The sequence below is a fragment of the Prevotella pallens ATCC 700821 genome (genome assembly GCF_000220255.1).
GTDB classification, from domain to species: domain Bacteria; phylum Bacteroidota; class Bacteroidia; order Bacteroidales; family Bacteroidaceae; genus Prevotella; species Prevotella pallens.
In genome coordinates this window covers 1-57,671 of sequence record NZ_GL982514.1, presented here as the reverse complement: position 1 = coordinate 57,671, position 57,671 = coordinate 1, and the positions used below count along the sequence as shown (strand labels likewise).

Here is a 57,671-nt window from a genome sequence, read left to right as displayed (position 1 = left end):
GGGAGATATTCGTTTCAGCTACAATGATGATTTTAACAAAACGTTTTTGCGACCCTCCCAATTTGTCGCCGATAGGTTTTTGCGGTGCGAAAGTATGGTTTTTGTGGTGCAAAAGTATGGTGTTTCGTGGGTGTACGTGTGTATATTGCAATTTGTTCGCAGCGTTGTTGCAGACCGTCAGCAGCATTATCGCAATCCGTCAGCAGCTGTAGGGGTCCGATTTATCGCGCCCGCATATACGTAAATACACACGTAATGGAGGGGGAAATGCGTATGCGGTGATGTGAATATGCGTATTCGATGAAATGAATGCAGGGATTTGGCGAATCGGATATGTATATTTGGTAATGTGGAAACACATATTCGATGATGTAAGGATACGGGCACGATGAATCGGTCCCCTACGCCTGGCGGAGTGTTCGTGAGGCATTTCGTGGGTGTACGTGGTTATTTGCGGAGTGTTCGTGGATATTTCGTGGGAGGGTGTGGGTGTTTTGTGGACTGTTAGGAACGGTTTTTGGGTTTTAGAAAGAGTCGGACAGCTATATAAAGTGCATTTAGAATTAGCATAAATATCCAGAAAGTTAAGAAAGAATGGTCGTATTTAAAACTTATAAATATTCCTAATGCGGATATAAATGGCATAATATACAATGTGGTGTTTAATATTTTGATTTGTTTTTGTGGGAATAATTTTCTTCTAAATCCGTTTATTATGGTTGAAGTTTGGGCGATGAACCCCACGCCAAACAGTATGTATATGGCGCACCAATATAGGTTGCTCGATTGTAAAAGGGGTTTTAGCGCAAATAAGAGTAGGAAAATGGTGATGAAAATGTTTACTATTAGTGTTGTTTTTTTCATATTCTGTTGTAAATTTTATACGTTTTTTTATGTTTGTATGTTGGTGCATTGTTGTGCGGAGTGCCGAATGATGCAGCGTGTTTTGCAGCGTTTTGGCAGACCGTCAGCAATGTTTGGCAATTCGTTCGCAGCGCATCCGCAATCGGTTCGCAGCCAATTTCGTGGGTGTACGTGGGTATATTGCGGAATGTTTTGCAATCCATTTCGGGGTGTTCGCCACGCATTTGTGGAATGTTCGCAACGTGTTCGTTTTCTGTATGTTACATATTCGCATTACAAAAGTATGGTTTTTGACGTGCAAAAGTATGGTTTTTAGTGTGCAAAAAGGGGGTTTTTGAGTTACAAAAGTATGGTTTTTGTTTTTTGAACGTTGCATTGTTACAATCCGTTCGCCACGCATTCGCAATCTGTAAGCAGCGCATTCGCCCCCCATAAGCAGCGTTGTTGCAATTTGTTTGCAAGCAAAAAGCCTAAACTTTCTATGTGTATAGAAGAGTTTAGGCCACCAAAAATATTATGAAATGAATTAGTTTTGTATCTTATTTTGCTGCAATACACTCCACTTCAACCAGTGCGTTCTTTGGCAAAGTCTTTACTGCTATTGCCGAGCGAGCGGGGAATGGTTCGCTAAAGAACTCTGCATACACTTCGTTCATGGCAGCAAAGTTGTTCATATCCGATAGGAATACGGTGGTTTTCATAACGTTTGCCATACTTATTCCTGCTTCTTCCAGAATAGCTTTTGCGTTTGTTAGCGATTGTCTGGTTTGTTCTTTGATGCCTCCGGGTGCAAATTCGCCTGTTGCAGGGTCTATTGGTAGTTGTCCAGAAGTAATAACCAGTCCGTTAGCTTCTATAGCTTGGCTGTATGGTCCAATGGCTTTTGGTGCTTTGTTTGTGTTTATAACTTTCATAATAATGGTTTTTATAAATTGTTATTATACCCTAATTAGGTGTGTGTGGGGTGCGTTTTTTCTGTCCGCTTCCCTTATTTTACACAAAGGTACTATTTTTTTTATAATCTGCAAATTAGTTTCTTACTTTTTTATATCGTATTTTTGGAAATATAGAAGAGTTTATTTCGCGAACCGAAATGGTTATGAAAGTTTAACAAAAAATATTTTTTACGTTGAACATATACTGCACAATGGTGGTTGTATATTTGCACCTGAAACGGGTCGAAATATGGCTAACGATCTGTAGAAGCGTGATTATTAATTAGTTGTGTCTGCCCTTTGGCTACTCCATAGTGGTTTGTGCACGACGGGTTTATTAACCTTAATTTTATTATTTGGCAATTTTAGGTTTTGTGTTTATTAACATTTCCTATGCCGTTAAACTTTTTTTTAATTATTATGAAAGTAGTTTCGAAGACCCATTTGGGCAACAATCGCTGGTCTGGCGATGATGAATTGAAGATGAAAGCAATGGTAGCTGCCGATTTTTCGGAGTTATTGAACCACGATTATGTGGAGGGTTTACGGTGGACGAGTACCAAAACCGATTTAGTGGAGTTGTCTCATCTTGTGTGGGAGACGGGTTTGCTGCTCGATTCGCATGGCATTCCAATGAGTTTTTGCACTATTGTGCGTTGCATTTGTGCTGTGTTGAATGTTGTTCCGCCCGATAATCCTTCGAGTGTTTTAGACAAGTTGCGTCGTAGAAAGAACATTCGTGTGCGTCCTATAGTGGAGCGTTACATGTTGTTGTATAGCGAGCAGGGCATATTGCACCCTATGCGTTTAGACATTAAGCGTAGGCGTGTGCGCTATGTGTAGTGTTGTTGTGGGGTGGGGTGTGCGTGTTTGGCATAGTTGCTACGGGTAGTGGCTTTTCTGGTTGTTCATTTTTGTTGTGCAGCCCCGCCTTTTTTACAGAGCAAAAACCCCCTTTTTGCACGCCAAAAAGGGGGTTTTTGGTGTGCAAAAGTATGGTTTTTGAAGTGCAAAAAGGGGGTTTTTGTTTTCAGAATGCGTAACCATCACGAAATAAACGAGTTGCGAGCGAGTTATGATAATGTTGTGGACGGTTTACGTTGATGTGTTACATATATTATAATAATGTGTCGCACGAATTGGAATACCGCAACGAACATTCCGTGAATTGGTTGCGAACACTCCGTGAGGCGTAGGGGTCCGATTCATCGTGCCCGTATTTTTGCATAACCAAAAATGTGTATTTCCATAACCCAAAACGCATTTCCACATTATTAAATACGTGTATTCGTTTCATCGTGCCCGTATTTTTGCATAACCAAAAATGTATATTTCCATAACCCAAAACGCATTTCCACATTATTAGATACGTGCATTTATTTCACCGAATACGTGTATTCGTTTCATTGCACACGCATTTTTTCGTTGTCAAATTTGTGTATATTCGTTCTCGAATTTGTGTTTTTCTGTTACCGAATCTGTGCATTTATTTCACCACACGCACATATCCGTTTGCCATTATGTGTGTGTGTTTGTATATGCGGGCGCGATAAATCGGACCCCTACGGCTGCTAACGGATTGCGATAATGCTGCAAACGGATAACCATAATGTTGCAAACGGATTGCCAAACTATTCGTGGTGATACGGTTCGCCCCGTATAATGCTGCATGCGCGGTATAGTTGTTCAACGAAAATAAGGCGTACCATCTGGTGCGAGAATGTCATTTTAGAAAGCGAAATCTTTTCGTTTGCCCTGCTATACACAGCTTCCGAAAAGCCGTATGCGCCACCAATAACAAACACAAGATGCTTTGCTGTGTTCTGTTTCTTTTGTAACCATGCGGCATAGTCTACCGACCGAAACTCTTTTCCGTGCTCATCGAGCAGCACAACCGTGTCGGCTGTTTGTATTTCGCGTAGAATTGTTTCGCCCTCGCGTATTTTTTGTTGTGCTTCAGACAGTTTTTTAGTGTTTTTTAGTTCGGGAATGGTAACTATTTTAAATGGAATGTAGTGTCCAATGCGTCCCACATAGTCGGCTATTGCGTGTGCAAACAGTTCGTTGTTAGTACGTCCCACCAATATTAAAGTGGCTTTCATTTGCTATTTTTTGTAGGCGTTTTTGCGTTTAGGGTTCATTGGGAACCACCCTTTTTCTACCCTTTTCACTTGTTCAAACAGTTCTCCTATGCCCCAAAGAAGCGATGCTCCCGTTACGCCAAGTAGTGCCGACCAGAATATATCTGCCACAAACAGAGCCGAAACGCAGCAAACTATGCCTCCCACAAGCCATAGCCACCAGCCTTTTGTGCCAAAATAAAATTCCCATTTCACTACTACGGGGTGTAGCAATCCTATTATAAAAAAGGTGCAAACCGCCAAAATTACACCTTGAAAATATATTTCCATTCTGTTGTATGTTAGTTTTAATTTTGAAAATCGGACACAAAAATACAAAAATAATCCTATATTTAAGGTATATATTCTATTTATTTCTGTATATTTGCACTGTTTAATGCCCTTCAGCACACCCCTTTGTGCAAATGTAAAATGGGGTGGGGGGCAACCAAACTATATAATAATAACGTCCGAGGGACGTAAAAACACCCCTCAATAAAACTATCAGGTAACTATGCAGAACAAAGAACTAATTGCCCAATGCGAGCAAAAGGCACAACAATGGCTTGCTCCTGCTTTCGACGAAGATACACGAAAGGCAGTTGAAAACATGCTAAACAGCGACAACAAAGATGCTCTTATAGAGTCGTTTTATAAAGATCTTGAGTTTGGAACAGGCGGTTTGCGTGGCATTATGGGCGCAGGCACAAACCGAATGAACATCTACACCGTTGGAATGGCTACACAAGGCTTTGCCAACTACCTAAAAATGTGCTTCAAAAATATGCAACAAATATCGGTAGTAGTGTGCCACGACTGTCGCAACAACTCTCGTTTGTTTGCCGAAACAGTAGCCAACATCTTCTCTGCAAACGGCATAAAGGTTTATCTTTTCGACGATTTGCGACCCACACCAGAGTGTTCTTTCGCCATAAGACACTTTAAAGCGCAAGGCGGAGTGAACATTACGGCAAGCCACAACCCACGCGAATACAACGGATACAAAGCATATTGGGACGATGGCGCACAGGTTTTGGCTCCTCACGATAAGGGAATTATCAACCAGGTGAACCAAGTTAAGATAGAAGATGTGCAGTTTAAGGGCAACAAAAACCTTATTGAAATAATTGGAGAAGACGTAGATAAGGCATACCTAAACATGGTAAAAACAGTTTGTATAGACCCCGATGTAATTAAACGGCAGCACAATCTCTGCATAGTTTACACACCTTTGCACGGCGCCGGACGAGTTATTATACCACGTTCGCTACAAGAATGGGGATTCACAAACGTGCATTGCGTAAAGGAACAAATGGTAAAAGATGGAAACTTCCCCACCGTAGACCGTCCAAACCCCGAAATTGCCGAAGCATTAACATTGGGTTTGAGAGACGCAAAGGCATTAGATGCCGATATTTTGATGGCTTCCGACCCCGACGCCGACCGTGTTGGTATGGCTTGTAAAGATAGTAACGGCGAATGGATTCTAATAAATGGAAACCAAACCTGCCTTATTTTCCTATGGTATATCATAACAAACAGACAGGCTTTAGGCAAAATGACACCTAAAGACTATATTGTTAAAACCATTGTAACCACCGAAGTAATTGCACAAATTGCCAAAAAACAACACATAGAAATGCGCGATTGCTACACCGGATTTAAGTGGATAGCACACGAAATAGCACTTACCGAAGGACAAAAAAACTATATTGGTGGCGGAGAAGAGAGCTATGGATTCCTTGCAGAAGACTTTGTGCGCGACAAAGATGCCGTTAGTGCATGTTCGTTGTTGGCAGAAATATGCGCGTATGCTAAGGATAAAGGTAAAACTCTCTACGATTTGCTAATGGATATATACCTTGAATATGGCTTCAGCGAGGAGCATACGGTGAACGTAGAACGCCCGGGCAAGAGCGGAGCTGACGAAATTCAGCAGATGATGCGTAACTTCCGCACCACACCACCTACCAATTTGGGAGGCAGCACCGTGTGTTTGTGGAAAGACTACGAGGCTCTTGAAGCAACCGATGCCACAGGAACGAAAACAAAAATAACAATGCCCGAAAGCAGCAACGTGCTACAATGGTTCTGCACAGACGGCACAAAGGTGAGCGTTCGCCCATCGGGAACAGAACCTAAAATTAAGTTCTACATAGAAGTAAAGGACAAGATGCAAACCGCAGCCGACTTTAAAGATTGTCGTGCACGTGCCTACGAAAAGATAGAAGCTATAAAAAAGAGCCTTAATCTGTAGGCTGTTTTAGTTTCAAAATATCTCCTAAAACCTTTTTTACCCAAAGGTTTTAGGAGTTTTTTTTTGTGTATACGTGGTCAAAATAAGGCGTTTCGCAGTGTGTTCGTGGGTGTTTCGGGGTGTGTTCGCCACCCATTCACCGTGTGTTCGCTGCATTATTGCAATTCGTGCGACACATTATTATAATATGTGTAATGCGAAATGAAAAACCATTCGCAACGTCATCGTCACCTGTTCGCCACCCATTTTGTGAATATGCAATGCGTCATAGAAAACTGGGTGTAACTTGTTTGTTCTGTGGCTGTTACGTATTCAGAAAACAAAAAGGGGGTTTTTGCAACATAAAAACCCCCTTTTTGCACGCTAAAAACCCCCTTTTTGCACTACAAAAACCATACTTTTAAAACGCAACAATATTCTTATGGTGGCGCACCTACCATACTTGCCAAATGCAATGCACACATTTTGGCACAACAAACACGCTATTTCTGCTTTGCTAAAACTATTTTGTGTGCCTGCAATGCCCTGTTTATGGGCTATCTGGAAACTGCCTAAATACTACCCACAATACTACCCATAAGAAACTTGATATGCCTTTCGCTATGTTGTACCTTTGCAAATGTAAAACAACAAACGGTTTTCTAACAACCAAATGCTACAAAAACGCTACAACATATTTATATATATAGTTAGCCAAAAACGTAAAAGCATAAAAACAAAACTATAAAAACATATAACGAGACAAAAATATGAAATTAACATTAGACGACTATTTATCGCCCCACTTCACAGTTGGCGAGTTCTTTAGATCGGGAACTGCCATTAGGTTGGGCATAAACAACACCCCCGATGCCTATCCCGACGAAGGCATTAGCACCGAAGAGGTGGTTGAAAACCTAAGAGCACTGTGCACAGAAGTGCTCGAACCACTACGGCAAAGGGTGGGGCGGGTGATTATAACAAGTGGATACAGGTGCAAAAAACTAAACAAAGCAGTGGGCGGAGTGTGGAACTCGCAACACCTAAAGGGCGAAGCTGCCGACATTTTTGTGCCTAACACAGAAACAGCAATGCGCTATGGCAACATTCTGGAACAGCATTCGGCGGTGCAACAACTATTGTTAGAACCGCTCGGAGCTAAGCAAAAACGATGGATTCACGTGGGATATAAACGACAAAAATAGGACTTTCGGCGACAAATTAGGAACAAATTTGCTTGCTAAATATGTTCTGCCGATACACCTTATTATATATAACGCAAAACGTAGGTGGGTAGTCTGCCTATGAATATCAGTTTAATTTTTAAATTTTTATTAACCTTTTAATTCTTAAAAAATTATGGCATTAAAGTACAAAATGTACCAATTACACACTGCAAAGCACAAGTACAACAATTATTGGTATGCCCGTGTAGCCTATATGGGCACCTTAGACACTCGCCAATTGGCAGCTCGCATTAGCGAACGATGCACCGTTACAGAGTCGGACATACTTGCTGTGCTCAGCGCTTTGGTAGTAGAGATGACGCATAACCTGCAAAACGGAATGCGAATAAAGCTCGACAACTTCGGAACTTTTAAGCTTTCCATCAGTTCAAAGGGCGAAAAGGAACGCAAAGACTTTATTCCTGCAAAGAATATAAAGAAAACTCGCGTGCTGTTTCAACCATATACACGCGTGGGAGTGGACAATTCGCGCTTTAAAAGCTTTGTTACTGGTGTGCAAGTAGAGGAACTTACCACCTACAAAGGTAGCCGAACGAAAAAGAAAGAAGGCGAAACCACCGGAGGAGGAACTAATCCCAGTGGCGGACAATCGCACCCATAAGTAGCCAATGTTGCCAAACTTTGCTAACCTTAAGGGGCTTAGGATCTGCCAATAATGGCACTAAAAACCAGAGAAACCTATGTGCACTGCTTGCTAAAAACAGTTGCAAACAATGCAAAAACAGTGCTGCGTGGTTTCTTTGGTAGTTCCAAAAACACACAAAAATCTTTTTATTAACCGTTTAAAACCGTAAAATTATGAACAAAGACAAATGGAAATTCATTGTACAGTTAGTTCTTTCAGTGCTCACAGCCATAGCAACCACGCTGGGAATGGGGTCGTGCAGATAAGCAAAAAATACGCATAGAGCGGACGAATGTTATCTGTGTTGCGCAAAAATCAATAGAAAACACATTGCAAAAACACTCATCAAACAACTTAGAATATCGTTTTCTAATCAGTTATAATGATTATATAGCAATGTGTAAACAACTGAAATACAAGGTCTTTTGGCATATAATAACCGACAAAATAGTAGGTTAGAGCCGACAAGAAAGGAAGAACGCTTCGACAAGTTTGTAGGTTTTGTGCGACAGAAAGGGAATGTACACACGAAAAAAACGACACATTGGGAGGCAGGCAACTACCAAAACGGAAGTTGCTTGCCTCTTTTTTGTGTTTTGGGCGTATATTTATGGCATTTGCATGGTGTAGCAACGGTTTTCGTGAGTATGTGTTCTGTTTGTTGGTTACTATATTTTGGTAAAACCAAACTGTGGGCATCGCATTGCACTTTTAGCCTTTTTGCATAACCATTTGGCAACCAACGTGTTGTAATGCTGTGGCAACAAATAGGGAATATGTATAGAAACGCATTGCAACGGTGTGGCAACAAATGGGGAATATGTACAGAAACGCATTGCAACAGTGTGGCAACAAATAGGGAATATGTATGGAAATGCATTGCAACAGTGTGGCAACAAATAGGGAATATGTATGGAAATGCATTGCAACGGTGTGGCAACAAGCCGAATAAAAGTATGGAAAGGCATAACAAGCAAACTGCGACAAGAAAGTAAAAAACTCTATGTTGTGAGCAGAAACACTTAGTTTCGACGCTCGTTTAACATAACTTTTCACTTTTTTGTCGCAGTTTATATATTTATATAAAGGCAAGCAATGGGGCGAAATGTTTGTAGAAGTTAGTCGGTTGAAGGTTGGTTTAATTATAGAAGCGTCTTTTTGAGATCTCCAATGCCTGCCTTTTATTAGTGTGTTCTCTCGCTTTAATGTTATGGAACACGTTTCGTCCCATTCTCATTTAGGCACTCCTATCCTTCATCTTTGTTATTCTCATTTTCATCTAACTGGCGTATGCACCTCTCGCAAGGTATTTTAGCCATTTGCTAAACCAATGAAACCTTACGCTTAAGGTAGTATAAATCTAAAACGTCAAGGCGTTTTTATTCTTTCGCAAGCTATTTTCGCCTTTTTCACTAAACCATTATACCTTTCTATCAAGGTATCCCAAATTTTCTTTTTGTGGCAGCTTTACCATCTCACGAGGGCTTAGTTGCCTTACTATTTAAACATTACTATTCTTTAATTTAAACATCATTATTTCTTATTTTAGGCACTTCCGCCTTGTTTTACGACATTTTTTTCGCCTTTTTTCGTAGGCAGTCGGCACATATTCCCTTATAGTACAGCTGGGCATCGTCTATTGTAAAGCCTTCAATTGCACTACTTTGGGGCATTGGCGGTTGTGTATCGGGCATATCAAACACACGTCCGCACTCTTTACAAGAGAAGTGAGCGTGCGGCGTTGTGGTACCATCGTAGCACACATGGTGTTCGTCTATGGTTATCATAAGTGCTCCGCCCTTCTCCGAAAACATTCTTAATGTATTGTAGATGGTGGTGCGACTCACTGTTGGGATGCGTTTTTTGAGTTCTACAAATATATCGTCGATTGTTGGGTGGGTATGATGTTCCATCAAATAACGCATAATCTCTATGCGCTGAAGCGATGGGCGTATACCACAATCGAGCAGCTTTTTATAGGCTGGATCTATGTACATAATTTACTATTGCATTTAAATTCTCATTGCAAAGGTATATAATTGTTGTGGAAATACCAAACAAAAAACAGTTAAAATTTTCTGTTTTACTTACTAATAAGGATATAAAAGCGAACAAATTACTACTTTTTTGGAAAAATTGTGTAGTTTTTCCATATTCAATACTATATATTTTGTATTTTATAAACGTTTGTTTTGTGTTTTTTGGGGTATATTGTTCTGTTTTCTCTACAGTGTTTTGCCACTGCTGTGTTGCTATTTTTGTGTTAGGAAGGCGGCAAGATTGGGTGGTGCAGGAAACGTTTTGCAGTTTATGTGTTCCATTTGTTGTAGTCCGCTTTCGGTAATTCGGCATCGTTGGCACCGGCTATCGTGTTTGCAAGTGTGGCGTTCCAGGTATCCTTTTCGTTCGAGAGCGGCTATCACTTTCGATGCGTTGGAACGTGTAAGACCCATCTCACTGGCTATTTCGCCAGCGAGAAGGCTCTCTTTATTAGCGAGCATGCACAGCAACATAAGTTCGTTTATGTTTATGTTGAATGTGTTTTCTAATGCTCGTTCAAATTCTATTACTGCCCGAAAGATGCTGTGCACTTTGTGAATGCAGTTGTTATCCATACGCTTTTGCTATGTTTGGCTTATTTTAAAAGCGTTTCTTTAATCATCTGTTCCAGTTCGTTTTTGGGGTGAGCACCTACCGACATGGTTGGTTTTCCGGTTTTTGGAATAAACAAAAGCGATGGTATTGAGCGTATGTTGAATAGTGCTGAGAGTTCTTCGCTCTTGTCTACGTCTATCTTATATACGTCTATTTTGCCGTCATACTCCTGTGCTATCTCTTCAAGAATGGGTGCTGTGGCTTTGCACGGACCGCACCAAGTTGCATAAAAGTCTACTATTGCAGGTTTGTCGCCTTTAAATTTCCATGTGTCGCCTGCGGTTTTATAGTCCATTATCTTCTCTCTGAACATTGCTTCGTTCATTTCTATTACCTTCATATTTGTTCCTTTCTTTGTTTTAACCGTGTTTGTTTGGTTGTTGTCTACTTTGTTTTTTGCTGTTGTGTTGCAGCTTCCAAGCGTGAAGACTGCGGCTGCTGCGAGCACGAAAATATTTTTTTTCATTGTTTTTTTACCTATTTCGTTCCACATTTGTCGTTTTGCTCTGTTTTTATTATCCTTTCACTATACACTAACGTCTGCTATTTTGTTGTGGCTTTTTGCGCCGTTTCTGTTGTAGCGGACACTGTTTTATTATACATTCTATATGTTTCCATTGGAAACTAATGCAAAGTTAGGTATTTTATTTGTACCTTACAAATTTCCAATGGAAATTATTTCGTTTTATAACTTCCTTTAACTTATATTGCCATCTATTGGCTATTACGTTGCAAAAGTATGGTTTTTAGCGTGCAAAAAGGGGGTTTTTACAAGGTAAAAAGGGGGTTTTTACACGCCAAAAACCCCCTTTTTGTTTTTCGTTAGTATAACAAACACGTTGTTAATGTGTTACGAATATTCCGTGAAATGGTTGCGAACGGTCTGCCAAAATGTGCTAATGGATTGGCGATTATACAATATTTGTGCGTTATAATGCGGTGTTTGTGGGACATAAAAATAGGAGAAGCGCAGAACACTTTCGTATTTCTACACTTCTCCACAACGCATTTTATATGAAGGTACTTGGGAAACTGTGCCACAATTTGGCGTGTGGCGTGCCCCAAGAAAGTTAGGTGCTTATGTTAAATTCCACCAAACTGCAAACTAATTGCCCACGTAAACAGGGCGAATGCTGTACATAGCACGTTTTGCATTTATGGCGCTCTTGGTGTAACCGGGCATTACTTCGTTGATGGTAGTTACCTGGAATGTAAACGCTGCAGCCTGATTTTGATTACTTGTACTGGCATCTGATAGCCAATATGCCCCCCAACTGCCTGGTTTATCTAAGTGCATTGCATTCTGACACGTACCTGCCATAGGGAAGAAAATGCCCTTTTCGAAATCGGCTTTCGTTAGTTTTCGCAACAAACCGTTCATATTCATAGGTGCAGCAGACTGGTTTATTTTTCGTTTCTTTGCACCATTTGCATCTAATATCCAACCTTTTTTATCGGCAGAAACGGTAGGGTCGAAGAACGAACCATATATTACGTTGCCACTATCGTCTATGTAATAGGCTATGAATTGTGCTGTTGCTGTTGTCAATTTGTTGAAATCGTCCATTGAAGGCATAGCCCATTTGCCATCAGAAGCATACGCTGCCAAATCGCCAAACTGTTTATCGGCAGACATTTTACCCTTTTGGTTGCCCATTGCGGTCCAATATTTGTCCGACAGAGCACTATTATAATCGTGTGCATGTGCTATATCGCCCCAACGATAGTGGTCGAATTCTACACCGTTAGTGTTGTTTGGCAGTTGCTCTCCCACCAAAACTACTTCTGAAAGAGGGTAGCTAGATGGTTGCATATAGAAGTAAGTCCATGGCGTTTTTGCCAAATGGTAGCCGTCTTTCCACCCTGCCGATGTTGCACCGGGCGTATATTGCAAGTTGTATTTTCCCCATTTCACGTTGTTAATTTCTATGTATGGTTTTGTAACATTCACCGTAAACGGGTAGTATCCAGCGGCTTCTATCTTTAAAGGCTTAGACACTATGTAGGTGTAAGTGTTGTTGTCGGTGGTTACGATGGTGAAAATAGGACTGAAGTTGTTATCTGCTAACACAGCAACATCAAACTCGTTGCGAGCTGTTTTTGGTGTAATGGTGAAGCCAGAGTTATCGCGTTCGCTTATAGAACCTGTTTTTAAATTGAAAGTTGCCGTGCGAGTTATGCCGTCAATGGTAAGCGATTTTATGTTTGTTATGGGTGTATCGCCATTCTTAAAGTCGAGATGTAGCACCGCATATAGCTTTTTCATTTGCACGTTTCCCGTAGCTTTGCTGTTTAAAATCTTCACATTTTCTATGGTTCCCCAGCTATAATCGAAGTTGCTAAGGGTAGCAAACGTACCATCTTGATGTGCTTTTACAGTGTTTCCATTCTTCGATAGCTCGTTGTAATCCATACTAAGCTCAACCGTTTCGGGATTTCTACCGGCATAATTGTATCGCAATGGGTAGAACACGGCAATGTTGTCGCCCTGTTTACAGCCTACATTTCCTTCCAATTTTTGTTGGTTTGCCTTAGTTTCAGCCGTAATATAGTCGTACCCTTGTGGGGTAGTTAGGTTGTAGGCAATAAATTTGTCGCCGTCTTCCCATTTGTTTCCGTCCATCAAACTCACCGTAGAGCGAGTAGAAGGAATATCTACCGATAGCGTACGCTTTGCTGTTACATCAGGGTTAGTAGCGTCTTGCGTGTTGGTATCAGTCTCAGTGGAGCACGACGCCAATGCTCCCGCTGCAGCACATAGTAATGCGCTGAATACAATTTTTATGTTCATAAAGTTTGTAAGAATAAGTTTTGTTTTACAATTCCATTATTTCCGCATCTTTAAAGTCGCGTGGTGCAAACTCTTTTGCCGGGCTACCGAGTGTTTGTCCCGGTTGTATTTCGAAATTTTGGTTACTTACTGATACACCAGAACCTGCTAACAATTGGCATTCTGTGCTAACTGTTGTAACCTCGATACATGGTTTTAAATACTTCTTCATCGCTGTTTTAATTTACAATCTTTTTGGTTTCACATCTTTTTTTTGTCCTATTCGCTAAATAGGGGGTACTAAATAGTCCTACTATCTATAGCTGAATTGAGTTGTAGAAGAAAGTTTGTGTTGTGGCAGAACACACTTTCTGTTGGGCTATTTCTCTCCAATTGCTTGGACAGAATTTGTTAAAAGCGCATTAGGTGCTAATTCTTTGCAAAGTTATTATATTTATTTTAGATATGCAAATATATGTAGATAAATTATGTAATTTATATAAATATGGTGTTGTAGTGGGCGTGCGCGAGCGTTATGTTTAGGTTGTTTTTTGTGTTTTTTGTGTGTTTTGCAGGTTGTTGGTTGTGTGTTTGCAATTTGTTTAGAATGTTATGGCAATCCGTTTGCAATGTTGTTGCAATTTGTTCGCCACGCATTTGCTATCCGTTCAGAATGCATTCACGTAATGTTCGCAACGTGTTCGTTATCTGTGTGTTACATATTCGCCATGTAAAAGTATGGTTTTTGCGTTGCAAAAGTATGGTTTTTGGCGTGCAAAAAGGGGGTTTTTACATTGCAAAAGTATGGTTTTTGTTTTTTGAATGTTGGGTTGTTGCAATTTGTTTGGAATGTTTTGGCAATCCGTTCGCAACATTTTGGCAATCCGTCAGCAACATTTTGGCAATCCGTTCGCAGCGAAATGGCAATCCGTTCGCAGCCGTAGGGGTCCGATTTATCGTACCCGCATATATATACTTGCCACCCATTTTGTGTGTGTTTGGTTGATATTAAAAGCGTGCAATGGCAGCTTTGCCCTTTAGCAAAAATGGTTCGTTTAAGATGGCTGTGCAGTGTTTGTCTACTGGTTTGCCGTTTATTTGGATATTGCTGAGTGCAAATACCACCGTATTTTTGCTATTGTAGAAATGCGCATCGTGCATTATGGCAACATCAACGTCTATGCCGTGTCGCACAATAATGTTGAAATCTATGGCGTGGGGAGTGTTTTCTGATGCCACAACCTCGTCGCCTTCGAAGCAATAAAGACTGTTTGGCGAAAGCAAAATGCGTTTGTTGTTTTTCAGCAACGTTATTTCGCCCTCCAAAGGAAGTATGTATCGTGTGAAACCAGAGAAGTTTGAGAAGCTGCTTTCCGTTTGTTCTATAATGGCAGACGATATGCGCAGGTTGAAACAACGGGTAGACAGGTTGCCATTGGAAGGACTAATGAAAACCTGTCGGGTGGTTCCACCCTTCCATTGGGTAGTTTCGTATTGTTCGGGAGTGATTATCTGCATAGTTTAAAAATACAATTTTGTTTAACCGTAGTAAATGTTTTGTAGCCACAAAGGTATATACAAAATTTGGAAAACACCCTTTGTAGGGGTAGGAAAGTGTGGCAGATGCTTGCCATTTATGGGGAAATGTGCTATATTTGCAGTGGAAAAAACAAACAAACAAAAACAGTTTGCACAGCTTAAAACACAAGCAAGGCGCACCTAAAAGGGGAGAGTAGCCACACGGTGTGGGCTGTGCTGCAACAAAAAAACTGTATTTTTACACAACAATATAATGGGAAGAAACAAGTTTTCGGACACCGAAATAAAGGCGATAGCGAAGCTTTTACGACTAAAGAATGCAGGAAACCGACACCAGCAAAAGCTTGTGCGCCACGATTTAAGGGTGGATTATGAGTTTAATATCTCCGATTTTAATCAGCCCGGAAAGGCTTTTGGCGAAGAAGAACTGTACGAAGCCATACGGCGAGGTGCCATTAGCATTTTAGACGAACGTACCATTGCCGATATGAAAGCGAAGCGAGCACGCAACAAGGCACACGATGCGGCACAAAAAGAAGCGGCTGCTATTGCCACAGGCGAGGCTACCGACTGGCGTAAAGCTATGGAAGAGTGGGAGGAACAAACCGGCGAAACACTATAGAAAACGTGTCGCCCATTTTGCAATAAAGGCAAAAACAGCAAGACGGAGACATATTATAAATATCTAAAATTTATCTTCTTAACATCTAAAAAAATGTGCTATAACACCTAAAAACTATCGAAATTAGGAAGAAAAATAGTATCTTTGTAGGCATAAAACAAAGACAAAGCGAAAACAATGGAGAAACTAATAGTAAACAGTTACGATGAGTTTGCAAGCTTTTTAGGCAAGAAACTCGGTGAAAGTGAGTGGTTAGAAGTAAATCAGGAACGCATAAATTTGTTTGCCGATGCCACTTTAGACCATCAATGGATACACGTTGATACAGAAAGAGCAGCCAAAGAAAGTGCTTATAAAACCACTATTGCACACGGATATCTAACACTTTCGTTGTTGCCATATATGTGGAACCAGATTATTGAGGTGAATAATTTGAAGATGATGGTGAACTATGGTATGGACAAAATGCGTTTTGGACAACCGGTTCTTGTGGGTTCGCGCATTCGTTTGGTATCTTCTTTGGAAAGCATAGAGAACTTAAGAGGTATCTGCAAGGCGGGCATTAAGTTTCAAATAGAGATAGAAGGTCAGCGCAAACCAGCTTTGGAAGGCATTGCAACCTTCTTATATTACTTTGTATAAGCGTAAATGAAAAGCTAAAAAAGGTAGGGGGCTTGGGTATCATAGGGGGGTCTAGGAATACTAGGAACCCTAGTGTTCCTAGGAAACCTATCAAAACCACCACGCCAAAGCACCCTTTATGCCTTACCTTCTAATATTTGCTGTGCATGTTGCACCTGTTCTGGAGTAGGTTCGGGTATATCTTTTAGCGTGTACGGTATGTGTAAGTTTTCCCATTTGTATATTCCGAGAGTGTGATAGGGTAGCACTTCAATCTTCTCAACGTTGTTTAATGAAGCAATAAACTCGCGTAAACGCAACAAATATTCGTCCTTATCGGTAATGGTAGGCACAAGAACGTGTCTTATCCAAATGGGTTTACCAATTTCAGATAAGTATCGCGCACAGTCTAAAATATTGTCGTTGGTCCAGCCCGTAAGCTTTTTGTGTTCGTCAGAATCTATGTGTTTAATATCGAAAAGCAGCAAATCGGTGTACTTCATTAGTTCTTCGAACTTCTCAAAGAACGCTCCTGTACGACGGAAAGGCTGTGCCGATGTATCGAGACAAGTGTTTATGCCCTGCGCTTTAGCCTTTTTAAAAAACTCAATAAGGAAGTCTATTTGTAGCAAAGCCTCTCCTCCGCTCACCGTAATGCCCCCTTTTGTACCCCAATAGCTTTTAAATCGCACAGCCTTAGCCAACAATTCGTCAGCCGTCATTAGCTTTTTCGACTTACTGTCCCATGTATCTGGGTTATGACAATAACGGCAACGCATAGTGCAACCCTTAAGAAACACAATGAAACGAATACCCGGTCCGTCTACCGAACCAAACGATTCAATGGAGTGAACCCTTGCTAACGGTTCGCCATTAGCCAATTCCATATTCTTTGTATTATACTCTATAGTAGGTGTTTGTTCAGCCATAATGTCCTTGTAGTTATTTGTTTGGTTTACAATATTCGTAGTTCAGCACCCTAACAGTGCGCCTTTTGTGTATAAAAAATAATTGGACTAAACGTGTCAGCCCAATTATTTCTCATAAAATACAAACTATATAATGTCTTAATATATTCAATATATAGAGCTGCAGCTTACATTTTGCCGTGTGCCTGGCGTGCTATTACGTCTTCTTGCTGCTCTCTTGTGAGGTCAATAAACTTAACAGCGTAGCCACTAACACGTATTGTAAAGTTAGCATACTCCTCTTTTTCGGGGTGTTCCATAGCATCAATGAGCTTCTCAACACCAAAAACGTTCACATTTAAGTGGTGTGCACCACGACTGAAATAGCCGTCCATAACACCCACAAGTGTGTTTGTGCGTTCCTCTTCGGTCTTTCCTAACGTGCTTGGAGCTATGGTTTGTGTGTTAGAAATACCATCGAGTGCATACTCGTAAGGTAGTTTTGCCACAGAGTTAAGCGATGCTAACAAGCCATTTTGCTCTGCTCCGTACGATGGATTAGCACCTGGCGACAATGGAGCACCGGCAGGACGACCGTCTGGCATAGCAGGTGTGTACTTGCCATATACCACATTCGATGTAATGGTAAGTATACTTGTGGTTGGTTCAGAGTGGCGATATGTGTGGTGTTTCTTAATCATTGTCATGAAAGTTTTTAGCAACCAAACAGCTATTTCGTCGGCTCTTTCGTCGTCGTTACCATAGCGTGGGAATTCACCTTCAGTCTCGAAATCAAGTGGGAAGCCTGTTTCGTCGCGTACAATCTTAACCTTTGCATACTTAATAGCACTAATAGAGTCTACCACATGGCTGAATCCTGCAATACCAGTAGCAAATGTTCGGCGCACATCAGTGTCTATAAGAGCAAGCTCTGCTGCCTCATAGAAGTACTTATCGTGCATATAATGGATAAGATTAAGCGTATTAACGTATATGTCAGCAAGCCATTCCATCATGTCAATAAACTTAGGCATGAACTCTTCGTACGTAACAATGTCGCCTTCAATAGGGCGATATGCTGGTCCACATTGCTCACGAGTCTTATAGTCTATGCCACCGCTTATAGCGTAAGTAAGGCATTTTGCGAGATTAGCACGTGCTCCGAAGAATTGCATTTCCTTACCTGTTTGTGTGGCAGAAACACAGCAGCAGATTGAATAATCGTCTCCCCAAACTGGACGCATCACCTCGTCGTTCTCGTATTGTATAGAGCTTGTCTTTACAGAAATCTTTGCTGCGTACTTCTTAAAGCCTTCTGGAAGAGCTGGAGAGTATAGTACGGTTAGGTTAGGTTCGGGCGATGGTCCCATGTTTTCGAGTGTATGGAGGAAACGGAAGTCGGTTTTTGTAACCATAGAACGTCCGTCCATACCCAAACCAGCTACTTCTAGTGTTGCCCAAACGGGGTCTCCAGAGAACAATTGGTTATATGATGGAATGCGAGCGAACTTAACCATACGGAATTTCATTACGATATGGTCTATTAATTCTTGTGCTTCGTCTTCGGTTAATGTACCTTCTTGCAAGTCGCGATTGATGTAAATATCGAGGAAAGTAGATATTCTTCCCACCGACATAGCGGCTCCGTTTTGTGTTTTAATGGCAGAAAGATAGCCGAAGTATAGCCATTGTACAGCTTCGCGAGCGTTCTTTGCAGGGTTAGAAATATCGTATCCGTATATTTGTGCCATTGCTTTGAGTTCGTTCAAAGCCTTTATTTGCATTGAAATTTCCTCGCGCAGACGAATAATTTCCTCTGTCATTACGCCATCACCACAGTTCTTTAGGTCTTTTTTCTTCTCGTTTATAAGGAAATCTACACCGTAAAGAGCAACGCGGCGATAGTCGCCCACAATACGACCACGCCCGTATGTGTCTGGCAAACCAGTAAGAATGTGGTTGTGGCGCACTATTTTCATTTCGTCGGTATATGCATCGAACACACCGTCGTTGTGGGTTTTGCAATATTTTGTGAATATTTCGTGTAGTTTTTCTGATGGTTGATAGCCGTAGGTTGTGCATGCTTGTTCTGCCATTTTTATACCACCGTATGGCATAAAGGCACGTTTCAGTGGTTTATCGGTTTGCAAACCCACTACCTTTTCGAGGCTTTTAAGGCTCTCGTCTATATATCCTGGTCCGTAAACAGTAGCACTTGACACTACTTCGGTCTCCATATCGAGTACGCCTCCCTTAGCACGCTCTTCTTTCTGAAGCTCTTTTAGTTTGCCCCAAAGCTTATTTGTTGCTTCTGTAGGCCCAACAAGGAAGTCCTCGTTGCCGTCGTAGCCAGTGTAATTTGCCTGGATAAACTCGCGCATATTTACCTCGTCAAGCCACTTTGTGCCTGAAAAGCCTCTCCATTCTTCTCTCATAATAGTATTGTAATTTAGTAAATTATAAGGCTAAACGCATAGTATGACGTGAAGCCCATTATCAATTCTCTATTTATTTCGGGTGCAAAGGTACTTTCTTTCCATATTTATGACAATACTTACTTATTGGTATTTTGCATTGCACATGTTTTGTTAGATGTGCAGAAATTAGCCTTTTTAGGGGTGTTGATACTCATTTGTAGGTATGTGGGGTATTCTGTTGTTGTGTAAAATGCCATCTTTGGTTTACAAAACAAGGGGTTTGTAGATGTTTACATGCTCATTTATAGGTATCATTACACATTGTTTTATAATTCTTTTTTATTGTTCTAAACTTTAATTTTACATATTTACGAATTGTTATTGGGCTTTAAATAGTAAGAAAAGATACTGTTCGCATTTTGCGCAACAATAGTTTGTGTTTTGTAAGAGTGGTGTTTAAGAAAACCAAAAGTATGTTTTTTGTAATCCGTCAGCAGCGTTATCGCAGTTCGTCAGCAGCTGTAGGGGCCCGATTTATCGTGCCCGCATATATGTATACACCCACAAAATGACGGACGGAAATGCGTGTGCGGTGAAACGAAAACACGAATTTTATGAAACGGATATGCGTATTTGATAATGCAAAGATACATATTCAATAATGTGAATGTATGAATTTTATGAAACGAATATGTATACTTGGTAATGTTAGGATACGGGCGCGATGAATCGGCCCCTACGCCTTGCGGGGTGTTTCGCAATCTATTTCGTGGGTGTTAGCAGCATTATTGGCAGACCGTCAGCAGCTGTAGGGGCCGATTTATCGTGCCCGCATATATGAATGTACCCACGAAATGGAGGACGGTAATGTGCGTGCGATGATGTGGAAATGTGTGTGCGATGATGTGGAAATGTGTGTGCGATTATGTGTATACATATATTTGGTAATGTTAGGATACGGGCGCGATGAATCGGCCCCTACGCCTAACGGATTGTTCGCCACGCATTTCGTGGGTGTATGTGGATATTTCACGGATTGTTTGTTGGCATTTTGTGTAATGTTCGCCACGCATTCGCAATCCGTTCAGAATGCATTCACGTAATGTTCGCAACGTGTTCGTTATCTGTGTGTTACATATTCGCCGTGTAAAAGTATGGTTTTTGGCGTGCAAAAAGGGGGTTTTTGCATTGCAAGAAGTGGGTTTTTGCATTGCAAAAGTATGGTTTTTGTTTTTTGAATGTTGTGTTGTTGCAATTTGTTTAGAATGTTATCACAATCCGTTCGCAGCGAAATGGCAATCCGTCAGCAACATTATCGCAATCCGTTAGCAGCCGTAGGGAGTCCGATTTATCGCGCCCGCATATACGAAAACACCCACAAAATGACGAACGGAAATGTGCGTGCGTTGAAATGAATATACATATTTAATAATATAAAAACACATATTCGTTGATTTGAATACACATGTTTAATAATGTGGAAACACATATTTGGTTATGGAAATACACGTTTTTGTTTATGTCAGGATACGGGCACGATGAATCTACCCCTACGCCTGGCGGATTGTTCGCCACGCATTCACGGTACGAATATGGTATATTGGGGTGGTATGCAAGGGTAAAACCTCTAAGGGAACTATGAGAAATGCCCTCTTTTCACAGCACCTTAGAGGATAAAAAAATGAAAGAAAAAAGCTTTAAAATGCCTTTAACGTCTGTTTATTTCTTCACTATTTTCTTGCCATTAACAATATATATGCCCTTTGGCAGAAGGTTTATGTTGTTAGATAGTCGTCGTCCGTCTAACGAGAATACCCCTTGTTGTGCAGTTTTTGTGTTAGTTTCGAGCGTAGTTTCTATGCCTTGAGTATTCTCTGGAGTAATTGTAACCCAGTCGGTAACCGGCTTTTGGTTGTCTCCATATAGCGAGAAGTACGAGTATCCTTTCTCTTTATGTTTCTTCCAAGTGTTGTTTTGGGGTTCTGTAATCTTGCATCCTTGAAACTCAGGATACTCGTCCCATAGCCAACAAATACTTCCGTAGTAGTCGTCTCCCTCTAATCCATTACCCTTTGCCTTAAGATTGCATCGGTCGAACTTCCAAAAACCGCCATACAAACCTGCCACTTCGGCTTCCACTTCCATGGTGCATTGGCTTATGGTGATATGTCCCCAGTTGCCAATACCCATCAAACTTTCTAAGTCGTCTGTATCTGTTCCACCTTTAATAGTAAGTTTTCCATCGCCAATAAATGTAATATCGCCATCTAATTGGTTCATCATACCCATACGTTGCTTTGATTTTAGGGTGTTGTTTCCAATGAGCTGAATAGTCATACCCGGCAAATTGGTTACGAGAGGTATCTCTTCGTTGGTTTCGATAGTAGCATTTTCCAGCGTAAGAGTTTTGCTTTCGGGGTCGTACTTCACGTTTCCGCTTACTCCGGTAATGCTTGTTAGGTTGTTAAAATTGTCGGAAGTAACCTTTGTATCTCCTATTTGGAATCCATAAGCAGTTTGTGCTTGTATGGTTTTAGGGCCTACAAAGAGTGCAACAATCAGGGCAACAGTGGCAAAGCACATGTTTTTGGTTAGGTTAATTCTCATAGTTTTCATAGCCTCTCTGCTAAAACTCTTTCGGAGCAACACCGTTTCAGAGGCGCGGGTGTTTAGTTTTTATTCTGTTATTCTCTCGTTATTATATACTACTATGTGATATTTTGCAAATTTAATTCTTTTATTTCATATTGTCAAATGTTTTGTAACATTTTCTTATTCCTACCTAATGTATTTCCCCAAAAACATTATGTGTATGGCGTTGTGTGGGCGAGTGGTTGGCAAAATTCATAGTGGAAACGTTAGAAACAAATGGCAACGAATACAAGAAATATATAAACCGAAAGCGGTTAGAGCGTGAACGGTATTGTAGAAAAGGGTAGAAGAGGGCGAGAAAGTTGTTCTTTTTATGTTGCCCATTTATCCGAATGGGTAGTAACGAGTAACTCTCTGATAGTGAATAAGTTTACATATCGTTAGCAAAAGTATGGTTTTTGGCGTGCAAAAAGGGGGTTTTTGCAGGGCAACTAATCCTTGAAAATGAAGAAAAATAGAAGTTTGCGCAAACTGATTGATAATGAACAGGATATGAAATGATTTGCATAAAACTACTCTATTTGTAAAAGGCAGGAAAGTGCGGATTTAAGCAGAAGTTCAGTTACTAAATCATTACCAAGATTGGGAATAGGTAACGAAATGCAGATATAGGTAACTGAAATTATTTGGTTCGTGTGTTTGTTGCTTTGGTCGGCAGTTTTCTGCATAAGTAAAGAACGCTTTAATTCGGGTAACTTTGCCCATAAAGATTAAAGCGTATGCAAACAGAAAAGATGAAGGTGTTGCTCTACCTCAAAAAGAGCGGTATGGACAAGTCGGGTAAGGCTCCCATCATGGGACGTATCACGCTTGGAAGGAGTATTGCGCAGTTCAGCTGCAAACTATCCTGTAACTCTGATTTGTGGAATCCCCGTGAAAGTAGAATGGGCGGAAAGAGCCGTGAGGCGGTGGAAGTGAACGGCAGATTGGAAAGCCTTCTGCTATCCGTCCAAGCAGCCTATCAATCTCTGCTATCCAAAGGTTGCCCATTTGATGCAACTGATATAAAAGAGGAATTTCAAGGAAGCGTTCAATCTAAATGTATGCTTATTGAAAGACTGGATAGGCTCATCAAAGAGAAAGAAAACCATATCGGCATTGACATCAAGGAGGGAAGTATATTTGGCTACTATTCCACTCGTACCCATTTGCAGAACTTTATAAAAAGGAAGTATAATATTTCTGATTTGGCATTTTCACAGCTTACTGAGCAGTTCATCTACGACTTCCAACAATACTTTATGGGTATTTGTGGGTTTCAGGAAAGTACGTTCTATAATGCCGCTACCCATCTGAAAACGGTGTGCAGATTGGCTTATCGTGAAGGATTAGCCGATATTTTATTGTTTGACAAAGTCAAGGTAAGCAAAGGCGATAAGAAACTACCCAAAGCTCTTGACAGGTGTTCGCTTGACAAACTAATGAACATACAGTTTGGAGAGTTGGAGGAGGAAATGGAAACCGCAAGGGACTTGTTTGTCTTTGCCTGCCATACGGGTGCAGCCTATTGTGATTTGATGGAACTAAGTAAGGTACATCTTATGCGTGATGACAAGGGAAGCCTTTGGCTGAAGTTCAACAGGCAGAAGACAGGAGTACTTTGCCGTATCAAGTTGTTGCCCGAAGCTATCAGGATAATAGAGAAGTACAAGAGCAATGAAAGGGAAAGCCTATTGCCACAGATGAAATATGCCACCTATCAATCGTATCTTAAAGCATTGCGCCTAAGAGCAGGCATAGCCTTTCCCTTTACCACGCATACGGCAAGGCATACCTTTGCCACGCTCATCACACTGGAACAAGGAGTACCAATAGAAACGGTAAGCAAGATGTTGGGGCATAGCAATGTGAGTATGACTGAACGGTACGCAAAGGTTACACCACAGAAACTGTTTTTGGAGTTTGAGCGTTTCCTTTCTTTCACGGAGGATATGCAGATGAGTATTTAGCAATAGTAGCATTAAAACTAAAAACATGATGAGAAGTACATTCAAAACACTGTTTTATATCAACAGACAAAAGACTAAGGCAAACGGTCTGACCTCCATACTCTGCCGTATCACGATAGATGGCAAGAACTCTGTTATTACCACAAACGAAGAATGTAAGCCCTCAGAGTGGAACTCTAAGCAGGGGACAACTACGGATAAGAAAACCAATCTTCGCCTGCAATCATTCAGAGAACTGGTCGAGAAGAATTATCAGAAACTACTCATAGATGACGGAGTGATAAGTGCTGAACTGCTTAAAAACAGATTGCAAGGCATAGCCACCTCACCCTCAACTCTATTAGGACTTGGTAGAGCAGAACTGCAAATGGTAAAGGACGGTATAGGCAAGTCAAAGGCAGAAGGTACATACACTAACCTTTGCTATGCTAACAGGATGCTGTGCGAGTTTATAAAGGACTTAGGTAGTACGGATATAGAAATCCGAAGCATAACGGAGGAACTGTTTGAAGAATACCGCTTCTTTCTTAAAAAGAAAGGATTGAAAGGGTCTTCTATCAACAATTATCTTTGTTGGCTGAGCCGTTTGATGTTCCGTGCGGTAAGCCAGCGCATCATTCGTTATAACCCATTTGAACATGCGGAATATGAAAAGGTGGAAAAGGCTATCCGCTTTCTTAGTAAGAGTGATGTGAAAAAACTGATGGCTATGAAGATATGTGATAGTGATGCCGAGCTTGCCAGACGGATGTTCATCTTCTCCTGCTTCACAGGTTTAGCCATTACGGATATGGAACACTTGACGTTTGGGCATATCAAGAGCGTAGCGGACGGACAGATGTATATAAGAAAGGAGCGTCAGAAGACCAAGATGGAGTTCATTGTGCCGTTACACCCCATTGCCAAGACGATTATCGAGCAGCAAAGGCAGCTACAAGCGGTGAAAGAAGAAGGCAATAACACGGATATGGATAATCGCTTTATTTTTCAACCTTATTGCAGCAGAAGTGTGTTAGCAGCGAAGTTGAGCATCGTAGGCAAGGCTTGTGGTATCAAGCAACGTCTGTCCTATCACATGGCAAGACATACCTTCGGAACGATGTGCCTAAGTGCAGGTATTCCCATTGAGAGCATCGCCAAGATGATGGGACACGCATCAATTGCAAGTACGCAGATTTATGCGCAGGTAACCGACTGCAAGATTTCGGAGGATATAGACAGACTTATAGCCAAGCATCAGGAAAAGAACAAAGAGGATGATAAGGTAATGGTAAAGGAAACTATTACCATAGGGACAATGGCTATTGCCAACACAGGCAGAAACAAAAGCATGGAGGAAACGGCATGAATACGGAAGATGAAATAAAGACCAAGGCTGCAATCCGTCTGGACACGGGGTGCAGCTACTTCGAGTGGGGAAATGGTATGCAGGTTATCCGCATGGGAAAAGGCGAAGTAGCCATGACCGAGGGCGAGCTTGCAAGGTTCTTCAGAGTTATATGGAGAAAAGTCAATGCCAGACTTCGGACGATAACCGAAGAATCCGTCCTGCATCCAGAAGAAAGGGGCGCAGACGAAAGGAAAATAGTTACGGATAAGGAGGTAAGGGGCTACGCACCGCTTTACCCACTACCGACAATCATCGCCCTTTCCTTTCAACTTGACTGCGTAGAAGCCCACCTATTCAGAAGGCATGTGTGCAGTGAGTTGATGCGTCCAAGGAACGCACTTACCCCAATCATCATATATGGCAAGGATGTCAATAACTGAATAATGTATCAATCCTTTTTCTTTCACTGTTGTCTTACTACATCACTACAATACAAGGTAACACAGTGAAAGAGAAAGGATTACGTTGTAGCTGATGGTTACTTGTGCATATTACTACGACACGACTACGTACTATACGTTGTCAAACAAAAGTGCACAACTGCAAATGTAGTTATTTACTCTTATATTTCATTGTTTTATTATCAAAAATTCTTTTGTTGATTGAATTTTGCTTTATTATTTCTATTATCTTTTTGATTTTCTCCCCTTGCCCTAAATATACGTCTTTGGGTGTAAGATTATCTAACGATTCATGAAACCTTCTCTCATTATAATATTTCACCCACCCATCGATAGCATTTTCCAATTCAGAGGGACAAAAATAATGATTTAGCTTAATTACATTTTTCATCGATCTGTGATATCGTTCTATCTTTCCCTGTGTCTGCGGATGCAAGGGTTTGCCATGAATATGCTTGATATTATATTCCTTACAGAGATACTCCTTGAGAGAGGAAGCAATATAAATGGTTCATTATCTGATAACAGACAAGGAGGATTCTGGAATGTAACTCCTGCCTTCTCAATTGCTTTATCTATAGTTCTAGATACATCATCAGAAGTCAAACCCGAACATAACTCCCAATGGATAATATACCTGCTGTAGTCATCAATTACAGTAGAGAGATAATACCAGCCCCAACCCTTGACTTTGAAATAGGTAAAATCGGTCTGCCACATCTCATTGGCGAATTTAGTCTTATGATGGAATTCATCAGCTGCAAAGATAAAATCATGCTCCATACGTTCTAATAGCCCTCTTTCGTGTAATATACGATAAAAGCTTGACTCTGAAACAAAGATCTGACTCTCTTCCAATAAAAGAACTGACAATTCCCTAGGGGTGAGCTCTGGATGCTCTAAAGAAAGTTCAACCACTATTTGTCGAATATTATCAGGTATGCGGTTCCACGTTGTCGGTGCTCTACAATGTGTTGCTCTGAGAGCATTCAAACCTCCTATAGCATATTTCTTATACCAATTATAAAAGGTACGCCTTGGGATTCCTAAACGCTTAAGTGCCTGAACAATACTTAACTCTGAACGCTTTATTGGTGAAAAATTCCACCCAAAGAGGTTATTTTGTCAGATTTTATTGCTACCTCTGTCATGTCAGTTGGTTTATTGTTTTACATGTTTGGTAGCACTAAGATAAGTGAATTTTCTGACATACGCAGGTGTTTGAATACTTCTATGTATCAGGCACTTGCATTTCTTGCAAGCAAAAACGCTGCGGAAGTAAGGAATATCAAAAATCCGATTCACGTATATAAGTGCATAGAGGAGAATGTTGACGATGTAGCAAATATCAAATGGTACCCTTATTCTTCATTGGTGAAGAATGGCAAGCCAGATATGGGTAAGATAGGCCAAATAGGATTCGAATGTTATGAAGCAAACTTTCACTATGATGGCTCAACGAAGCTGCCATCACTTGAAAAAATGATGATGGTATTACGCAAATCACCAGATTGTCAGATTGATATATCGGAAGCAACCGAAAAGGAGATAATCAACGAGTATAAGTTCATTGTGAGCTTAAAAAAGCAAGCTGATTAGGGTTAAATATCAAAAATCTGTAGGAAAATAAACAATAAATGAGTATTTTTGCCGTTTTAATAGAAGAAATTCAGCTGAGATTATGAGCGTTAAACAAATACCCAATAGATTAAAAGCCGCATTGGCAGATAATCACAAGACAAGCAAATGGCTTGCTGATCAATTAGGAAAATCAGACATGACGGTTTCCAGATGGTGTACTAACCGCTCACAACCTTCTGTCCACCAATTGATAGAGATAGCTAATCTCTTAGATGTTGATGTATCAGAACTGCTTAATAAAACAAAATAATTAACGTATGAAGTACAGATTTATAGATTTGTTTGCAGGTGCTGGTGGGCTATCAGAAGGTTTTATCAGAGCTGGTTATGAACCCATAGCACATATTGAGATGGATCACTATGCTTGTGATTCATTGAAAACTCGTGCAGCATTTCATTATTTAAAGGAGAACGGAAAACTTGAAATATACGAAGAATACCTCAAAAATAAGAAGGAAAAGACAGATGGAAGTTGGCTTTGGAATAAAGTTCCTAAATCTGTGATTGACTCTGTAATTCAAGAAGCTATAGGGAAAGAAACATTGTCAAGCCTTTTTGAAAGAGTTGACAAACTTTGTAATGGGAAGCCCGTTGATATGATAATTGGAGGTCCACCGTGCCAAGCATATTCTGTCGCTGGCCGTGCCAGATTAGGAAAGAAAATAGAAGAAGACCCTCGTAATGACTTATATAAATTCTATGTAGCGTTCCTTAAGCGTTATAAGCCCAAAATGTTTGTATTTGAAAATGTTTTGGGAATTCTTACTGCTAAAGGTGGAGAGCCATTTAGGGATCTTATTCGATTGGTGCGTGAGTTGGATTACAATATAGATTTTCGTGAACAGATAGCATCACAGCATGGCGTTTTACAAAAACGTCATAGGGTCATTATTGTTGGTTGGCAAAATAAAAGAGACACACAAGAAGATACCTCGTATCACTATCCGCACCTTCTTGAAGAGCAAATGCCATACAAAATAATGAGGGATTTGTTTTGTGATTTGCCTATAATCAAAGCTGGTGAAGGTACACTTTGTGGAATTGTTCATTACACAAAGCCTTTAAACGAAATGGAATACCTTAAAAAATCAGGAATTAGAGGAGTCTTGAGCTTTACCACTCAGCACATTGCACGTCCTAACAATCCTACAGACAGAGAAATCTATAAGCAAGCGGTTGAACAATGGAATGAAGGGAAACGTTTACGGTATGATAAGCTTGATCCTTCACTGCAAAAACATAAAAATACGCAGACATTCTTAAATAGGTTTTGTGTGGTAGATCCTAACGGGGTATGTCACACCGTTGTAGCGCATATCGCTATGGATGGACATTATTACATATATCCAACTCCTAATCCAACTACGGATAATGTACGCTCTATTACAATACGTGAAGCTGCAAGAATACAATCATTCCCAGATGACTACTTCTTTGAAGGAAGTCGCTCTGCCGCATTTAAACAAATTGGTAACGCTGTCCCTGTAGTACTTGCAGAGAAGATTGCTTTAGAGATAAAAAAAATATTAGCTCATGAAGATGAATTACGAAGAACTCAAAACCGCTAATGCTACACCTGCTGCTGCGTCCATGGTTGAGACTTTTCGAGCTATGGGCTATAGTTTGGAAACAGCAATAGCTGATATATTAGATAACTCTATATCAGCTGGTGCGAATAATATCTGGATTTCAAGAATCTGGAAAGGTGGCCAATCCATTATCACTATTAAAGATGACGGTATTGGAATGAACCACCAAGAACTTATTGAAGCTATGAGACCAGGTTCTCAAAATCCTTTGGAAGAACGTTCAAAAAGTGATTTAGGTCGATTTGGTTTAGGACTGAAAACCGCCTCATTCTCTCAATGTAGAAGACTTACCGTATATAGCAAAAAGGCTGATTACAAGCCCGTCTATTGGACTTGGGACTTAGACTATGTTGCAAAAACAAACCAATGGGAACTTCTTCAATGGATTCCTGATGAATATATAAATGCTCTTGATGATGTTTCTCATGGCACTTTGGTTGTATGGTCAGGTTTAGACCGAATCATTAACCCAGAAACAAGTGAGATTGATATTAACTCAAAGGCTAAATTTTCTTCACAATTAGATAAGGTGAAACGACACATTTCAATGACTTTTCACCGTTTTATTGAAGAAAAAGTTGTGAAGATTTTCTGGTGTGAGCATGAGATAGAGCCTTGGAATCCATTCTGTGAAGATAAACCAAAGACGCAGATAAGACCCACCGAGAGTATTATTGGTGGAATATCTGTCAAGGGGTATGTTTTGCCTCATAAAAGTGCTTTCTCTAGCGAAGTAGCCTATACTAAAGCCGAAGGTATAAATGGATGGGCAGCTCAGCAGGGATTCTATGTGTATAGAGGAAAAAGATTACTTTTAGCAGGTGATTGGCTTGGGCTATTTAGAAAGGAAGAACACTATAAATTAGTGCGAATTAAGATAGATTTACCTAATACATTGGACGCTGAATGGCAGATTGATATTAAAAAATCAAGAGCCTATCCTCCAATGCAAAATAGAAGTCAACTTGAATCTTACGCTAAAGCTGTAAGATCAATTGGCTGTGAAGTCTATCGACATAGAGGAAAGATTCTGAAGCAGAAAGCTGGTACATCTTTCCAACCTCTATGGTGCGAGAAGAAAAAAGATAACAAATGGTCTTTTGTGGTTAATCGTGAACATGATATGATTCAGCAAATTAAAAGTATGGCTCATGATAACCCAGAGAAGGCTATTAACACTCTCCTTAGTTTTATTGAGGAAACGTTACCAACTAAGACTATTTATATCAATGAAGCAAAAGGTGAAGAGTCTCAACTTGAACCTTTTACAAGTATCAATCCTTCAATCATAACAGATATGATGCGGATGATGTATGATAACCAAATTAAAATGGGAAAGACATCTGAACAAGCTAAAGCATATCTAAAAACAGTAGAACCATTTAATCTCTTTGAGGATTTAATCGAAAATTTATAGCTATGCAGAATCAAATTATTAATATGTGCCGAGTCCTAATCGGACCAAATGCTGTTGTAACAGACGATCAGATTAATGATGCTATAGCAAGGGTATCACGAATCTATCCCGATATGGATATTGCGCAAGTAAAAAACGAATTACTATCCTTGTATGGAGTAAGAATTCAGGATTTTCAAATTCTAGAAGGAAATGAAAGAAGACAACCTTGGCTTAGAGATTTCAAAGCTGAACGCAAATCTACTTGGGACTTTTGGGTGAGATATAAAGAATATCTGTCTGAACAAAAAGGCTTTGCTCCACTTGTCATTCAAAAATTAGATGATATGAGTGACCGCATTTTAGATAATTTGTTTAATCCACAGCTGACCAATATCACAATTGATAAAAAGGGGTTAGTTGTAGGTCAAGTTCAATCTGGTAAAACAGCTAATTACACAGGCTTAATTTGCAAAGCTGCTGATGCTGGCTTCAATTTTATCGTTGTACTAGCTGGCATATTGAATAATCTGAGAAGCCAAACTCAAAGTAGAATAGATGAGGGCTTTTTAGGATTTGATACCCAATACGAACGAGCATATAATATCAATAATACTACCAAAATCGGTGTGGGACTGATTCCTGGTTTTGATTCCGCTATAGCTAATTCCTATACCACAAGTTTGGATTCTGGCGATTTCAATAGTAGGGCAGCAAATACAGCTGGCTTCAACTTCAATGCACCGCAACCTATAATTTTGGTTGTAAAAAAGAACGCAGCAGTATTAAGGCGCTTGAACGCTTGGCTAAGAGCTCAAGCTGGGGGTCACAAGATTGCCAATAAATCGTTGCTACTGGTTGATGATGAAGCTGATAATGCTTCAATCAATACACAGAGAGATGAGAATTTAAACCCAACAGCAATTAATAATGCTATTAGAACGCTGATTGGACACTTCAATAGGTCTGCCTATGTTGGATATACAGCCACCCCTTTTGCTAATATATTTATAGCACAAGACGAATCAGATCTGTTTCCACGTGACTTCATTATCAATCTACCTGCACCAACTAATTATATTGGTCCTGAAAAAGTATTTGGGACAAGTATGGATGTTGAGGATGAAGAAGACTTGTTGCCAATTGTGGTTCCTATTAGCGATTATCTGACTTTCATACCAGAGGGGCACAAAAAGAATGATCCCAAGCCAACATTTACAGATATACCAGAGTCATTAAAGACGGCTATTAAGAGCTTTATATTGACATGCGCTATACGTATAGCAAGAGGCCAAGAAAACAAGCATAACTCTATGCTTATCCACGTTTCTCGCTATCAGCTATGGCAAAATAAGATTAAAGAATTGGTCGCTCAGCAGTTTTCTTATTATAAGCAAGAGATAGAAGCAAACGATTCATCTGTGCTCAGTGAATTTCAAGATTTGCTAGAGAATGACTATACTGAAACAACCAATAAAATTAAAAATTCGTCGCTTTCCAATATTGATCATTGCTTGCAAGTCCACCAGTGGGAAGATATTAAGCCTTTGCTTTTCAAAGTTGTTCAGAAAATTGAAGTGAAATCCATTAACGGATCTTCAGGTGATATTCTTGATTATCAACTGAGTTCTAAAAATGGGGTTTCTGTAATTGCTATAGGCGGAGACAAACTATCTCGAGGTCTAACTTTGGAAGGTCTTTCAATAAGCTATTTCCTACGTGCATCTAAAATGTATGACACATTAATGCAGATGGGCAGATGGTTTGGTTATCGTCCTGGATATGTTGATTTATGCCGATTATTTACAAGTACGGAACTTAATGAATGGTATCGACACATAGCTGTTGCTAGTGCTGAGTTGCGTGATGAGTTCAACTACCTTGCAGAATCGAGAAGTACTCCTGATAAGTATGCCCTTAAGGTGCGTACGCATCCAGGATGTCTGCAGATTACAGCTCTTAATAAAATGAGAAATACCAAAGAAATTCAAGTATCATGGGCTTCTCGCCTCATTGAAACGTATCAATTGCCAATTGACAAGGGATTAAAGAATAGAAACCTTGTTGCAACCGAAGAGCTTCTATCTGGTTTAGGTGAGCCGCTAATCAAAGACGGAGACTATCTTTGGAAGAACGTTCCAGCAAACCAAATCTCTGATTATTTCAATGAATTTACTGTTGCAGAATCTCTCAAAAAGGTAAATCTTGAGTTGATAGTTAAGTATATTAATGAGTTACAAGGATATGGCGAATTAACGAATTGGAGCGTAGTTCTAATGAACAAAACGGCTGGTAGTGGACCGAATAAGGAATATTGTTTTTGTAACAAATATAAAGTTAATTGTTTCTATCGTAATAGAGCTATTGATACCGATTACAAAACTTACTTTATTCGAAAGAATCATATAGTAGGTAATCAAGCCGATGAATTTGTGGATTTAGATAAGAATGTGCTAAATGAAGCTCTTGAAGCAACAAAGCAAGAGGCTATTAATAGTGGTAAAACTTGGGCAAAGGCATATCCCAAGCCATTAGTTGTACGTAGTAATTTCAGACCCAAAGCTCAACCACTTCTAATTATATATCCATTAAATCCTATTGGTGCCAACGTTATGAAGAATAACGTGCCCGTTGAAGGTTCAACCGTGTTTACAGTAAGTGATGATCCTTTTGTAGGGTTCGCTATTTCGTTTCCTGCAACAGATACATCTATAGCTGTAAATTATAAAGTGAATATGGTAGGAGAATATGCCGATATTGAAGACAATTTCGATAATGAAAACGACAATGAGTATGGAGAATAAATATCATATTATAGAGTTGTGGAGCTCATTAAAAAGCCTTGCAACTATAGGGGTTGTGAAGAAACTGTATGACACATCATTACCAATACAAGTATATGCCACATATAGCTATCCCGATGATATAGTTGGGATAGCGGTCTCTTTCTCGAAAGAATTCAAGATTGATATTTCGTCTTTAAGCAATTTGAGCGAATTAAGAATTAGGCAGCTTTTGGATGCTTCAATGCCAGGACAAAAGATGCTCCATGTTCAACTGATGAGAATTGAAAACCAAAGAGTTTTCGCCGCATTATGTGAAGATTTGATAACTACTCTAAAACCACTATCTTCTACAAGAGAAATGGCTCAAGAGGTTGTAAATCAATTACATAGATGGAAGGATTTGTTCGGAAAACTTAAATTCGAAGGATTATCAAAAGAAGAACAGCAAGGTTTATACGGAGAATTGGTTTTCCTTAGGAAATTGTTAAATCGAAGTTCAAATGATACCTATGTTTCTACTTTACAATTGTGGACTGGAGTTGAGAAAACAAATAAGGACTTTCAAGGCGATAATTGGGCAGTTGAAGTAAAAACAACATCTACCAATAATGCTCAATTCATAACTATAAACGGAGAACGACAACTTGATAATTCACTTGTCGCTCATTTATTTGTTTATCATTTAGTTTTAGAAGTATCCAAAACTAATGGAGAAAGTTTGCCTATGATTGTGTCAGAAATAAAGGCCCTTCTCAGTGGCAATGTACCTGCACTAAGTATTTTCGAAGAAAAGCTCATTGAAGCGAAGTACATATCTTGTCATGAATCCTTATATGCTGAGCGTTTTTATAAAAAAAGGAGCGAAAAGTACTATAAAGTATTAGCCGATTTCCCAAGAATCATGGAGAATGATCTTAGAAACGGAGTTAGTAATGTCGTTTATGTTATTTCTATCGGCATGTGCGATGAATATTTAGTTCCTGAAGGTGTTTTATTTAATACCATAAAGTGACATGAATAATGACATAAATAAATATTATCTATCTCTCATTCAAGAGATTGCAACCCGCCAACTATCTAATGAAGATGGCGATAATCAAGAGCAAACATTTACTAGATATGTTCTTGATGTATTGTCAGAAGCTGGAGAAACTGAAAATGCAACAGTAGCTTTTGATGAAAAAGACTTAGGAACAAAAAAGCAACATAAAATTAATGGTTATGCAATAGCTGATAATTATGAAACTGTTGACTTATTTATTTCTATTTTTGGGTGTGAAGAAAGCATATATTCAACTCCTAAAGCTGAAATTGATAGAGCTGCTACCAGAATTATTAATTTCTTCAGAAAGGCTGTATATGGTGATTATGCAAATGAAGTTGCAGAATCATCTGAAATATTCGAGTTCGCAAATACTCTATCTTCATATGAAGAATTAAAAGAGAATTTGGTAAGAGTTAATGCCTTTATCCTAACTAATGGAGAATATAAAGGGGAAATTCCTGCTAATATAGAAATCTGTGGATATAAAGTATTCTTCCGGGTGATTGACCTTCGCTATCTTTACCAAGTTACAGTAGAGTCACGCGTGCCTATTGAGATTAATTTTATGGAGGAAGGCTATACTGTCCCATGTTTATCAGCAGCTTCTGAAAACCCAGACTATCAAGCATATGTAGCTATTATACCTGGAATATGTTTGGCCAATTTATATGAAAGGTTTGGTGCCAGATTATTGGAACAAAATGTTCGTTCTTTCCTCCAATTTACGGGAAAAATTAACAAAGGTATCAGAGATACAATTAAAAAAGAGCCACATATGTTCTTGGCCTTCAATAATGGATTAGCGGCTACTGCAGATCACATCGAATTAGATTCTATAGGCAGAAACATTGTCAAGATTTCTAATTTACAGATTGTAAATGGCGGTCAAACAACTGCATCTATCTACCATACATGGAAAAAGGATAAGGCTGACATCTCTGGGATTTTTGTTCAAGCTAAAATCTCGGTGATCAAAAGAGCAGAAGAATTTGCCGATATTGTATCACGCATTTCTCGATATGCAAATACACAAAACAAGGTGAATGACGCTGATTTTACAGCCAATAATGCCCATCTTATTGCGTTTGAGAAGTTATCACGATACATCATGACACCAATAACAGAAGATTCAAACATCCAGACATATTGGTTCTTTGAAAGAGCAAGAGGCCAATATAAAAATCTTCGTCAAAAGGAGGGGTTTACCAAATCTCGCCAAACTGCCTTTGACTTGAAATATCCCAAGAAGCAGGTTATTACGAAGGTAGAACTTGCCAAATATATAAACGCATACGAAGAAGTGTATGATGGGAAAAAGATTTCAATCGGTCCGTTTATCGTGGTACGTGGTAACGAAAAGAACTACAGTAAGTTCATAAATAATAACTTACCTGAAAGTATTAAAAACCTCAATAGCATCTATTATGAAGATGCCATTGCCAAAACGATATTATTCAGAACTGCAGATAAAAGATATGGTACCAAAGTATCTGGAAATAATATTGGTGAGTTGAAACAAGTAGTTGTTCCTTATGCTATTTCTTTATTAACTACCATAACGAAGGGAAAGCTAAACCTCTACAAGATTTGGAAGAACCAATGCCTTTCTAACGCACTTTCTGATTTCATTTATGAGCTAATGAAACAGATTAATGAATTCATTCTCAATGAATCACCTATTTCACATTATATCGAGTGGTCAAAAAAAGAAGAATGCTGGGAGAAGGTTAAGGCATATACTTGGTCTTATGATTTGAATGATATAAAGTCTGATCTCATAAATTCTTCAACTCCAGTCAGAAAAGGTTTTTCACTGAGTCCTGATGAGAACGATGAAGATGTAGCTCATGATATGGAAATTATAGAATCTATTCCATATTCATTGTGGAGAAAAATTGCTGAATGGGGAAAAGAAACTGATTGTTTGTCTATCAATTATCAGTCTGCTGCTCAAGAAACGGCTCATAAGTTGAAGTTTAATCATAAGTTTACTGATTCAGATAGAAGAAAAGCCATAAATATTTATAATATCGTTTGTGAGAAGAATATCGAATTGTTGTTTGAGGCAGATAAGCTTGCTTCCGAAGACGATAAAGCACATAGTGCAAGTCATGCTCCCTCAACTGATTATGATAACGATAATATCACAATTGAGTTGGTTCAAAAAATGGTTGAGTGGGATCGCAGACGTCGTGTCCTCAAAGATTGGCAATGGAAAGTTATGGATGAGATAGCCAATGGGAAACGTCCATTGGGTGAAAGAATGAAAAGAGGAATGTATATGAACTATATAACTCTCAAAAAAAGAGGGTTTACAGAATAAGGACTATATGCTTAATGATAAACGAACATTAACAAATAACCTTATTTCCGCAAACAATTTCCTTGTTTGTTTCAAAACTTGTTTGCGTCTCATTTAACCCTACGAGAAAGGTCGATTTGTCATTTTTTGCTCAACTTATCACAAATAGGTTGGTTATTGGACACAAGTTCCCTTACCCATAGGGAATGGGGAAGATAAAATTCAGCAAAGAGTTTGAAGCTATTCTTTAAAAATCTTGATATAATACTTTTTGGGTGTGTATAGGTTTAAGACGTATCTCCTTCCTGTCTTAATCCATTTGGCAGGTACGTTGATGAAGTGTAATATGAACTTCTTCAAACGACTGCTTTTCTTTAGAGGTTCTATTTGTTGAGACAATTTATACTTGAGTTCGGGATAAGTTTAGTATGAAAAAAGTTCCAACTGCCTTGATTTTTCCACATACACTGGCAGTGCCTCTGGCTTGTTCTCAAAGAAGCAGTATGCTGTAAGGGCAGAACACAAGTTCATGATAAAGTTGTGTATCGAGCGGTGTCTTGAGTGAACAAGGTTGGCTTTGTTCTTGAGTAGTTCGTTAATGCACTCGATAATGTATCTTTTCCTCAGCATAATCTTGTCCCACATAGGCATCAGTTTGTTCTTCATCTTAGCCTTGAGCCCATGAACGAGTTGGATACCTTGACTGAACAGACTATCAAAGAGTTCCTGCTTGATGTACCCTCTATCAGCAAAGATCTTCCCAAATAAGACCTTTGCAAATACCGTCCATACCCTGCTATCTCTGTCATCCACATTTGCTCCTGTAAGACAGAACGTTATCACTTCACCAGAATCATTGCATAGCAGGTGCAGCTTGAATCCATGACACCAGCCCATGGTACCCTTTCCGTCCTTGGCGAGGCCGGCAAAGACTTTGTTGTAATATCGTCGTACATTGTGACATACGGGTATCATTGTGCTGTCAACGAATGTTATACCCGTACACTTGCCGAAGGCATAGAGCTTCATGAACAGCATCATCTTAAAGAACACTCTTGGCATGAGTTCAACGAAGCGGTTATAGGAAACCGCGTCGGGAAAATCCTGACGCATCACCCCTTTGACCCAATTCAAATAATACTCCTTGAAATTGCGATATGCGCCGAAATGATAGCATACCAAAATGGTCATAATCTCACTTTCCGAGAGTCTGCCCTTGCGGTTTCGGTAGCGTTTGCCGTCACTGTTATGGGACGGTAGACGCAGGTTTTTCGCTAATTCGGCACTCAAATTCTTATCAAACTCGTCGATTATACAGAAAATTTCAGTAACTTTGTCCTTGGTAATCATCGTTCAAAAATCTTGTAATCTATTGATTTTCACCTATAAAGATACGAATTTTTGACGAGATTACCAACTTTTTCAAGCCTTTTCTTATCCCGAACTCGCGTAATTTATCAATGAGAAAAAGGTAGAAGTTCTTCAACATTGCTGTAACGAGCATAAAGAAGGTGTTCTGCTCAAGAAAGGAGAAAGGCAGGTGTACCCAGCCAGGAAAGTAACCGTAATCACCTTTATAAGAATATGTTGCATCGTATTTGTGCGCAGGAATAAACTGGTGGTCAAAGTCTAAATCAACGCTGCTTCCTTCGTGTGTCAAACCAAGATGCTTAACCATCGTCAGAAGAAGTTGGTTTAATTTCTCAGCCTTATTGTACTTATAAGCGTGCTTGAATTTATCACAAGTGTAAACCACATTTGCTTCCTTAAGTTCTTTTAAACCACGACCAACAGTGTCTGCCCCAGGAAGTGTACATTTGGGAGATAATGAAAACTGAGCAACGAGCGTGTTAATATCTTCCAAGCAATCAGCACCACATAAATAGCTATAAAACAGCGATGAAATAATATCACTATATTGGAATGCCGTACTTGTACTGCCACGCTGACCAAGCGAGGAGTCAATAATTTGATTGAGTCCAAGTTTGGAAAAAACATCCATTACGTGAAAAATTCCACCCAAAGAGGTTATTTTGTCAGATTTTATTGCTACTTTTGTCATGCCAGTTGGTTGATTATTTTATATGTTTAGTAGCACTAAGATAAGTGAATTTTCTGACATACGCAAGTGTTTGAATACTTTTATGTATCATGCACTTGCTTTTCTTGCAAGCAAAAACGCTGCGGAAATAAGGGATTTTATCAAAGACAAAAGGAGTTTCGTCCTTTAAATCTAAAGCATTGATAGCAACATTGTGATTGGCAATCAATGCTTCGATATTATCTGACGTTAAGAACTCGGTATGTACGGTTATATGTGCATTAGGGTTTATACTTAACAATCGTTCTGCCAAGCACTCAGCTTTATACCTACCGATGTCATTTCCCGTGTAGTTTTGTCTATTTAAGTTAGTCTTTTCTACCTTATCACCATCAACAATGGTGATATGTTCAAAACCTAATCTTAAAGCACATTCTGCCACGATACTACCGATACCAGCACCACCAAGGAATATCTTATAATCCTTGATGATGCTTTGCTCGTTTTCACTCACATAGAGTCTGTTTCTACTATATCTTTCTTCCATAACTGATAATTTATTTTTTGCGAAATTAGAAGTGTATATCAAGAAATACATTACACAAAAGTGTAAAAAGAAGATGAACCAGTTTTTTTTAGATTTTACAACAAATAGAGGTGTGCTAAAATTGTTATGTGTTATAATTTTCCTCTAGTAGCCTCTCCAAATCTGAAACCTTATAGAGTATCTTCCCCGCAAACTGCGTATAGGGTATAATTCCTTTGTCCCTATAATCCTGTAATGTTCGAGGACTGATATATAGCCGTTCACACACCTCCTTACCTGTGAGGAAATGCTCACCGCCAAAGAGAGGCTTGTATGTCTCTGCTACATCCTTTATCCGTTTGCTCACACTTCTTATGGCGGACAGCACCACCTGCATCTCGTCCGAATCCATGTTCAAATCTCTTACTGTTTCCATCTTTATTTATTGTTCTTGGTTTTCTCTGATTTTGTCTGCAACAACCGCTCCACGTCCTCACGCCTGTAATAGCACTTGTGTCCGATTTGTGTAAACGGCAGCACGCCCGTATCACGGTAGTGCTGCAAGGTGCGCTTGCTGATGTTAAGTAACCTGCACACATCACCATTGTGAAGCCAATCTGTGTGCTTACACTTCTCTCCAAATGCCTTGTGGCAGCAGTCGGCAAGACTTAATATCTCGTCCCTTAGTTTCTGCCAGTTCTGGTCTGTAATTATTAAATACCCCATACTTCTATTGTTTTGTTTGTTGTTACTGTTTTTTTGTGTTGCAGCGTTCTGCGCCCCAGCACGATGCAAAAGTAGGAATAGTTTCCTTATGCTCAAAGCACTAAGGAACAGTAGGGAAAACAAAGGAAACACGATGAAAATTTCTTCCTCATTTCTTGTCGTTATCAACACTGAAACACCCACTTTTCTTCTTTCACTGCCAATAGAATATAAAGATACAATCAACCATTTGGCATAAGCCTTCTATCTTGTTCTAAGATTTCTGAGAACATAGAGATAAGCTCTTAATTTTTGCTTACATCTTTTTGTGGATTGCTTTTTGTTTAAATAGGTAGTTATTTTCGCCTTATCCGTTCTTTGTTATTCCTTTACTTATAGCTCACTACCCAAATGTGCAGAATACCGCATTTGAATGTGGTTTGTTACAAAACCAATCAATTATTGGTATTTGTATCATTTCCTTTTATCCTTTGATTTCTCCATTTACTCCACTAAAAACTAAGATGTTTGATGATTTCCCACAAGGAATTTTATAGCAAGTCTATGCAACATTATGCAAGCACACCGAGAATGCTTGGCTGTCAGAATTATCCTCCTTAACTTCACTTTCAGAAACCATTTTAGGACGATTATGAAGAAATGCGCAGACAATAGCAATATACACGCAGAAGACAAGCCGAAGCATAGTAGGCAAACTTCCAAAAACAAGGAGATAGAAAGCTACCTCTCCACCCATTATGACTTCAGGTTCAACACTGTACTTGGCAGAACAGAGTTTTCTCCCAAATATGCCAATGTGTATAGTAAGGTCAGCCGTTATGACATCAATTCCTTTCGCAGGGAACTTGATAGCGAGGAAGGTATTATTACTTCCGCTGATAATCTCTATTCCATCATTGAAAGCAGCTTTTCTCCCCGTATCAATCCCATACAGGACTACTTCAAGGCTTTGCCAACGGTTGATGCTTCAGAAGTGCTGTACAAGATAGAGATAAACCAATGCGCCATCGCCAATCTTGCATCGTGCGTTACCGTCCGTAACTCCGAGAAGTGGCTGCCGTACCTTACCAAATGGCTTGTTGCAGTGGTTGCCAACGCTATGGACGACCGTGAATGCCGTAACCATACCTGTCTTGTACTAACAGGGGAACAAGGAAAGTTCAAGACCACCTTTCTTGATTTGCTTTGTCCGCCTGCGCTTAAAGGTTACAGCTATACTGGCAAGATATATCCGCAGGAGAAGGACACACTCACCTATATCGGTCAGAACCTTATCGTAAACATCGACGATCAGCTCAAAACCCTCAATAAGCGGGACGAGAACGAACTGAAGAACCTCATCACCTGCCCGATGGTCAAATACCGTATGCCCTACGACAAGTATGTGGAGGAACACCCACACTTGGCAAGTTTTGTAGCATCAGTGAACGGCAATGACTTCTTGACTGACCCCACAGGAAGCAGACGATTTCTACCCTTTGAGGTGCTTGCCATTGATATTGAACGAGCTAAAGGTATTTCTATGGATGCAGTCTATACCGAAGCGGAAGCCTTGTTAAACGCTGGCTTCCGATATTGGTTTAACGATGAAGAAATCACGGAACTCTACAAGGAGAGTGAGGACTTCCAAGTACAGACCGCAGAAATGGAACTACTATTACGCTGTTTTGAAAAGTCAACAGAGGACAATCCTCATTGTGCTTATATGACCACTACCGAAATACTCGCTTATTTAGGTGTTTATACGCATCAACCTTTGACACTCAAACGTATGGGCGAAGCACTCAAAAGAGCTGGCTTTGAAAAGGTAAGCAAGAGGCGTGAGGGTTGTAGTCCTGTCTATGTGTATAAGATTAGGAAAATCCATCCTTGCCCATTGGTAAATAGTTGTAGTAGTTTGATATAGTAGCGTATGTAGTATAGTTGTTTACTACAACTCATACCTGAATGTCAATCACTTACAATCAAAATATATGTAGTAAGAAGAAAGTGAAAAAAGTTTTTAGGGGAAAAACTTTAGGAAACGAAAAAGAATAAATGAAGTTTGCCCTATCAGCATAATCAAAATATAATCCGATATAAAATCAGAATGAATAAATGTTCAACCAATAATTATAATGACAATGAAAGAAGAAGATTTATCACGCATCAAGCAATACCCCATAGTGGAGTATCTTGAAAGGAAAGGTATCAAATCTGTGCGTAGGACACCATCTTATGCCCTCTACCGTTCACCGTTTCGTGAAGACACACATCCAAGTTTCAAGGTGGACACAGAGAAGAATCTTTGGATAGACTATGCCGAAGGCAAAGGTGGAAGTATTATCGACCTTTGTATGCGATTGGAAGGCTGCACATTGTCGGAAGGCATCCGCATTTTGGGACGGAACGCACCCGATAGCACTGCTTGTAGTTCTCAAAAGGCAGACATGGCAATGAAAAGAAGTAGCATACCTATGGCATCCGCAAGTGGAGTAAGGAGACTGATAGAAATATCAGACACCTTACCTCCACACTTATTAAAGTATCTTCAGGAAGACCGCTGCATCAACTTAGAAAAGGCTATGCCCTTTCTGCGTTGTATCAGCTATGAGGTAAGAGGGCTGCACTATCAAGCCATAGGTTTCGCCAACCAATCGGGCGGTTATGAACTTCGGGATAACGGCTCTTTCAAGGGAACGATTGCTCCGAAGGATATTACCCCCGTGTTCACGGATAAGATAACGGATAGAATGAAACCGGTCTGCGTGTTCGAAGGTTTTATGGACTTTCTATCCTTCCTTTCAATGAAAGAAGAAATCATCAGCCTTTGCCTTGTGATGAACTCCGTGAGTAATGTGGCAAGGAGCATTCGCTATCTCAATGACAGGCAAGTATCCTCCATTCGTACCTTCCTTGACAATGACGAAGCTGGACGGAGAGCTACGGAGGATTTCATGGAGGCTGGTTTCAAGGTAGATGATATGTCCGTGCATTACAGGAACTTCAAAGACCTCAACGAATATCACATCCATAGGGTGCGTGAACAGCAGAAAAGCCTATCATTGACGATGTCACAAACACAAACCAATCCCATAAAGGTAAAACAAGTTAAACATAAAATGAGATAGAGAAATGGAAAAGAATATGAACACTACAGAAGCGGACAAGAGCCTCGAATGGTATCTGAACGGAGGAGATGACGAAGACGGCAGTGTGCCGACAACGCAAAATGAAGTCGCATTAAAGGGGAGTACCGCTCCCATGAAAGAGCCGATAGAGGATGCACGGCAGCAGGAAAAACGTACGGCAAAAATCCAATCGGAGTGTTCCACGGAGCAATCAGAGCAATCCAGGATGGCACGGCATATTGGGCAATCGCAGAATGCCAAGCGACCGCAGAATGACGAGCGTCCGCAGCACTCCGAGAGCGTTCCTGTTCAGAAACGCATCAGTGCCAAAATGAGAAAGGAAACGCTTGAAGCCTACAAGCAAGCCTATCTTTTACCTGCCAAACTCAGTAATAGGAAGGCTGTCTATCTGAGCAAAGAGACACAGGAACGTGCCGACTTCATTGTGCGAAGATTGGGCGACAGGGGCAGCAACCTTTCAAGTTTCGTGGAGAACCTCGTGCGCAGTCATTTGGAAGAATACCATGAGGATATAGAGAAGTGGAGAAAACTATAAGTATGAGAAAAAGGGTCGAGGGTTTTGCACAAAAAAGGTTGTCCCTTTTCTTTGAAACCCTCGACCCTTACCGAAAAGAAATGAATACAAAATTCTTGACCAAATGCCTGAACGGTGGGAATGCCACGAACGCAGTTAGACACGGAATGCCGTGTATTCACTTTCGGCAGGGGAAACGCCCCAAGGCGTTATCGGTATCTCAGCTGATATTGCAAGACGTCAGTTTGTACCCACAAACTGCGCTTGCTCCCCTCGTCTATCTATCGGGGAGATAAGACCGTAATCACTCCGTTCTCATCGGTCAGTATTCAGAAATTAAGCAGCAACGAATCATCCATAATGCTTAACTTTCAGAGAAACTTATATGAAGAAATACAGAAGAAAAGCTACCCAATGGCAGCAGAAGAACAATGAAGAAAAACAGATGAACAAGACGGAGTTCATCAAGGTTAGGTGTACTTTGGAGGAGAAGCAGCGCATCAAGGCAAAAGCAGAAAGCACAGGGCGGAAGTTCTCCGAGTACTGCCGTGAGATTCTTTTGAATGGTGAAGTGGTAGCCGTTCCCAAGATGACCGACAATGAAAAGGAAGCCATTGCCGTACTCCACCGAACGGGAATGTACTACGCACAGGTTTCCAACCTCATCAGGATAAAGGACGAGTCATGGGTGCCGATAACCAAGAACCTTTCCATATGTGCCAAAGAAGCATTTAAGCGTTTTTTCGACCCTCACTTTCGGATTGATGATGATATTTATAAGGTCTTAAATTTGACGAGAGATGATAGGAAAGTGTAAGGCGATAGCGCACGGAAGTACAGCTTTAGACTATATTTTCAGAGAGGGCAAGTTAGGTAATCGGCTTGCCTTCCACAATCTTTGCAGCAGGGAGCCGAAGGCTATCCATGAGGAAATGAAGGTGGTCAGCGACTACAACAGCCGATGCAGGAACAAGTTCCTCCGTATCGAAATAGGTATCGCTCCGCAGGACAAGAAGAAACTGCCTATTTCTGAATTGATGAGGATATCTCATCTGTTTGCCAAGCGAATGGGGCTTGACTATCACCAATGGGTAGCCGTAACACACAAGGACACCGACAACAGGCATATTCATATCATCGCCAACCGCATCAGTCTGTGTGGAGAGGTATATGACACCACTTTTGTGAGCAACAGGGCAGCGAGGGTGGCGGAGGACATCAGCAGGGAGAAAGGCTTGACTATCGCAAAGGAGGTCAAGGCGGAGAGGAAACACCAAAAGGTAAAAGCCAATCCCACAAGAGAGGAAGCAAAGAAAGAACTGCAAAGAATATGCTATACCCTGCTTGATAAATACAAAGGTACAGGCATCACGGGACATTCCATGTTCCTCTACGAATTAAACAAGAACGGCATTACCATAGAGCGCGTGAAGAACAAGCAGGGAAAGGTCTATGGCTTGAAGTTCTCATACAGAGGACAATCTTTCAAGGCGTCGGAAATAGGCAGGGAGTTCGGCTACCGTTCCCTGAAGAATAACTTTGAACCAACTAACAAAGAAGCATTAAAAAGACCACACCAAACGTTACAGGAACCGATAGAAAAGAACGAACAGCCTGATACAGGTTATCAACTTGTACCCAAAAGCCGTTCCTCTATCTCACGAGACAATGACATCCCACAAATGCAAAGTCCCATTGACGCAGTGGCTGATACTGCCATGAGCGTAGTCGATGAAGTGTTGGAAGGCTTAGGCGGGATGATTACACCAACCGCACAGGGCGATGATTATGCCGAAGCAGCATGGCAGCGCAAGCTCAGATACCAAGCGAACAGAAAGAAACGAGGGAGAGGATTATAGAAAATGCTTAATTTCAAAAGATTTCTTTCTTGACAAGGCATAGTTTTCACTTAAAATTGTAACTTTGCACAAAATATATAGTAAAATTAATGGAATTCCACGATGTCTCTAATTGGCCTAGAATATCCGCCTCTTCTACGAAAGGGACGAGAGATAAACTTGTGCTTATAGATCCCAATATGGGAGACATCTACTTTTTAAAATTCCCGATGGTTCGTGAAAAGCGAGACTATACTCCAGAAAATTGGTCTGAAGTTCTTGCATTTGAGATAGGTACAGCACTAGGCTTTAAAATCCTGAAATATGATCTTGCTATTTATAATGGTAGAATTGGTTGTATTTCCAAGAATATGATAACTCCCAATGATAATGAATCTCTCGTTGAAGGACATTCTATACTTTCTCACCATGATCCAACATATGATCCAAGTGATAAAAATCATATTCGCGATATACATTTGAGTTTGTACAAAACGCTTTGAAAGCCTACAATGCGGAATTCTACATACAGGAATTTATTCGTACTTTAATATTTGATGCTATAATTGGAAATAGCGATAGACATCAAAGTAACTGGGGTATCATTGAGTCAATAAATATAACAAAAATAGAAACGAATAAAAACAACTTTAGTTTTTTATTTAAGAAGCATAGAAAACAGAGTATAAATTTGGAAATTAATGTTAGAAAAAAAAGTGCTCCAATATATGATAGCGGTTGTTGTCTAGGTCGTGAATTTAGCGAAGAACAAATACAGCAGCATTTAGATATTCAAAGTAAGTTTGATAAATATATTAGAAATGGTGTATCTGAACTTAGAATAGAAGAAACAAGAAAGAAACCTTCTCATGAAGAACTTTTGAGATTTATAAAGAAACATGAAGAATGGAGTCCTTTTATAGATAATGAGATTAGGAATGTATTGAATGTTTACAATCAAAAAGAAATATATGAATTAATTACTAATATAGATAGTAATCTCCCAGAACAATACAGAGAAAAATATGGTTTAACATATGCCCGTAAAGAGTTTATTTTTCAGGTGATAGATACACGAATCAATAATCTAAAGAAAATTTGACTATGCATCCACATATAAAATGTATCATATTAGTTTGGCGATTGGGTAAAGGTTATCGCAGAATACCTGTAGCAACAATCAAGTCCAATACCTCTCAAACAACTTTCAAATATATCAAGAATGGCGTTGAAAAAGCAAAAAAAGATGGATTTGTTTGCTTTCCTGATTTCCCTGACACAGAGAAATTACACAGTATAAATGTGCTAAAAATATTGTCTTTACGCATTAATGACAGCGAGCGTAGCGATATAGAAGATTATTATAAGTTTTGGGAGATTCCTGTGTCTGCACAAAAAGACACTTATCGACTGTTAGCCTACACACAAGGAATGCTTCCAACAGATAATTTTGAATTTCTTGCAGAATATTATGGTGTAGAAGGTATTAGATTTGTTTCAGAATTGACAGGTCTGAGCGTAAATACACATGACAACATATACATTAATGAAGGAGACGAGTTGGAATGGAAACAAGAAAGGGATAACAAATTTGATCCTTGTGCTGTATCTGTTTATAAAAATAAAGTAAAATTAGGATATATTAAGTGTATCCATAGCCATGTTTTTTATCTGCCAAATTCACAAAATTTAAGAATACGGGTTAAGAAAATAGAACATAACGATTATATCTCTCGAACTTTTATTCTAATATATAATAACTACAAGTAAATATGGTTTATAATAGATCGTTTTCCAGTTCTTACACTCCCCCTATCTATATTAGCACAGCATATAGGAAAATGAAAAGACTATAATATTTCATCATAAACGCTTGTTATTCGGTAACAAAGTATTATCTTTGCAGACAGAATAACAAGCGTTCTTTGTTAGGCAGAAAACAGCGAAGCCAAGTAGCTTGCTCGTTTCCAAATCGTTACCTATTCAGTTTTATAAACAAGGTAACTTCTTTATTTGCAATTAGTTGCATTTTAGAAATCATCTTAAGAGGCAAGAAGTAGGTTTTTGCATTGCAAAAGTATGGTTTTTGTTTTTTGAATGTTGTGTTGTTGCAATTTGTTTGGAATGTTATGGTAATTTGTCAGCAACATTTTGGCAATCCGTTCGCAGCTGTAGGGGTCCGATTTATCGTGCCCGTGTCCACGAATACCCCGAAATTATATTGCGTATTTATGCCGTTGGCATTACAATTCGCATCATTTCGACATATCAAAACCATTTGGGTTGGATTGAAGAACGGGCACGATGAATCTGCCCCTATGCCTTACGTATTGTTCGTTGCCATACATTTACGCAATATATGGATATTGCGTATTGTTCGCTGCTGTATATTTTGCACCATAAACAAATGGTATGGTGTGTGCGTTGGTGTGTTTATTGATGTCCATTTACGATGCCTCTTGTGTGAATAAACATACTAATAACCACAGAAAATGAATATAACCACATCTGGAAATACACAAAAATAAAAAGGGAACACAACCTAAATTGTGTCCCCCCACCGTTTTCTTAGTGTTAATTAAATTTAGTAATGAAATACACGGTGTACATTTTACCCCGCTCTGCCATGCTTCTTAGGGCGCGGCATTTCCTTTTTTGCTTGTTGTTTTTATAGTCATTGAGAGGGTTATGCGCCACTTCTGTTAGTTATCTTAGCATTCTTAAGTAAGCTGAAACACCTATTGCACCTACTGTTTCTTCTTGTTTTAGAACATATAGAATGCCTTGCAAACTGGTGTATGTATGGCTTTCTTCAGGGGTATAGCACACCCAAAGCACCATAATGCCATCTTTTTAGAGTCTCAAGACTACCCAACACGCCTATTTCTTAGTATCTTTTAATTGGCTGCAGACTCTGTTTTTATACCAGCGAACATAGTTTGGTTATGATATGAACGTAATTTTTGTGGTCATCAAATACTGTTTCTGTTGTTTTCAGATATCCATAAACGAATCTGCAGAGTAGCTGTTTGTGTCTTCCTAACCTCTTTTTGTATTCTCGAATAGCCTTTTTCGCATTGCTTCTAACACGTTTGTATGTTGCTTTCAGCGGTTTTCCGCATTGCTTCAAACACGTTTTCGCCTTGCTTCTAACAACTTTCCGTGTTGCTGCAAACGGCTTTTGGCATTGCTGCGAACATGTGTTTATGTATGTTGTAACACGTTCTTAGCTCTTTCCGAGTACATCTTTGGCTTCCCTCAGACACTCTTTTGTTGTTTTTTAAATACTCCTTTCGCATTCTTCCGCCCCTTTGTTGTGAGCCTCCGAACACATTAAAATTTTTAAATGAACACTCTTTACTTCTTTGCGTACACTGCTTTTGCAGTTGGTTCGCTTTAGTTTTCTTGTCCGAAAAACACCCTTTTGTGTTCTGCGAACATAGGTTTCGTGCTACTCGAGCTAGCTAAAACCTACCATGTAGTGGTATTTCAACTAAATTTTTGTACGGGCAACTCATCGCAATAGCCACGATGTTGTGTTGTCTTCGGGCTTGTTTTGCCCTCTCTTTGTACCGTTTCGTGCTCTCTTTTATTATGCCTTCTTGGTTCGAAAACCCCTTTCGAGGTAATGTGTAGAGTAGCGTTCGAAACACCTTTATATATATACTAGATTTAACAAATAGTTTTGTCTACCTCTAACATGTACTGCAAAGATAAGGCATTTATTTGGTATTGTCAAATAAAAACAACTTTTTTTTCTCTTTTTTTTACTGTGTACCCAAACAGAACATTAGCCTTTTGAACGATGATAGTACGGTTGTTATACTCCGATTTATTGACAAACGATAATTAATTATTGAGAAATAGTACCATTGCTTTATACTTTTCTCTAAATAATTTGCAGGTTTATAGAAAATAATATCTACTTTTGTAAGCGAAAAATCTATCTAAATTAAAATCTATACTGAATATGAAGAGAAGTGTAATAGCTGCTTTTTTGCTGTGCTCAATGGGTATACAGGCACAGAATGTAAAGCTTCCGTGGACGCAAGAGTTCACCAACGAACAATCGTTAGACCGTTTTACGGTGATTGATGCCAATGTAGACGACCAGGCATTTAAGTTTAGTAACACAGCTTTTGCTGCATCTTGTGTGCGCACGCAAGACGCTAACGACTGGCTGTTAAGTCCTGCCATACCCCTGAAAGCTGGCAAAACCTACGAACTTTCGTACACCGTGAGTGGCGAAACTGCCAATGCTACAGAAACATACGAGGTGAAACTGGGTACTAACAAAACCGTAGAGGCGCTAACAAAAACCATTGCTGCCAAAACAAATGCCCCTGCCGACTTTATTGAAAAACAAACCGTTACGGTGTTGTTCTCGGTTGATAGCGATGCCGAATACTATTTGGGGTGGCACTTTAACACCGAAATGCAATTAGAAGCAGGTGCTTTAAACATTTATAATGTGGCACTAAAAGAGAAGCTTGGCAATGGTGTTCCAGCAGCAGTTGCCAATGCTAAGGTTACACCAGCCCCCAATGGAGGACACTTTGCCGATATTTCGTTCACCGCTCCAACACAAAATCAGGCAGGCGCAACACTGTCTGCATTGTCTAAAATAGATATTTTTAGAGGAGAAGAACTAGTGAAAAGTTTTGCAAATCCCACACCGGGAACTACTTTAAACTATACCGATAGCAATGTGCCAAACGGCAAAACAACCTATAAAATTACACCTTTTAGTGCCGACGGAGAGGGTGCTTCTACCGAAATAGATACCTTTGTGGGGATTGATATACCTGCTGCCGTGCCAAAACTAAGCTTTACTTATGCTAACGGAAAGGCACATATAACATGGGAAAAGGTGGCTACGGGTGCGAACGGAGCATACGTAAACCCTGAAAACATTACCTATACGCTGCGACGTGGTAAGGCTACCGAAATAGCAAAAAACCTGAAAAGCAACACATTCGAGGACACTCCACCTGCTCAAGACGAACAAGAAGCATTGGCATACGTGGTTTCTCCGGTGAACGAAGCTGGCGAAGGAGAACGCACTTACTCTAATATTGTTGTTACAGGAAAGCCTTATAAGCTGCCCATAAACGAATCGTTTGCTAACGGGAAGCTATCTTACTTCTGGTTGGTAGACTACAATAAGCGTAGCAGATGGACGCCTTTCCACGACGAATCGAGCTATTCGCAAGACGGAGATGGTGGATTTGCTGGTTTCACACCTATGGTAGAAGGCGAATGGTCGGTATTAGAAACAGGCTTAATAGACCTTAATCAGGCTACCGACCCTATGATATCGTTCTACTATAAAACCCATCAGAACTCGGAAGATGTATTTAATATATGGGTAGCAAAGGACTATGGAACTCCCGAAAACATTGCTACCATAGACTTAGACAATACTAATGTGCGCGAATGGATTAAGGTAGAGCTTCCTCTAAAGAAGTTTGTGGGGGCTAAATTCGTACAAATTGGATTCGATTATAAGGGCACAGCCTACAACAGTAATATATATATAGATAATGTGAAAATATTCGACCGCAAGGCGAACGACCTATCTATAAAAATGAAAGAGGCACCCGGAAAACTGCGAGTAGACTATGCTGCTAACGTAACTGTTGCGGTTTCGAACAACGGTTCTACACCTGCAACAAACTATAATATAGCTGTTTACAATGGCGAAACACAGTTGGCTACAGCAAAAGGAAACACCATTGAACCAGGAAAAACTGCCGAAACAACACTCACATTCACACCACAACGCAACATTGGCAATGCGGTTAATCTATATGCACGCATAGAAGGCAATGCCGACGAGGACCCAATAAACAACGTTACCGACACCGTTAGTTTACAAGTGGCATATCCTGTGTATCCAACAGCTAAACAACTGAAAGCCACTGCCGGGGCTAAAAACACCCTAACATGGGTTGCTCCCGATGCACAACGCACCACAGACGAGGCTGTTACAGAGAGTTTTGAAACCTATCCAGACTTTACTCGCACTGCAATAGGCGACTGGTTGCTATACGATATGGACAATCACACCGTGTATGGATTTAACGAAAGCACCTTCCCGGGTATGGGAGAACGACAAGCTTGGACGGTTTTCAACTATGCGGCAACCACTCCTGCCAGTGGCGAAGCATGGAAAGGACACACCGGAAACAAGGTTCTTATTGCCTTCGGAGCACCATACGCCATAACAGAAAACTGGCTGGTATCGCCCGAACTACCGGGTAAGGCGCAAACAATAAGTCTCTGGGAGAAAGCATTCAACGGCACAAGCAGCGAAACTTATAACGTTCTCTACTCAACAGAAACCTTCAATCGTGCCGACTTTAAGGTGCTAAAAGATAAGCACGTTGTGCCTACATCATGGACAAAGTCGGAATATGCACTGCCAGAAGGCACAAAATATTTTGCCATCGTGGCATCGAGCACAGACGGATATGCTACACTCATAGACGATATAAACTATCTTCCAGCATCGTCGGCAGCCCTTCAGTTGTCGCTTGTGGGCTATAACATCTATCGAGATGGCATAAAAGTGAACGCCACACCCGTACCAACCACACAGTTTACCGACGAAGTGGGCGGTGCACACACCTACAACGTAACTGCCGTTTACGACAAAGGCGAAGCCCGTTTCTCTAATTCGGCAGAAGTAACCACAGCCGATGGCATAACAGAAGTGTCGGCAAACGAACACGAAACCAATGCAGATGCTCCACGTTACGACCTCTCCGGACGTCGTGTAAACGCCAACTACAAAGGCATTTACATAACAAAGGGCAAGAAGCACATAGCAAAATAAGCCATAACAGTGCTGCAATGGAGTAGGGAAAAAGTAGCCAGCCATTTGCGAAATTGGTCTGACAGCAATTAAATAATGTAGAAAATTCAGCATTAAATAATAGCCAGCCATTTGCAAAATTGGTCTGACGGCAATTAAATAATGTAGAAAATTCTGCATTAAATAATAGTTAGCCATTTGCAAAATTGGTCTGACAGCAACGAACTTCAATTAGTTTGGTGAACCTATTCCCACATTCATAAAAAACAGAAACCACCCTTTTGCTCGTCAAAAGGGTGGTTTTTGCGTTGCAAAAGTATGGTTTTTGTCGTGCAAAAAGGTGGTTTTTACATTGCAAAAAGGTGGTTTTTGTTTTGCCAACAATAAACATTCGTGGAACAACCACAGTATTAGTGTTATACGAATATTACGTAACCGCAAACCGTTCGCCACGTAATTGGCAATCCGTCAGCAGCTGTAGGGGCAGATTTATCGTGCCCGCGTATATGAATGTACCCACAAAATGGCAATCCGTCAGCAATGTTTTGGCAGACCGTCAGCAGCCGTAGGGGCGGATTTATCGTGCCCGCATATATGAAAACACCCACAAAATGGCAATCCGTTCGCAATGTTTTGGCAATCCGTTCGCAGCCGTAGGGGCCGATTTATCGCGCCCGCATATATGAATGTACCCACAAAATGGCAATCCGTCAGCAACATTTTGGCAATCCGTCAGCAGCCGTAGGGGCCGATTTATCGTGCCCGCGTATACGAAAACACCCACGAAATGACAAACGGAAATGTGCGTGTGGTGAAATGAATATACATATTTAATAATGTAAAAATACATATTCGGTGATTTGAATACACATATTTAATAATGTGGAAACACATATTTAGTTATGGAAATACACGTTTTTGATTACGTAAGGATACGGGCACGATGAATCGGCCCCTACGCCTAACGGTGTGTTCGTTGCGCATTTCACGGATTGTTCGTTGGCATTTTGTGGAATGTTCGCAATGTTTTGGCAATCCGTCAGCAACATTTTGGCAATCCGTTCGCAATGTTTTGGCAATCCGTCAGCAATGTTTTGGCAGGCTGTCAGCAGCCGTAGGGGCCGATTTATCGCGCCCGCATATACGAAAACACCCACAAAATGACGAACGGAAATGTGCGTGTGGTGAAATGAATACACATATTTAATAATGTGGAAACACATATTTAGTTATGGAAATACACGTTTTTGATTACGTAAGGATACGGGCACGATGAATCGGTCCCCTACGCCTGGCGGGGTGTTTCGCAACCCATTTCGTTGGTGTTCGCAACGTTATCGCAATCCGTCAGCAATGTTTTGGCATACCGTTCGCAGCCGTAGGGGCGGATTTATCGTGCCCGCATATACGAAAACACCCACGAAATGACGAACGGAAATGTGCGTGTGGTGATGTGGAAATTTGTATTTAATAATGTGGAAATGCGTGTGCGTTGAAATGAATATACATATTTAATAATGTAAAAACACATATTTGGTGATTTGAAAACACATATTTAATAATGTGGAAATGCGTATTTGGTTATGGAAATACACGTTTTTGGTTACGTCAGGATACGGGCACGATGAATCGGTCCCCTACGCCTAACGGGGTGTTCGTTGCATATTTCACGGATTGTTCGTTGGCATTTTGCGGAATGTTCGCCACGTTATCGCAAACCGTTCGTCACGTATTTCGTGTGTGTTCGTTGCGCATTCGTTGGTTGAATATGATGTGTTTGTAAAATAAAAACTTTTAAAAAAATTTGACTTATCAGTTTTTTTGTTTATCTTTGCCATATATCAGAATATCTTTGTTACGGTTGTTTGCAGTGCAATAGTAAACTAAAGTCTGGTGAATGTGATCATAGAGTAACTAAAAATACTATGATAGCTTACTTTTTAAGAGAGTTATTTAACTGCTAAATTAAGGAACTAAAAACTTTATTACAATGAAAAAAGCATCTTTATTAATGTTATTACTATTCTTTTTCTGTGGTATGCAGGCTGACGATGTGAAGCTTTTAGGCGACGACACCTATTCTTTAGCTATTTCTCCTAATGGGAAATACGTTGTAGGATATAACCCATCGAAAATCCGATCGGGGGTTGGCACAGAGAGTTTCGTGTATAATGTGGGTAGCGGAACCCTAAAATGGATAACAACCGATAGCTCAGACGATTGGAAAACCTGTGGAATGTTTAGAGATGTAAACGATTTTGGAATGCTATGTGGGTCGGTAAAAGATTTAGAACACTATATAGATTTCTACGGAACAACCGCTCCTACCAACATAGCAGCAGTGTTTGAAGATGGAAAAATAGTGAAATTGCCTTACGGCGACTTAGATATGAGTAAAATAAAACAGCACGAAGATGGTACGTTTGCAACATCACTATCTAACGATGGTAAGGTGGTTGTGGGCTATTGCAAATGTTCTAACTTTGCATTTGCCTATCCATTGAAATGGACGTGCACAGCAAATGGCAACTGGAAAATGGAGAAGTTGGCACTACCATCGGGCTATGAATATGGTATAGCCATTAGTGTATCGGCTGACGGACACACTATTGCAGGTTTGGCAATGGGTGGCGGACAAGCCATAGCGTGCTATTGGATAGATGGAACGTGCTATACGGTGAAGTGTAAAGACGAAGATGCCGAGCTGGCAAAGCTAAAACAGATGCGTATGATAGATATGAGCGCTAATGGAAAATACTTTATTTTTTCGCTTTCAAGCCGCTCAGACTATCGACTTTTCGAGGTAGAGAAAGGCACATACCGCATTTTGCCCACCTTTGAAAGTAACGAACAGATGCGCATACCCACTGTGGCAGACAATGGCGATGTGTTTGGCGCAATAACGTATGATGCTTTTAGCATGGGCGGAATGTCGTATAGAAACTTCTGGTACCAGTATTCGTCTGACAGAATATTCGATTTCACCTATTATCTTTACCTCTTCAATCAGCAATTAAGGTTGCCATTTCCTTTAAACTACGAGGCTCAGGCACAAGCTTTTCCTGCTGCAGTGTCGGCAGATGGCAACATTATAACAGGTAATAAAGACGTAAATGTGGCATCTGGACAAACTCCCAAGGCATGGATAGTGGGCGTAAGCAAACACGAAATAGAAATTCCTGCTACACCAAACAAACCCAAAGCAACATCAACAGGACTGCATAAGGTAGAACTTTCGTGGGAAATGGAAAAAGAAAAATATAAGCAACTAACACTGAAAGGATATAATGTGTATTGCGATGGCGATAAAATAGTAACCCTGAACGAACTGAAAAACGAAATGAAAGTAACATTAAACGATGTTTATGCAGGCTATCGTAAGTTCGCAATAGAGGCTATATACACCGATAAACAGGGAAAAGAACTGCTTTCGCCACGTTCAAATGCTAACGAAATAGCTATTCCAGAAAACTATTCGTTCCCACTTTTCGAGAATTTTGAGCGGAGTTCGCTACAAGCAAATTACTGGACTACAACCAGAGAATATGGCGATTTGGCAGACACCGAATGGATAGTGGCAGCCCAAGTGGGACACATGGGTACAATGGGACTAACTTCTGGTGCGTGCACACTACAGCCTTATTCATCGAGAATGATAAGTAGACCTATTGATGCAACACACGTGAACAATGTGAAATGCTCGTTTTTGGCACTTTGTAACGAAGAAAACGTACAAGGAAATAAGGAACCCGACCTAACCAAAGACACACTTAGCGTAGACTATTCTATAGATGGTGGCAAGTCGTGGAATGTGGTTAAAGAGTGGACAGTGAAAGAATTGCCACACTTAGAAGGCATTCTGACATTCGATTTAACAAAACAAGTGGCAGGAAAAGTGTTCCAAATACAATTTCGTAAACACGGAAAAGGTGGAGTAAGCTATTATTTCTATTTAGACAATATTATGATAGGGAGCGGAAATAACGTAGATGCACCCAAAGGATTTACAGGAAAAATAATAGATAACAACGTGTTTCTGATGTGGAAAAACAATAAAAACAGCTATCTGCTGAACTATCTTTTCGAACCAGAAGCACCCGGATATACGCTTGGAAACGAAGGAAACGAACTTATTGGAGCAAATAAATTCACACCAAACGAACTCGCACCATATCATGGAAAGTACTTAACATCGGTAACAACCTACCTTAATTATTACGACGATGTGGACGAAGAGAAAGGCATTCATGCGGCAGTTGTGGTGTTTGAAGATGGAAAACTTGTTTGCGAACAAGAGATAGAGAACATTAGTTTCAACGAAAATATAACCCAAAAACTAAATAAGCCCATCAAAATAGACGGTTCAAAAGAACTAATTGTAGGTATTAAAATACACGATTACGATGCCGACCAGATACCTCTAACCTACGAAAGCTCCACATATTTCGTAGCCGGAAAAAGCGATATCTACTCTGAAGACAACGGTAAAACATGGCAAACAGTGCACGACTTTTATGGAAACGACACAGAAAAAGGCTCTTGTTGCTGGCGAATAACAGGTAATATAACCGATAACCCAGACGATGTTGTAGAACAAGAAGACGATGGACTTGTTGGGTATAACATCTTTCGAAATGGCATTCAACTGAATAATACCTGCATTCCTTGCGAATCTACACGCTACATCGATAGAAAACCAATCGACAAAGCAGAATATATCGTTGTGGCATACTACAACGATGGGCGAGAATCAACACCAACAATACCATTCATTGCCAATTTAACCAACGAAATAAAACCAGTAATAAACAAATCAATTCTAACAATAAACAAAAACGAAATAAAACTAAATGCAAAAGGAAAACTGAGTCTATACGCTGTAAACGGACAGCTAATAGCCAAAGAAAAACAGGGCGCAATTCAGTTAAAAGGCATTCCATCAGGCATTTACATAGTAGTAATAGAATATAATAACCAAAAACTAACACAGAAAATAATTATCAACAACTAAAAGAAAAATAGATAATCAATAACAAAAAAATGGGGCACGTTTGCTTTGTGCCCCATAAAAGTTTCTACTAAAATACAAAATGCTCCTCCTATATAATACCCAATGTCCTCCTATATAATGCAGAATACCCCCTATATAATGCAGAATGTCTTCCTATATAATGCATAATGTCCCCCTATATAATGCATAATGCCCCCCTATATAATATAAAGTGTAAAACAACTTCGCCTGTTAATGAAACTAAAAATATAGCATCTGCTTATCTTTTTTCTTATAAAAGTTTGGTGGTTATTATTTTTTGTCATACCTTTGCACTCGCTTTTACGGCAAGCAGTTTATCTGTTAGTTGTTTATAAA

The 57,671-nt window shown here is 40.0% G+C and carries 48 protein-coding genes and 3 pseudogenes; 30 read left to right on the top strand and 21 right to left on the bottom strand.

Features of this window, described 5'->3' with window-relative positions; genetic code table 11:
* Positions 1-1,403 precede the first annotated feature (1,403 nt).
* Positions 1,404-1,778, bottom strand: a complete 375-nt coding sequence (locus HMPREF9144_RS09410) for a RidA family protein (RefSeq protein WP_006045757.1) — start codon at positions 1,776-1,778, stop codon at positions 1,404-1,406.
* 441 nt (positions 1,779-2,219) lie between these two features.
* Between HMPREF9144_RS09410 and HMPREF9144_RS09405 the strand changes: the two genes are divergently transcribed.
* The gene (locus HMPREF9144_RS09405; RefSeq protein WP_040595832.1) at positions 2,220-2,642 is read left to right on the top strand and encodes a hypothetical protein; all 423 of its coding nucleotides are present in this window, start codon (positions 2,220-2,222) and stop codon (positions 2,640-2,642) included.
* Between the two features lie 274 nt (positions 2,643-2,916).
* On the opposite strand, the gene HMPREF9144_RS13330 is transcribed toward HMPREF9144_RS09405, so the two are convergent.
* From HMPREF9144_RS13330 to HMPREF9144_RS09395, 3 genes are all read right to left on the bottom strand, one after another.
* A complete protein-coding gene (locus tag HMPREF9144_RS13330; RefSeq protein WP_146739276.1) occupies positions 2,917-3,096 on the bottom strand; it encodes a hypothetical protein in 180 nt (59 codons plus the stop codon).
* 334 nt (positions 3,097-3,430) lie between these two features.
* A complete protein-coding gene (gene rlmH, locus HMPREF9144_RS09400) occupies positions 3,431-3,901 on the bottom strand; it encodes a 23S rRNA (pseudouridine(1915)-N(3))-methyltransferase RlmH (protein WP_006045753.1) in 471 nt (156 codons plus the stop codon).
* A gap of 3 nt (positions 3,902-3,904) precedes the next feature.
* Positions 3,905-4,210: a DUF4491 family protein gene (locus HMPREF9144_RS09395; RefSeq protein WP_006045752.1), complete on the bottom strand. Its 306-nt coding sequence runs from the start codon at positions 4,208-4,210 to the stop codon at positions 3,905-3,907.
* A gap of 223 nt (positions 4,211-4,433) precedes the next feature.
* On the opposite strand from HMPREF9144_RS09395, the gene HMPREF9144_RS09390 reads away from it, so the two are divergent.
* The 5 genes from HMPREF9144_RS09390 (at position 4,434) to HMPREF9144_RS13320 (ending at position 9,022) form a co-directional block, all read left to right on the top strand.
* Positions 4,434-6,176 (top strand): phospho-sugar mutase, encoded by a 1,743-nt coding sequence (locus HMPREF9144_RS09390; protein ID WP_006045751.1) that lies wholly within the window; start codon positions 4,434-4,436, stop codon positions 6,174-6,176.
* A gap of 749 nt (positions 6,177-6,925) precedes the next feature.
* Complete coding sequence (locus tag HMPREF9144_RS09385; protein WP_006045749.1) at positions 6,926-7,360, top strand: D-Ala-D-Ala carboxypeptidase family metallohydrolase; 435 nt, start codon at positions 6,926-6,928, stop codon at positions 7,358-7,360.
* A 154-nt stretch (positions 7,361-7,514) separates the two neighbouring features.
* The gene (locus HMPREF9144_RS09380) at positions 7,515-8,003 is read left to right on the top strand and encodes an HU family DNA-binding protein (protein WP_006045748.1); all 489 of its coding nucleotides are present in this window, start codon (positions 7,515-7,517) and stop codon (positions 8,001-8,003) included.
* 197 nt (positions 8,004-8,200) lie between these two features.
* Positions 8,201-8,293 carry a smalltalk protein gene (locus HMPREF9144_RS13325; protein WP_156792528.1) on the top strand — a complete coding sequence of 31 codons (93 nt, stop codon included), beginning with the start codon at positions 8,201-8,203 and terminating at the stop codon, positions 8,291-8,293.
* Positions 8,294-8,803: 510 nt separating this feature from the next.
* Positions 8,804-9,022, top strand: a complete 219-nt coding sequence (locus HMPREF9144_RS13320; RefSeq protein WP_146739275.1) for a hypothetical protein — start codon at positions 8,804-8,806, stop codon at positions 9,020-9,022.
* Positions 9,023-9,592: 570 nt separating this feature from the next.
* Here HMPREF9144_RS13320 and HMPREF9144_RS09370 read toward each other — a convergent pair.
* The 6 genes from HMPREF9144_RS09370 to HMPREF9144_RS09340 all read right to left on the bottom strand — a co-directional run bounded on the left by HMPREF9144_RS09370 (position 9,593) and on the right by HMPREF9144_RS09340 (position 14,970).
* A complete protein-coding gene (locus HMPREF9144_RS09370) occupies positions 9,593-10,024 on the bottom strand; it encodes a Fur family transcriptional regulator (protein WP_006045744.1) in 432 nt (143 codons plus the stop codon).
* Between the two features lie 255 nt (positions 10,025-10,279).
* Entirely contained in the window at positions 10,280-10,642 is a 363-nt protein-coding gene (locus HMPREF9144_RS09365; RefSeq protein WP_006045743.1) for a MarR family winged helix-turn-helix transcriptional regulator, read from the bottom strand.
* 20 nt (positions 10,643-10,662) lie between these two features.
* Positions 10,663-11,148, bottom strand: a complete 486-nt coding sequence (trxA, locus tag HMPREF9144_RS09360) for a thioredoxin (RefSeq protein ID WP_040595831.1) — start codon at positions 11,146-11,148, stop codon at positions 10,663-10,665.
* A 639-nt stretch (positions 11,149-11,787) separates the two neighbouring features.
* On the bottom strand, positions 11,788-13,473 hold the full coding sequence (locus HMPREF9144_RS09355) for a fimbrillin family protein (protein ID WP_006045741.1): 1,686 nt from the start codon (positions 13,471-13,473) through the stop codon (positions 11,788-11,790).
* Between the two features lie 25 nt (positions 13,474-13,498).
* Entirely contained in the window at positions 13,499-13,684 is a 186-nt protein-coding gene (locus HMPREF9144_RS09350) for a hypothetical protein (RefSeq protein WP_006045740.1), read from the bottom strand.
* A gap of 776 nt (positions 13,685-14,460) precedes the next feature.
* Positions 14,461-14,970, bottom strand: a complete 510-nt coding sequence (locus HMPREF9144_RS09340) for a HutD family protein (RefSeq protein WP_006045737.1) — start codon at positions 14,968-14,970, stop codon at positions 14,461-14,463.
* Positions 14,971-15,244: 274 nt separating this feature from the next.
* Between HMPREF9144_RS09340 and HMPREF9144_RS09335 the strand changes: the two genes are divergently transcribed.
* Both HMPREF9144_RS09335 and HMPREF9144_RS09330 read left to right on the top strand, forming a co-directional pair.
* Positions 15,245-15,613: a hypothetical protein gene (locus HMPREF9144_RS09335; RefSeq protein WP_006045735.1), complete on the top strand. Its 369-nt coding sequence runs from the start codon at positions 15,245-15,247 to the stop codon at positions 15,611-15,613.
* A 177-nt stretch (positions 15,614-15,790) separates the two neighbouring features.
* On the top strand, positions 15,791-16,255 hold the full coding sequence (locus HMPREF9144_RS09330) for a MaoC family dehydratase (protein ID WP_006045734.1): 465 nt from the start codon (positions 15,791-15,793) through the stop codon (positions 16,253-16,255).
* A 116-nt stretch (positions 16,256-16,371) separates the two neighbouring features.
* On the opposite strand, the gene pflA is transcribed toward HMPREF9144_RS09330, so the two are convergent.
* Positions 16,372-17,163, bottom strand: coding sequence for a pyruvate formate-lyase-activating protein (gene pflA, locus HMPREF9144_RS09325; RefSeq protein ID WP_006045733.1), 792 nt, complete (start codon positions 17,161-17,163; stop codon positions 16,372-16,374).
* Between the two features lie 167 nt (positions 17,164-17,330).
* Positions 17,331-19,577, bottom strand: a complete 2,247-nt coding sequence (pflB, locus tag HMPREF9144_RS09320; RefSeq protein ID WP_006045732.1) for a formate C-acetyltransferase — start codon at positions 19,575-19,577, stop codon at positions 17,331-17,333.
* Positions 19,578-20,413: 836 nt separating this feature from the next.
* Here pflB and HMPREF9144_RS13315 point away from each other — a divergent pair.
* Together HMPREF9144_RS13315 and HMPREF9144_RS13810 are read left to right on the top strand one after the other, a co-directional pair.
* Positions 20,414-20,662 (top strand): hypothetical protein, encoded by a 249-nt coding sequence (locus HMPREF9144_RS13315; protein WP_146739274.1) that lies wholly within the window; start codon positions 20,414-20,416, stop codon positions 20,660-20,662.
* Positions 20,663-20,851: 189 nt separating this feature from the next.
* A complete protein-coding gene (locus tag HMPREF9144_RS13810; protein WP_006045729.1) occupies positions 20,852-20,974 on the top strand; it encodes a hypothetical protein in 123 nt (40 codons plus the stop codon).
* 304 nt (positions 20,975-21,278) lie between these two features.
* Here the strand turns inward: HMPREF9144_RS13810 and HMPREF9144_RS09315 are convergent, their stop codons facing one another.
* Positions 21,279-22,166 (bottom strand): hypothetical protein, encoded by an 888-nt coding sequence (locus HMPREF9144_RS09315; RefSeq protein ID WP_050795213.1) that lies wholly within the window; start codon positions 22,164-22,166, stop codon positions 21,279-21,281.
* A gap of 764 nt (positions 22,167-22,930) precedes the next feature.
* On the opposite strand from HMPREF9144_RS09315, the gene HMPREF9144_RS09310 reads away from it, so the two are divergent.
* The 3 genes from HMPREF9144_RS09310 to HMPREF9144_RS09300 are packed head-to-tail and all read left to right on the top strand — an operon-like array spanning position 22,931 to position 25,930.
* Positions 22,931-24,160, top strand: coding sequence for a site-specific integrase (locus HMPREF9144_RS09310; protein ID WP_006045726.1), 1,230 nt, complete (start codon positions 22,931-22,933; stop codon positions 24,158-24,160).
* 28 nt (positions 24,161-24,188) lie between these two features.
* Positions 24,189-25,508 (top strand): site-specific integrase, encoded by a 1,320-nt coding sequence (locus HMPREF9144_RS09305; protein ID WP_169310326.1) that lies wholly within the window; start codon positions 24,189-24,191, stop codon positions 25,506-25,508.
* On the top strand, positions 25,505-25,930 hold the full coding sequence (locus tag HMPREF9144_RS09300) for a hypothetical protein (RefSeq protein ID WP_006045724.1): 426 nt from the start codon (positions 25,505-25,507) through the stop codon (positions 25,928-25,930). The genes HMPREF9144_RS09305 and HMPREF9144_RS09300 overlap by 4 nt, the downstream gene beginning before the upstream one ends.
* 172 nt (positions 25,931-26,102) lie before the next feature.
* On the opposite strand, the gene HMPREF9144_RS09295 is transcribed toward HMPREF9144_RS09300, so the two are convergent.
* Together HMPREF9144_RS09295 and HMPREF9144_RS09290 are read right to left on the bottom strand one after the other, a co-directional pair.
* Positions 26,103-26,387, bottom strand: a complete 285-nt coding sequence (locus tag HMPREF9144_RS09295; RefSeq protein ID WP_083818161.1) for an integrase core domain-containing protein — start codon at positions 26,385-26,387, stop codon at positions 26,103-26,105.
* Positions 26,360-27,022, bottom strand: a complete 663-nt coding sequence (locus HMPREF9144_RS09290) for a DDE-type integrase/transposase/recombinase (protein WP_257009659.1) — start codon at positions 27,020-27,022, stop codon at positions 26,360-26,362. Before HMPREF9144_RS09290 ends, HMPREF9144_RS09295 begins: the two co-directional genes overlap by 28 nt.
* 162 nt (positions 27,023-27,184) lie before the next feature.
* Between HMPREF9144_RS09290 and HMPREF9144_RS09285 the strand changes: the two genes are divergently transcribed.
* From HMPREF9144_RS09285 to HMPREF9144_RS09255, 7 genes are all read left to right on the top strand, one after another.
* The gene (locus tag HMPREF9144_RS09285; protein WP_006045721.1) at positions 27,185-27,550 is read left to right on the top strand and encodes a hypothetical protein; all 366 of its coding nucleotides are present in this window, start codon (positions 27,185-27,187) and stop codon (positions 27,548-27,550) included.
* Positions 27,551-27,632: 82 nt separating this feature from the next.
* Complete coding sequence (locus HMPREF9144_RS09280) at positions 27,633-27,842, top strand: helix-turn-helix transcriptional regulator (RefSeq protein WP_006045720.1); 210 nt, start codon at positions 27,633-27,635, stop codon at positions 27,840-27,842.
* A gap of 7 nt (positions 27,843-27,849) precedes the next feature.
* Positions 27,850-29,160: a DNA cytosine methyltransferase gene (locus HMPREF9144_RS09275; RefSeq protein WP_006045719.1), complete on the top strand. Its 1,311-nt coding sequence runs from the start codon at positions 27,850-27,852 to the stop codon at positions 29,158-29,160.
* Positions 29,126-30,598: an ATP-binding protein gene (locus HMPREF9144_RS09270; protein ID WP_006045718.1), complete on the top strand. Its 1,473-nt coding sequence runs from the start codon at positions 29,126-29,128 to the stop codon at positions 30,596-30,598. Before HMPREF9144_RS09275 ends, HMPREF9144_RS09270 begins: the two co-directional genes overlap by 35 nt.
* 2 nt (positions 30,599-30,600) lie before the next feature.
* Positions 30,601-33,381, top strand: a complete 2,781-nt coding sequence (locus tag HMPREF9144_RS09265; protein WP_006045717.1) for a Z1 domain-containing protein — start codon at positions 30,601-30,603, stop codon at positions 33,379-33,381.
* Entirely contained in the window at positions 33,371-34,375 is a 1,005-nt protein-coding gene (locus tag HMPREF9144_RS09260) for a PD-(D/E)XK motif protein (RefSeq protein WP_249031162.1), read from the top strand. Before HMPREF9144_RS09265 ends, HMPREF9144_RS09260 begins: the two co-directional genes overlap by 11 nt.
* Position 34,376: 1 nt before the next feature.
* Complete coding sequence (locus tag HMPREF9144_RS09255; RefSeq protein WP_006045715.1) at positions 34,377-36,731, top strand: AIPR family protein; 2,355 nt, start codon at positions 34,377-34,379, stop codon at positions 36,729-36,731.
* Positions 36,732-36,950: 219 nt separating this feature from the next.
* Here the strand turns inward: HMPREF9144_RS09255 and HMPREF9144_RS14085 are convergent.
* From HMPREF9144_RS14085 to HMPREF9144_RS09230, 6 genes and pseudogenes are all read right to left on the bottom strand, one after another.
* Positions 36,951-37,097: pseudogene (locus tag HMPREF9144_RS14085) on the bottom strand (IS1380 family transposase); the annotation flags it as partial.
* A 36-nt stretch (positions 37,098-37,133) separates the two neighbouring features.
* Positions 37,134-38,060 (bottom strand): IS982 family transposase, encoded by a 927-nt coding sequence (locus HMPREF9144_RS09250; RefSeq protein WP_006045714.1) that lies wholly within the window; start codon positions 38,058-38,060, stop codon positions 37,134-37,136.
* A 187-nt stretch (positions 38,061-38,247) separates the two neighbouring features.
* Positions 38,248-38,772, bottom strand: a pseudogene (locus HMPREF9144_RS13305) (transposase); the annotation flags it as partial.
* A 133-nt stretch (positions 38,773-38,905) separates the two neighbouring features.
* A pseudogene (locus HMPREF9144_RS09240) lies at positions 38,906-39,298 on the bottom strand (ThiF family adenylyltransferase); the annotation flags it as partial.
* A gap of 124 nt (positions 39,299-39,422) precedes the next feature.
* Entirely contained in the window at positions 39,423-39,713 is a 291-nt protein-coding gene (locus HMPREF9144_RS09235) for a helix-turn-helix domain-containing protein (RefSeq protein ID WP_006045711.1), read from the bottom strand.
* 2 nt (positions 39,714-39,715) lie between these two features.
* Positions 39,716-40,003, bottom strand: coding sequence for a helix-turn-helix domain-containing protein (locus HMPREF9144_RS09230; protein WP_040595825.1), 288 nt, complete (start codon positions 40,001-40,003; stop codon positions 39,716-39,718).
* A 631-nt stretch (positions 40,004-40,634) separates the two neighbouring features.
* Between HMPREF9144_RS09230 and HMPREF9144_RS09225 the strand changes: the two genes are divergently transcribed.
* The 10 genes from HMPREF9144_RS09225 to HMPREF9144_RS09180 all read left to right on the top strand — a co-directional run bounded on the left by HMPREF9144_RS09225 (position 40,635) and on the right by HMPREF9144_RS09180 (position 57,314).
* Positions 40,635-41,909: a virulence-associated E family protein gene (locus HMPREF9144_RS09225; RefSeq protein WP_006045708.1), complete on the top strand. Its 1,275-nt coding sequence runs from the start codon at positions 40,635-40,637 to the stop codon at positions 41,907-41,909.
* A gap of 217 nt (positions 41,910-42,126) precedes the next feature.
* The gene (locus tag HMPREF9144_RS09220) at positions 42,127-43,113 is read left to right on the top strand and encodes a toprim domain-containing protein (RefSeq protein WP_040595718.1); all 987 of its coding nucleotides are present in this window, start codon (positions 42,127-42,129) and stop codon (positions 43,111-43,113) included.
* A 4-nt stretch (positions 43,114-43,117) separates the two neighbouring features.
* A complete protein-coding gene (locus tag HMPREF9144_RS09215; RefSeq protein WP_006045706.1) occupies positions 43,118-43,669 on the top strand; it encodes a DUF3408 domain-containing protein in 552 nt (183 codons plus the stop codon).
* Positions 43,670-44,033: 364 nt separating this feature from the next.
* Complete coding sequence (locus HMPREF9144_RS09210; protein ID WP_006045704.1) at positions 44,034-44,465, top strand: plasmid mobilization protein; 432 nt, start codon at positions 44,034-44,036, stop codon at positions 44,463-44,465.
* On the top strand, positions 44,449-45,507 hold the full coding sequence (locus HMPREF9144_RS09205) for a relaxase/mobilization nuclease domain-containing protein (RefSeq protein ID WP_006045703.1): 1,059 nt from the start codon (positions 44,449-44,451) through the stop codon (positions 45,505-45,507). Before HMPREF9144_RS09210 ends, HMPREF9144_RS09205 begins: the two co-directional genes overlap by 17 nt.
* Positions 45,508-45,596: 89 nt before the next feature.
* The gene (locus tag HMPREF9144_RS09200; protein WP_006045702.1) at positions 45,597-45,989 is read left to right on the top strand and encodes a HipA domain-containing protein; all 393 of its coding nucleotides are present in this window, start codon (positions 45,597-45,599) and stop codon (positions 45,987-45,989) included.
* Positions 45,986-46,588, top strand: a complete 603-nt coding sequence (locus tag HMPREF9144_RS09195; protein WP_006045700.1) for a HipA domain-containing protein — start codon at positions 45,986-45,988, stop codon at positions 46,586-46,588. The genes HMPREF9144_RS09200 and HMPREF9144_RS09195 overlap by 4 nt, the downstream gene beginning before the upstream one ends.
* Before the next feature lie 2 nt (positions 46,589-46,590).
* Positions 46,591-47,256 carry a hypothetical protein gene (locus HMPREF9144_RS09190; RefSeq protein ID WP_006045699.1) on the top strand — a complete coding sequence of 222 codons (666 nt, stop codon included), beginning with the start codon at positions 46,591-46,593 and terminating at the stop codon, positions 47,254-47,256.
* Positions 47,257-49,456: 2,200 nt separating this feature from the next.
* Positions 49,457-52,324 carry a choice-of-anchor J domain-containing protein gene (locus HMPREF9144_RS09185; RefSeq protein WP_006045697.1) on the top strand — a complete coding sequence of 956 codons (2,868 nt, stop codon included), beginning with the start codon at positions 49,457-49,459 and terminating at the stop codon, positions 52,322-52,324.
* A 1,969-nt stretch (positions 52,325-54,293) separates the two neighbouring features.
* Positions 54,294-57,314 (top strand): T9SS type A sorting domain-containing protein, encoded by a 3,021-nt coding sequence (locus HMPREF9144_RS09180; protein WP_006045692.1) that lies wholly within the window; start codon positions 54,294-54,296, stop codon positions 57,312-57,314.
* Positions 57,315-57,671 lie beyond the last annotated feature (357 nt).

Bases quoted from the DNA above. Each gene is read 5' to 3' on its own strand.
- HMPREF9144_RS09250 (WP_006045714.1), bottom strand. From the start codon at position 38,060: ATGATTACCAAGGACAAAGTTACTGAAATTTTCTGTATAATCGACGAG.
- HMPREF9144_RS09300 (WP_006045724.1), top strand. From the start codon at position 25,505: ATGAATACGGAAGATGAAATAAAGACCAAGGCTGCAATCCGTCTGGAC.
- HMPREF9144_RS09210 (WP_006045704.1), top strand. From the start codon at position 44,034: ATGAAGAAATACAGAAGAAAAGCTACCCAATGGCAGCAGAAGAACAAT.
- HMPREF9144_RS09310 (WP_006045726.1), top strand. From the start codon at position 22,931: ATGCAAACAGAAAAGATGAAGGTGTTGCTCTACCTCAAAAAGAGCGGT.
- HMPREF9144_RS09280 (WP_006045720.1), top strand. From the start codon at position 27,633: ATGAGCGTTAAACAAATACCCAATAGATTAAAAGCCGCATTGGCAGAT.
- HMPREF9144_RS09185 (WP_006045697.1), top strand. From the start codon at position 49,457: ATGAAGAGAAGTGTAATAGCTGCTTTTTTGCTGTGCTCAATGGGTATA.
- HMPREF9144_RS09355 (WP_006045741.1), bottom strand. From the start codon at position 13,473: ATGAACATAAAAATTGTATTCAGCGCATTACTATGTGCTGCAGCGGGA.
- rlmH (WP_006045753.1), bottom strand. From the start codon at position 3,901: ATGAAAGCCACTTTAATATTGGTGGGACGTACTAACAACGAACTGTTT.
- HMPREF9144_RS09180 (WP_006045692.1), top strand. From the start codon at position 54,294: ATGAAAAAAGCATCTTTATTAATGTTATTACTATTCTTTTTCTGTGGT.
- HMPREF9144_RS09390 (WP_006045751.1), top strand. From the start codon at position 4,434: ATGCAGAACAAAGAACTAATTGCCCAATGCGAGCAAAAGGCACAACAA.
- pflB (WP_006045732.1), bottom strand. From the start codon at position 19,577: ATGAGAGAAGAATGGAGAGGCTTTTCAGGCACAAAGTGGCTTGACGAG.
- HMPREF9144_RS09395 (WP_006045752.1), bottom strand. From the start codon at position 4,210: ATGGAAATATATTTTCAAGGTGTAATTTTGGCGGTTTGCACCTTTTTT.
- HMPREF9144_RS09205 (WP_006045703.1), top strand. From the start codon at position 44,449: ATGATAGGAAAGTGTAAGGCGATAGCGCACGGAAGTACAGCTTTAGAC.
- HMPREF9144_RS09270 (WP_006045718.1), top strand. From the start codon at position 29,126: ATGAAGATGAATTACGAAGAACTCAAAACCGCTAATGCTACACCTGCT.
- HMPREF9144_RS13330 (WP_146739276.1), bottom strand. From the start codon at position 3,096: ATGAAACGAATACACGTATTTAATAATGTGGAAATGCGTTTTGGGTTA.
- HMPREF9144_RS09190 (WP_006045699.1), top strand. From the start codon at position 46,591: ATGCATCCACATATAAAATGTATCATATTAGTTTGGCGATTGGGTAAA.
- HMPREF9144_RS13320 (WP_146739275.1), top strand. From the start codon at position 8,804: ATGTATAGAAACGCATTGCAACGGTGTGGCAACAAATGGGGAATATGT.
- HMPREF9144_RS09305 (WP_169310326.1), top strand. From the start codon at position 24,189: ATGAGAAGTACATTCAAAACACTGTTTTATATCAACAGACAAAAGACT.
- HMPREF9144_RS09235 (WP_006045711.1), bottom strand. From the start codon at position 39,713: ATGGAAACAGTAAGAGATTTGAACATGGATTCGGACGAGATGCAGGTG.
- HMPREF9144_RS09365 (WP_006045743.1), bottom strand. From the start codon at position 10,642: ATGGATAACAACTGCATTCACAAAGTGCACAGCATCTTTCGGGCAGTA.
- HMPREF9144_RS09255 (WP_006045715.1), top strand. From the start codon at position 34,377: ATGAATAATGACATAAATAAATATTATCTATCTCTCATTCAAGAGATT.
- HMPREF9144_RS09380 (WP_006045748.1), top strand. From the start codon at position 7,515: ATGGCATTAAAGTACAAAATGTACCAATTACACACTGCAAAGCACAAG.
- pflA (WP_006045733.1), bottom strand. From the start codon at position 17,163: ATGGCTGAACAAACACCTACTATAGAGTATAATACAAAGAATATGGAA.
- HMPREF9144_RS09275 (WP_006045719.1), top strand. From the start codon at position 27,850: ATGAAGTACAGATTTATAGATTTGTTTGCAGGTGCTGGTGGGCTATCA.
- HMPREF9144_RS09225 (WP_006045708.1), top strand. From the start codon at position 40,635: ATGAAGAAATGCGCAGACAATAGCAATATACACGCAGAAGACAAGCCG.
- HMPREF9144_RS13315 (WP_146739274.1), top strand. From the start codon at position 20,414: ATGGAGGACGGTAATGTGCGTGCGATGATGTGGAAATGTGTGTGCGAT.
- HMPREF9144_RS09410 (WP_006045757.1), bottom strand. From the start codon at position 1,778: ATGAAAGTTATAAACACAAACAAAGCACCAAAAGCCATTGGACCATAC.
- HMPREF9144_RS09385 (WP_006045749.1), top strand. From the start codon at position 6,926: ATGAAATTAACATTAGACGACTATTTATCGCCCCACTTCACAGTTGGC.
- HMPREF9144_RS09285 (WP_006045721.1), top strand. From the start codon at position 27,185: ATGTATCAGGCACTTGCATTTCTTGCAAGCAAAAACGCTGCGGAAGTA.
- HMPREF9144_RS09200 (WP_006045702.1), top strand. From the start codon at position 45,597: ATGGAATTCCACGATGTCTCTAATTGGCCTAGAATATCCGCCTCTTCT.
- HMPREF9144_RS09215 (WP_006045706.1), top strand. From the start codon at position 43,118: ATGGAAAAGAATATGAACACTACAGAAGCGGACAAGAGCCTCGAATGG.
- HMPREF9144_RS09350 (WP_006045740.1), bottom strand. From the start codon at position 13,684: ATGAAGAAGTATTTAAAACCATGTATCGAGGTTACAACAGTTAGCACA.
- HMPREF9144_RS09230 (WP_040595825.1), bottom strand. From the start codon at position 40,003: ATGGGGTATTTAATAATTACAGACCAGAACTGGCAGAAACTAAGGGAC.
- HMPREF9144_RS09265 (WP_006045717.1), top strand. From the start codon at position 30,601: ATGCAGAATCAAATTATTAATATGTGCCGAGTCCTAATCGGACCAAAT.
- HMPREF9144_RS09315 (WP_050795213.1), bottom strand. From the start codon at position 22,166: ATGAGAATTAACCTAACCAAAAACATGTGCTTTGCCACTGTTGCCCTG.
- HMPREF9144_RS09335 (WP_006045735.1), top strand. From the start codon at position 15,245: ATGGGAAGAAACAAGTTTTCGGACACCGAAATAAAGGCGATAGCGAAG.
- trxA (WP_040595831.1), bottom strand. From the start codon at position 11,148: ATGAAAAAAAATATTTTCGTGCTCGCAGCAGCCGCAGTCTTCACGCTT.
- HMPREF9144_RS09220 (WP_040595718.1), top strand. From the start codon at position 42,127: ATGAAAGAAGAAGATTTATCACGCATCAAGCAATACCCCATAGTGGAG.
- HMPREF9144_RS09405 (WP_040595832.1), top strand. From the start codon at position 2,220: ATGAAAGTAGTTTCGAAGACCCATTTGGGCAACAATCGCTGGTCTGGC.
- HMPREF9144_RS09340 (WP_006045737.1), bottom strand. From the start codon at position 14,970: ATGCAGATAATCACTCCCGAACAATACGAAACTACCCAATGGAAGGGT.
- HMPREF9144_RS13325 (WP_156792528.1), top strand. From the start codon at position 8,201: ATGAACAAAGACAAATGGAAATTCATTGTACAGTTAGTTCTTTCAGTG.
- HMPREF9144_RS13810 (WP_006045729.1), top strand. From the start codon at position 20,852: ATGGCAATCCGTCAGCAACATTATCGCAATCCGTTAGCAGCCGTAGGG.
- HMPREF9144_RS09370 (WP_006045744.1), bottom strand. From the start codon at position 10,024: ATGTACATAGATCCAGCCTATAAAAAGCTGCTCGATTGTGGTATACGC.
- HMPREF9144_RS09260 (WP_249031162.1), top strand. From the start codon at position 33,371: ATGGAGAATAAATATCATATTATAGAGTTGTGGAGCTCATTAAAAAGC.
- HMPREF9144_RS09330 (WP_006045734.1), top strand. From the start codon at position 15,791: ATGGAGAAACTAATAGTAAACAGTTACGATGAGTTTGCAAGCTTTTTA.